Origin of the sequence: Kribbella sindirgiensis (assembly GCF_004331435.1) — a bacterium.
Classification (GTDB): Bacteria; Actinomycetota; Actinomycetes; order Propionibacteriales; family Kribbellaceae; genus Kribbella; species Kribbella sindirgiensis.
The window spans coordinates 55471-110388 of sequence record NZ_SJKA01000019.1 but is presented as its reverse complement, the minus strand read 5'-3'; the positions used below and the strand labels follow the sequence as shown (position 1 = coordinate 110388).

Annotated in this window: 61 protein-coding genes (2 of these 61 cut by a window edge); 17 read left to right on the top strand and 44 right to left on the bottom strand. The window is 68.6% G+C overall.

What is annotated here, in order from left to right:
- The 4 genes from E0H50_RS35855 to E0H50_RS35840 all read right to left on the bottom strand — a co-directional run.
- Positions 1-297, bottom strand: partial view of a hypothetical protein gene (locus tag E0H50_RS35855; protein WP_131295456.1) — the start only. Its footprint begins 354 nt before the window's first position; 297 of the gene's 651 nt are visible here — the first part of the coding sequence; its start codon is at positions 295-297; the stop codon falls past the left edge of the window.
- Positions 298-419: 122 nt separating this feature from the next.
- Positions 420-761, bottom strand: a complete 342-nt coding sequence (locus E0H50_RS35850; RefSeq protein ID WP_131295455.1) for a PH domain-containing protein — start codon at positions 759-761, stop codon at positions 420-422.
- Between the two features lie 43 nt (positions 762-804).
- Positions 805-1278 (bottom strand): hypothetical protein, encoded by a 474-nt coding sequence (locus E0H50_RS35845; protein ID WP_131295454.1) that lies wholly within the window; start codon positions 1276-1278, stop codon positions 805-807.
- Positions 1279-1395: 117 nt separating this feature from the next.
- Positions 1396-1710 carry a hypothetical protein gene (locus tag E0H50_RS35840; protein WP_131295453.1) on the bottom strand — a complete coding sequence of 105 codons (315 nt, stop codon included), beginning with the start codon at positions 1708-1710 and terminating at the stop codon, positions 1396-1398.
- Positions 1711-1862: 152 nt separating this feature from the next.
- Here E0H50_RS35840 and E0H50_RS43255 point away from each other — a divergent pair, with 152 nt between their 5' ends.
- Positions 1863-2012 carry a hypothetical protein gene (locus tag E0H50_RS43255; RefSeq protein ID WP_165547418.1) on the top strand — a complete coding sequence of 50 codons (150 nt, stop codon included), beginning with the start codon at positions 1863-1865 and terminating at the stop codon, positions 2010-2012.
- A gap of 118 nt (positions 2013-2130) precedes the next feature.
- Here the strand turns inward: E0H50_RS43255 and E0H50_RS35835 are convergent, their stop codons facing one another.
- From E0H50_RS35835 to E0H50_RS35800, 7 genes are all read right to left on the bottom strand, one after another.
- Complete coding sequence (locus tag E0H50_RS35835) at positions 2131-2586, bottom strand: hypothetical protein (protein ID WP_131295452.1); 456 nt, start codon at positions 2584-2586, stop codon at positions 2131-2133.
- Positions 2587-2815: 229 nt separating this feature from the next.
- Entirely contained in the window at positions 2816-3082 is a 267-nt protein-coding gene (locus E0H50_RS35830; protein ID WP_131295451.1) for a metal-sensitive transcriptional regulator, read from the bottom strand.
- Complete coding sequence (locus tag E0H50_RS35825) at positions 3079-3483, bottom strand: DUF302 domain-containing protein (protein WP_131295450.1); 405 nt, start codon at positions 3481-3483, stop codon at positions 3079-3081. The genes E0H50_RS35830 and E0H50_RS35825 overlap by 4 nt, the downstream gene beginning before the upstream one ends.
- Positions 3483-3839: a thioredoxin gene (gene trxA / locus E0H50_RS35820; RefSeq protein ID WP_131295449.1), complete on the bottom strand. Its 357-nt coding sequence runs from the start codon at positions 3837-3839 to the stop codon at positions 3483-3485. The genes E0H50_RS35825 and trxA overlap by 1 nt, the downstream gene beginning before the upstream one ends.
- A 173-nt stretch (positions 3840-4012) precedes the next feature.
- Positions 4013-5143: a VIT1/CCC1 transporter family protein gene (locus E0H50_RS35815; protein ID WP_131295448.1), complete on the bottom strand. Its 1131-nt coding sequence runs from the start codon at positions 5141-5143 to the stop codon at positions 4013-4015.
- A 46-nt stretch (positions 5144-5189) separates the two neighbouring features.
- Positions 5190-6323: a PIG-L family deacetylase gene (locus tag E0H50_RS43590; protein ID WP_202868486.1), complete on the bottom strand. Its 1134-nt coding sequence runs from the start codon at positions 6321-6323 to the stop codon at positions 5190-5192.
- A gap of 12 nt (positions 6324-6335) precedes the next feature.
- The gene (locus E0H50_RS35800; RefSeq protein WP_131295447.1) at positions 6336-7538 is read right to left on the bottom strand and encodes an NAD(P)/FAD-dependent oxidoreductase; all 1203 of its coding nucleotides are present in this window, start codon (positions 7536-7538) and stop codon (positions 6336-6338) included.
- Between the two features lie 213 nt (positions 7539-7751).
- On the opposite strand from E0H50_RS35800, the gene E0H50_RS35795 reads away from it, so the two are divergent.
- Together E0H50_RS35795 and E0H50_RS35790 are read left to right on the top strand one after the other, a co-directional pair.
- Entirely contained in the window at positions 7752-8435 is a 684-nt protein-coding gene (locus E0H50_RS35795; RefSeq protein ID WP_131295446.1) for a response regulator transcription factor, read from the top strand.
- Positions 8432-9529, top strand: a complete 1098-nt coding sequence (locus E0H50_RS35790) for a sensor histidine kinase (RefSeq protein WP_131295445.1) — start codon at positions 8432-8434, stop codon at positions 9527-9529. Before E0H50_RS35795 ends, E0H50_RS35790 begins: the two co-directional genes overlap by 4 nt.
- A 4-nt stretch (positions 9530-9533) precedes the next feature.
- Here the strand turns inward: E0H50_RS35790 and E0H50_RS35785 are convergent, their stop codons facing one another.
- The 4 genes from E0H50_RS35785 to E0H50_RS35770 form a co-directional block, all read right to left on the bottom strand.
- Positions 9534-10232 carry a ferritin-like domain-containing protein gene (locus tag E0H50_RS35785; RefSeq protein ID WP_165547417.1) on the bottom strand — a complete coding sequence of 233 codons (699 nt, stop codon included), beginning with the start codon at positions 10230-10232 and terminating at the stop codon, positions 9534-9536.
- 327 nt (positions 10233-10559) lie between these two features.
- Positions 10560-11384 (bottom strand): sulfite exporter TauE/SafE family protein, encoded by an 825-nt coding sequence (locus tag E0H50_RS35780; protein ID WP_131295443.1) that lies wholly within the window; start codon positions 11382-11384, stop codon positions 10560-10562.
- A gap of 7 nt (positions 11385-11391) precedes the next feature.
- Positions 11392-12816: an MBL fold metallo-hydrolase gene (locus tag E0H50_RS35775; RefSeq protein ID WP_202868485.1), complete on the bottom strand. Its 1425-nt coding sequence runs from the start codon at positions 12814-12816 to the stop codon at positions 11392-11394.
- 7 nt (positions 12817-12823) lie between these two features.
- On the bottom strand, positions 12824-13126 hold the full coding sequence (locus E0H50_RS35770) for a rhodanese-like domain-containing protein (RefSeq protein ID WP_131295442.1): 303 nt from the start codon (positions 13124-13126) through the stop codon (positions 12824-12826).
- 126 nt (positions 13127-13252) lie between these two features.
- On the opposite strand from E0H50_RS35770, the gene E0H50_RS35765 reads away from it, so the two are divergent.
- The 3 genes from E0H50_RS35765 (at position 13253) to E0H50_RS35755 (ending at position 16141) form a co-directional block, all read left to right on the top strand.
- The gene (locus tag E0H50_RS35765) at positions 13253-13510 is read left to right on the top strand and encodes a metal-sensitive transcriptional regulator (protein ID WP_131295441.1); all 258 of its coding nucleotides are present in this window, start codon (positions 13253-13255) and stop codon (positions 13508-13510) included.
- Between the two features lie 157 nt (positions 13511-13667).
- Positions 13668-15005, top strand: a complete 1338-nt coding sequence (locus tag E0H50_RS35760; protein WP_131295440.1) for a type I glutamate--ammonia ligase — start codon at positions 13668-13670, stop codon at positions 15003-15005.
- Complete coding sequence (locus tag E0H50_RS35755) at positions 15002-16141, top strand: amidohydrolase family protein (protein WP_131295439.1); 1140 nt, start codon at positions 15002-15004, stop codon at positions 16139-16141. Before E0H50_RS35760 ends, E0H50_RS35755 begins: the two co-directional genes overlap by 4 nt.
- Before the next feature lie 87 nt (positions 16142-16228).
- On the opposite strand, the gene E0H50_RS35750 is transcribed toward E0H50_RS35755, so the two are convergent.
- From E0H50_RS35750 to E0H50_RS35725, 6 genes are all read right to left on the bottom strand, one after another.
- Positions 16229-16630: an arsenate reductase ArsC gene (locus E0H50_RS35750; RefSeq protein ID WP_202868484.1), complete on the bottom strand. Its 402-nt coding sequence runs from the start codon at positions 16628-16630 to the stop codon at positions 16229-16231.
- On the bottom strand, positions 16627-17358 hold the full coding sequence (locus tag E0H50_RS35745) for an aquaporin (protein ID WP_131295438.1): 732 nt from the start codon (positions 17356-17358) through the stop codon (positions 16627-16629). Before E0H50_RS35745 ends, E0H50_RS35750 begins: the two co-directional genes overlap by 4 nt.
- On the bottom strand, positions 17355-18032 hold the full coding sequence (locus tag E0H50_RS35740) for an arsenate reductase ArsC (protein WP_131295437.1): 678 nt from the start codon (positions 18030-18032) through the stop codon (positions 17355-17357). The genes E0H50_RS35745 and E0H50_RS35740 overlap by 4 nt, the downstream gene beginning before the upstream one ends.
- Complete coding sequence (locus E0H50_RS35735) at positions 18029-18757, bottom strand: arsenate reductase/protein-tyrosine-phosphatase family protein (RefSeq protein ID WP_131295436.1); 729 nt, start codon at positions 18755-18757, stop codon at positions 18029-18031. Before E0H50_RS35735 ends, E0H50_RS35740 begins: the two co-directional genes overlap by 4 nt.
- Positions 18758-18822: 65 nt before the next feature.
- Positions 18823-19320 (bottom strand): DUF2505 domain-containing protein, encoded by a 498-nt coding sequence (locus E0H50_RS35730; protein ID WP_131295435.1) that lies wholly within the window; start codon positions 19318-19320, stop codon positions 18823-18825.
- 20 nt (positions 19321-19340) lie between these two features.
- The gene (locus tag E0H50_RS35725; protein WP_131295434.1) at positions 19341-20018 is read right to left on the bottom strand and encodes a CBS domain-containing protein; all 678 of its coding nucleotides are present in this window, start codon (positions 20016-20018) and stop codon (positions 19341-19343) included.
- Positions 20019-20086: 68 nt separating this feature from the next.
- Here E0H50_RS35725 and E0H50_RS35720 point away from each other — a divergent pair, with 68 nt between their 5' ends.
- Positions 20087-20449: an ArsR/SmtB family transcription factor gene (locus E0H50_RS35720; protein ID WP_131295433.1), complete on the top strand. Its 363-nt coding sequence runs from the start codon at positions 20087-20089 to the stop codon at positions 20447-20449.
- On the opposite strand, the gene E0H50_RS43250 is transcribed toward E0H50_RS35720, so the two are convergent.
- From E0H50_RS43250 to E0H50_RS35680, 8 genes are read right to left on the bottom strand one after another with little or no spacing between them, the layout of a single operon-like run.
- On the bottom strand, positions 20427-20717 hold the full coding sequence (locus tag E0H50_RS43250) for a hypothetical protein (RefSeq protein ID WP_165547416.1): 291 nt from the start codon (positions 20715-20717) through the stop codon (positions 20427-20429). The two genes, E0H50_RS35720 and E0H50_RS43250, sit on opposite strands and share 23 nt — an antisense overlap.
- The gene (locus E0H50_RS35710) at positions 20714-22213 is read right to left on the bottom strand and encodes a hydrogenase large subunit (RefSeq protein WP_131295432.1); all 1500 of its coding nucleotides are present in this window, start codon (positions 22211-22213) and stop codon (positions 20714-20716) included. The genes E0H50_RS43250 and E0H50_RS35710 overlap by 4 nt, the downstream gene beginning before the upstream one ends.
- A complete protein-coding gene (locus E0H50_RS35705; RefSeq protein ID WP_131295431.1) occupies positions 22210-23739 on the bottom strand; it encodes a proton-conducting transporter transmembrane domain-containing protein in 1530 nt (509 codons plus the stop codon). Before E0H50_RS35705 ends, E0H50_RS35710 begins: the two co-directional genes overlap by 4 nt.
- Positions 23739-24383, bottom strand: a complete 645-nt coding sequence (locus E0H50_RS35700; protein ID WP_131295430.1) for a hypothetical protein — start codon at positions 24381-24383, stop codon at positions 23739-23741. The genes E0H50_RS35705 and E0H50_RS35700 overlap by 1 nt, the downstream gene beginning before the upstream one ends.
- Positions 24384-24388: 5 nt before the next feature.
- The gene (locus E0H50_RS35695; protein ID WP_131295429.1) at positions 24389-25327 is read right to left on the bottom strand and encodes a respiratory chain complex I subunit 1 family protein; all 939 of its coding nucleotides are present in this window, start codon (positions 25325-25327) and stop codon (positions 24389-24391) included.
- Positions 25324-27324, bottom strand: a complete 2001-nt coding sequence (locus E0H50_RS35690) for a proton-conducting transporter transmembrane domain-containing protein (protein WP_131295428.1) — start codon at positions 27322-27324, stop codon at positions 25324-25326. The genes E0H50_RS35695 and E0H50_RS35690 overlap by 4 nt, the downstream gene beginning before the upstream one ends.
- Entirely contained in the window at positions 27321-27794 is a 474-nt protein-coding gene (locus E0H50_RS35685) for an NADH-quinone oxidoreductase subunit B family protein (protein ID WP_131295427.1), read from the bottom strand. The genes E0H50_RS35690 and E0H50_RS35685 overlap by 4 nt, the downstream gene beginning before the upstream one ends.
- A complete protein-coding gene (locus E0H50_RS35680; RefSeq protein WP_131295426.1) occupies positions 27791-28159 on the bottom strand; it encodes an ArsR/SmtB family transcription factor in 369 nt (122 codons plus the stop codon). Before E0H50_RS35680 ends, E0H50_RS35685 begins: the two co-directional genes overlap by 4 nt.
- A 116-nt stretch (positions 28160-28275) precedes the next feature.
- Between E0H50_RS35680 and E0H50_RS35675 the strand changes: the two genes are divergently transcribed.
- Together E0H50_RS35675 and E0H50_RS43245 are read left to right on the top strand one after the other, a co-directional pair.
- Positions 28276-28497 carry a hypothetical protein gene (locus tag E0H50_RS35675; RefSeq protein ID WP_131295425.1) on the top strand — a complete coding sequence of 74 codons (222 nt, stop codon included), beginning with the start codon at positions 28276-28278 and terminating at the stop codon, positions 28495-28497.
- Between the two features lie 7 nt (positions 28498-28504).
- Positions 28505-28654, top strand: a complete 150-nt coding sequence (locus E0H50_RS43245; RefSeq protein ID WP_165547415.1) for a hypothetical protein — start codon at positions 28505-28507, stop codon at positions 28652-28654.
- 38 nt (positions 28655-28692) lie between these two features.
- Here E0H50_RS43245 and narI read toward each other — a convergent pair whose 3' ends face one another.
- The 7 genes from narI to E0H50_RS35640 all read right to left on the bottom strand — a co-directional run bounded on the left by narI (position 28693) and on the right by E0H50_RS35640 (position 38999).
- Entirely contained in the window at positions 28693-29418 is a 726-nt protein-coding gene (narI, locus tag E0H50_RS35670) for a respiratory nitrate reductase subunit gamma (protein ID WP_131295424.1), read from the bottom strand.
- 2 nt (positions 29419-29420) lie between these two features.
- Positions 29421-30140: a nitrate reductase molybdenum cofactor assembly chaperone gene (gene narJ / locus E0H50_RS35665; protein WP_131295423.1), complete on the bottom strand. Its 720-nt coding sequence runs from the start codon at positions 30138-30140 to the stop codon at positions 29421-29423.
- The gene (gene narH / locus E0H50_RS35660) at positions 30137-31798 is read right to left on the bottom strand and encodes a nitrate reductase subunit beta (protein WP_131295422.1); all 1662 of its coding nucleotides are present in this window, start codon (positions 31796-31798) and stop codon (positions 30137-30139) included. The genes narJ and narH overlap by 4 nt, the downstream gene beginning before the upstream one ends.
- Positions 31798-35478: a nitrate reductase subunit alpha gene (locus tag E0H50_RS35655; RefSeq protein ID WP_131295421.1), complete on the bottom strand. Its 3681-nt coding sequence runs from the start codon at positions 35476-35478 to the stop codon at positions 31798-31800. The genes narH and E0H50_RS35655 overlap by 1 nt, the downstream gene beginning before the upstream one ends.
- Positions 35475-36728 carry an MFS transporter gene (locus E0H50_RS35650; RefSeq protein ID WP_202868483.1) on the bottom strand — a complete coding sequence of 418 codons (1254 nt, stop codon included), beginning with the start codon at positions 36726-36728 and terminating at the stop codon, positions 35475-35477. The genes E0H50_RS35655 and E0H50_RS35650 overlap by 4 nt, the downstream gene beginning before the upstream one ends.
- Before the next feature lie 127 nt (positions 36729-36855).
- The gene (locus E0H50_RS35645; protein ID WP_131295420.1) at positions 36856-38070 is read right to left on the bottom strand and encodes a hypothetical protein; all 1215 of its coding nucleotides are present in this window, start codon (positions 38068-38070) and stop codon (positions 36856-36858) included.
- Positions 38071-38099: 29 nt separating this feature from the next.
- Entirely contained in the window at positions 38100-38999 is a 900-nt protein-coding gene (locus E0H50_RS35640) for a universal stress protein (protein WP_165547414.1), read from the bottom strand.
- A 164-nt stretch (positions 39000-39163) separates the two neighbouring features.
- On the opposite strand from E0H50_RS35640, the gene E0H50_RS35635 reads away from it, so the two are divergent.
- Positions 39164-39793 (top strand): CBS domain-containing protein, encoded by a 630-nt coding sequence (locus tag E0H50_RS35635; RefSeq protein WP_131295418.1) that lies wholly within the window; start codon positions 39164-39166, stop codon positions 39791-39793.
- A gap of 57 nt (positions 39794-39850) precedes the next feature.
- On the top strand, positions 39851-40573 hold the full coding sequence (locus tag E0H50_RS35630; protein ID WP_131295417.1) for a ribosome hibernation promotion factor: 723 nt from the start codon (positions 39851-39853) through the stop codon (positions 40571-40573).
- Between the two features lie 125 nt (positions 40574-40698).
- Here E0H50_RS35630 and E0H50_RS35625 read toward each other — a convergent pair whose 3' ends face one another.
- Positions 40699-41805 (bottom strand): site-2 protease family protein, encoded by a 1107-nt coding sequence (locus E0H50_RS35625; protein ID WP_131295416.1) that lies wholly within the window; start codon positions 41803-41805, stop codon positions 40699-40701.
- Between the two features lie 19 nt (positions 41806-41824).
- Positions 41825-42250: a DUF2267 domain-containing protein gene (locus tag E0H50_RS35620; protein ID WP_131295415.1), complete on the bottom strand. Its 426-nt coding sequence runs from the start codon at positions 42248-42250 to the stop codon at positions 41825-41827.
- A 143-nt stretch (positions 42251-42393) separates the two neighbouring features.
- Here E0H50_RS35620 and E0H50_RS35615 point away from each other — a divergent pair, with 143 nt between their 5' ends.
- Genes E0H50_RS35615 through E0H50_RS35590 form a run of 6 tightly spaced genes read left to right on the top strand, consistent with a single transcriptional unit; the run spans position 42394 to position 50007 of the window.
- Positions 42394-44832, top strand: coding sequence for a glycoside hydrolase family 65 protein (locus tag E0H50_RS35615; RefSeq protein WP_131295414.1), 2439 nt, complete (start codon positions 42394-42396; stop codon positions 44830-44832).
- A gap of 11 nt (positions 44833-44843) precedes the next feature.
- Complete coding sequence (acsA, locus tag E0H50_RS35610) at positions 44844-46562, top strand: acetate--CoA ligase (RefSeq protein ID WP_131295413.1); 1719 nt, start codon at positions 44844-44846, stop codon at positions 46560-46562.
- Positions 46559-47530, top strand: a complete 972-nt coding sequence (pdhA, locus tag E0H50_RS35605; RefSeq protein ID WP_202868482.1) for a pyruvate dehydrogenase (acetyl-transferring) E1 component subunit alpha — start codon at positions 46559-46561, stop codon at positions 47528-47530. The genes acsA and pdhA overlap by 4 nt, the downstream gene beginning before the upstream one ends.
- Complete coding sequence (locus tag E0H50_RS35600; RefSeq protein WP_131295412.1) at positions 47527-48507, top strand: alpha-ketoacid dehydrogenase subunit beta; 981 nt, start codon at positions 47527-47529, stop codon at positions 48505-48507. The genes pdhA and E0H50_RS35600 overlap by 4 nt, the downstream gene beginning before the upstream one ends.
- A complete protein-coding gene (locus E0H50_RS35595) occupies positions 48494-49768 on the top strand; it encodes a dihydrolipoamide acetyltransferase family protein (protein ID WP_202868481.1) in 1275 nt (424 codons plus the stop codon). The genes E0H50_RS35600 and E0H50_RS35595 overlap by 14 nt, the downstream gene beginning before the upstream one ends.
- The gene (locus E0H50_RS35590; RefSeq protein WP_131295410.1) at positions 49765-50007 is read left to right on the top strand and encodes a phosphopantetheine-binding protein; all 243 of its coding nucleotides are present in this window, start codon (positions 49765-49767) and stop codon (positions 50005-50007) included. The genes E0H50_RS35595 and E0H50_RS35590 overlap by 4 nt, the downstream gene beginning before the upstream one ends.
- Positions 50008-50034: 27 nt before the next feature.
- On the opposite strand, the gene E0H50_RS35585 is transcribed toward E0H50_RS35590, so the two are convergent.
- The 6 genes from E0H50_RS35585 to E0H50_RS35560 all read right to left on the bottom strand — a co-directional run.
- Positions 50035-50247, bottom strand: a complete 213-nt coding sequence (locus tag E0H50_RS35585; protein ID WP_131295409.1) for a hypothetical protein — start codon at positions 50245-50247, stop codon at positions 50035-50037.
- Between the two features lie 209 nt (positions 50248-50456).
- A complete protein-coding gene (locus E0H50_RS35580) occupies positions 50457-50870 on the bottom strand; it encodes a universal stress protein (protein WP_131295408.1) in 414 nt (137 codons plus the stop codon).
- Positions 50867-51472: a V-type ATP synthase subunit D gene (locus E0H50_RS35575; protein WP_131295407.1), complete on the bottom strand. Its 606-nt coding sequence runs from the start codon at positions 51470-51472 to the stop codon at positions 50867-50869. The genes E0H50_RS35580 and E0H50_RS35575 overlap by 4 nt, the downstream gene beginning before the upstream one ends.
- Complete coding sequence (locus E0H50_RS35570; protein WP_131295406.1) at positions 51469-52848, bottom strand: V-type ATP synthase subunit B; 1380 nt, start codon at positions 52846-52848, stop codon at positions 51469-51471. Before E0H50_RS35570 ends, E0H50_RS35575 begins: the two co-directional genes overlap by 4 nt.
- On the bottom strand, positions 52845-54563 hold the full coding sequence (locus E0H50_RS35565) for a V-type ATP synthase subunit A (protein WP_131295405.1): 1719 nt from the start codon (positions 54561-54563) through the stop codon (positions 52845-52847). The genes E0H50_RS35570 and E0H50_RS35565 overlap by 4 nt, the downstream gene beginning before the upstream one ends.
- Positions 54551-54918: the 3' portion of a V-type ATP synthase subunit E family protein gene (locus E0H50_RS35560; protein WP_131295404.1), read on the bottom strand. The gene runs 160 nt beyond the window's last position; the window shows 368 of its 528 coding nt (coding positions 161-528); its start codon lies beyond the right edge, outside the window; its stop codon occupies positions 54551-54553. Before E0H50_RS35560 ends, E0H50_RS35565 begins: the two co-directional genes overlap by 13 nt.

Below are 54918 nucleotides of genomic sequence, written 5' to 3'. Positions count from 1 at the left end.
ATACCAGCGCCACACGATGTACGCGTTGATGTCGGCGTTCTTCTCGGTCACCGGGCTCAGGTTGTAGTACTTGAGCTCCCGGCAGGCCACGGCGCGGCTCTCCAACGTGTCAGCCGGCGTGGTCTCTCCCGGCTCGGGCGCATAGCTGGTCGTAGGCGCCGAGGTCGGCGGACCCACCACCACGGTCTGCGTGACCGTCGGCGGACCCGCCTGGCCCTCTCCTCCACACGACGCCACAAATACCGCGGCCAACACCGCGGCGCTCAGCATCACTCCGACATGGCTGTATCTCACCATGGCAAGCCCCATCGCCGTTCTCTTCCCCCGAACTGAGCATGACGCACAACCCAGCCAGCGGGGAAGCTCTCGACTAACGCCGACTCGGACCAGCCTCTACTCGGGTTCGTCCTCAGGCCAGCTCAGCCTTGGGCGGCCATGGCTTGCCGGATCGCGATGGCTGCCGACTCCCCCTGCTTGTTCGGCACCTTGTCATACGTCAACGTCTGGCTACCGGTGTAGATCGTCAACACCCCGGGCGACCACAGCGAGCCCTTCCTCCAGGCTACGTTGTGAATCGCCGACAGCTGCGGGTTCACCTCGTCGTCGACGCCGCGCACATATGGCGCGAGCATCAGTCTGCGGTTGGTGAGCACCAACCCGACCGGCCCCACCGTCGCGGAGTGCAGCACCTGCTCGTCGGGCCCCAGCTGGGCCTCCAGCCGCTTGCGGGCCTTCCTGCTAAATCTGTCCGTGTTCGCCATGTCTCCCCCTCCATGCTCAATTGACCAAGACCGCTACTGACGCCTATCCGAGCGTCAGCGCCAGCTCCTCGTTCAGCTGCTCGCGGCTGAACCGGACATCGCCGCGGTGCGACACCTCCACGGAATAGATCTCCTGGCCGCCAGGAACATCAGTCACTGTGAACGAGAACGTGCATTTCGACGCGAACCCCAGCAGCGCCGGCAGGGCATCCTCCCCGTACAACTCAGCCACCGTCCCCGCCTGTAGCTTGCCCAACGCGACCACCTTCGCGGTCGCGTCCTTGACCGTGACCTGCGTACCGGCATGGATATCGTCGTAACCGTCTTCCGGCACGCATGCCCCGCCGACCTCCTGGGCCGAGGTCAGGATGTCCGCTTCCACAACAATCGCGCCAGTCACCGCGAACGACTCAGGTTGCGGCAGCGGAACGGGCGCCGGCTCGTTGGGTCGCACCAGAAGCACCGTCACGACAACGGCGGCCGCCACTAAGGCGAGCACGCTCAGGCCGAAAAGCACCCAACGCCACCGCCGCGGCTTCCTCGCCGGCGGCTCCCCGTAGCTCCCGCCCGCCCCCACCGGCTCCGCCGGTGCGGCCCGCTGATATCGCTCGTCTCCCATCGTGATTCCCCCTCATCACCAGTTCCCCCCCAGCCTGCTTCGAGAGTAGGGCCTCGCAGCCTCGATGAAACCTTCGGTCCAGTGGTCCTGGCCGAGATCCTCGCGGCGGCTCTGCGGCAGCACGCCCCAGGCCTGCGAGGCCATCTCGTTCAGTTGGGCCTGCGTGAGCCGCGGCCGGGCGACCAGGAGCCGCTGAGCGTGAGCTCTCCTGGTCAGACAGTCGGGGTGACACAGGTCGTCGTGCCAGTCGAGGCCGTCGAGCTCGAGGCACGCCCTACGTCGGCCGTCGGTGTCCCCGGTGCCGGCGAGGTGATCCCTTCCCCGACGCACCGCATCACCAGCTCCAAGTACGGACAGGCGTCTGGTTCCTGGCTCATGCCGCTAGTCTCGCGAGCAGAGGGTTCGCGGAACACTCCGATCGGCCCGCGCGGCGAGGTCTTCAGCGTGTACGCCACGGCCGCGCGCCGCCCTACCGTTTACACGTGAGCGAGGATCAATGGAAGCGGGTCGAGTGGGTGCTGGTGCACCAGCACCAAGATCAGGCCGGGTCAACACCGCCCGAGCATCCCGGCGATCGACTGAGCCGCGCTCGGCCCACAGGTGCAGTCGAGCTGGTCGACGCCCGCCGGTAGGCCCCGCCGGTAGGCCATCAATTGTGGGCGACCCGACCCTCGTCTCGCCGACGTTTGAGTTTCGCTGCATGTGTCTCGATGGAACCGGCGGCCAGGGCCGATCGAGGGTCTTGGTCGGCTAGCTTGCGCTGGAGCTCGTTCCAGAGCTTCTGGTCAGATTCGAAGACAGGCCTTGGACGTGCGAGTACATGTCCACCAAACGTGACATCTCATCCTCGAGCTCAACAACCTGTCTGGCCCATGAGACCCGATCCGGGGTCGGTTCGTCGCCACAGCGGATGGTCACCTCCTTCACCTGTTGGTGATTCTCCGCGCCATGAAGTGATCCCACTCCTTGATTGCCTGCTGCCTGCTGGTCGGCGTGCCCGAGATCGACCTGGTCGTCGGGGGGGCGTCGTAGCTGGTAGCGGACGCTCGGCCGGGCACCTGTCCATTCGATGACCGGCTCCAAGGCTTCCGGGTTAAGGTTGGGGTCGACCTCTACGTTGATCTTCTGGTCGACGTGGTCGTATGTCAGGGCCGGTCTCAGCGACGAGTGGGGCTCGCTCAGCTCCTCCGGTTCAGCGATGTTCAAGGCTCCCCACATCGCCCAACTGGTCTATGTACGCCTCCGGATCTGCTCGGCTCGGCGGAATCGCCAGCCTCCAACCGCGCCGCGATCGTCACCTCTCTGCAGCCAGGATCGAACAGCGAACCGATCCGGCGAGCTGTCCGCGGAACGATGACGCTGATCCGGCGTCGAGCGTACGGGCGTTGCACCTGTAGTAGACCGTGTCGCCACGACGCGCGGCACCTCGCGGCTGTCAGGCCAAGGACAGGAAGAGTTTCTCCATCTTCTTGGTGTCGAGGCTGTCGGGGCCGTCACCGTTCACGATGCACTGACGCAGGCCGGCGGCCACGATCGCGAAGCCCGCGCGGTCGAGTGCGCGGGAGACCGCGGCCAGTTGGGTGACGACTTCCTCGCAGTCCCGGCCCTCCTCCAGCATCCGCAGGACGCCGGCCAGCTGCCCTTGGGCGCGCTTGATCCGGTTGACGACCGGACCCATCTCGCTCGGGTCGAGCGCAGTCATCTCTTCTCCTCGGTCACTGCGGCAAGGACGGCGAGAAGCCGGTCCTTGGCGTCCTGCGCGACGAGCCGCAGCTCCGGTGTATCGCTGAGTGCCGACATCAGGTCGGGGTTGAAGGCCTCCACGACGGAGGTCGTCTCGTCGAGCGCCCGGACAACAACGTTGCAGGGCAGCATGACGGCGATCGACGGGTCCGCTTGCAGTGCCTGATACGCCAGCGGCGGACGGCAGGCGCCCAGGATGACCTGTGCCGGCACGTCGACACCGAGCTTGGCTGCCAGCGTCGCCTGCAGGTCGATCTCGGTCAGGACGCCGAATCCCTGCTCGGCCAGCGCGGACCGGACCGCCTCGACGGTTTCGCCGTACGGCCTGGTCACCTTCGTGCTGAGGCTGTAGTCCGGCATCATGCGCTCTTCGCCTCGCGGCGCGCCTTTTCGATGTCCAGTTCGCGCACAGCGGTGACGACCTGATCCAGTGCCTGCGCGGGCAGCGCGCCCGGCTGCGAGAAGACCAGTGCGCCGCGCTTGAAGGCCATCAGGGTCGGGATCGACGTGATCCCGGCGGCCGCGGCCAGTCCCTGCTCGGCCTCGGTGTCGACCTTGGCGAAGACGATGTCGGTGTGCTGGTCCGAGGCGGCCGCGAAGATCGGCGCGAACATCCGGCACGGCCCACACCACGACGCCCAGAAGTCGACCAGGACGATCTCGTTCTCGGTGATCGTCTTCTCGAAGTCGGCGGCCGTCATCTCGATGGTGCTCATGTTCTCTCCTCCCGAACCCGGGGACGCGCCCTTCGCGATACCCCCCGGGGTGTTTCTATCATCAACAGTACATACCCCGGGAGGTATTCCAAAGCGCACAACTCAAGGCGGCTGCTCGAAGGTGTAGCGCCTGTTTCACAGGGATCCCGACGGTCGTGGGCGAGGTGGCCGTGTCAGGCGACGGTGGTGCCGATCAGGCTGCCGACGCCGTACGTCACCGCAACGGCGAGCGCGCCGACCACGACCTGACGCAGGCCTGAACGCGGAGCCGAACGACCGTTGAGTACGCCGATGCCGGCACCGACGGCGAACATCGCGGCGAGGGCGGCGACCAGCGCTGCAACGAATGCGGACGTCCCGCCGCCGATCAGGTAGGGCAGCACCACAACGAAGGCACCCGCCGCGAATGCGATCATGCTCGATGCCGCGGCGGTCCAGGGGCTGCCGAGCGCATCCGGATCCAGTCCGAGCTCCTCGCGGACGAGCGAGTCCAGGGCTGCCGGCTGGTCGGCCATCAACTGGTCGGCCAAGCGGGCCGCCTCGTCCTTGGGAATGCCTTTCGCCTCGTACAGCAGCGCCAGCTCGAGCCGTTCCTCCTCGGGGTTCTCCTCGAGCTCGGCCGCTTCCAGGCTGATCTCGCGCTCGAACATCTCCCGTTGGCTGGACATCGAGACGTACTCCCCCGCAGCCATCGAGAACGCTCCCGCGAGCAGACCTGCAACGCCTGCCAGGAGCACCGTCGACCGCCCGGCGCCGGACCCGGCGAAGCCCATCACCAGCGCGGCGTTGGACACCAAACCGTCGCTGACGCCGAACACCGCAGCACGCAGTCCGCCGGACCGATCCCCTCGGTGCCATCGCTCACGCTGCGCGATCTGCTCCGTCGCCGTGCCGGCACCCGCCGAGCGCATCCGTGCGATACGCCGCCCATGCCGGCGTTCCTCGGCAGCCATCCCGTCCGCGGCCTGCGGATCGGCGTCGTACTTGTTCGCGTCGGCGCGCTCCATCCGCTCGACGTACGGCAGCAGCGGTCGTGCGCCGACCCGGCGCGACAGCCACCGCAGCAGGCGGGTGCGCAGTCCCGGTCGCCCGGCCGGCGGCACGTCGGAACCCGCCTCGCGCAGCTTCGCCTCCCAGTGCGCGGCGTGCCGCTCCTCGATCGCGGCGAGCTCGGTGAACGCCTCCCGTCGCGTCCCGTCCTCGGCCGCCGCCAACGCCTTGTAGAGCGCTGCCGCATCACGCTCGGCCGCGAGCATCGCACGGTATCGACGTACGTCGGCCTTCGTAACGCCGGACTCCAACATGGCCACACAGTCCTCTCACGATGCCCTGGCGGATGTGAACGACTCGTCAGCCCGCGGGTGCTGACGAGACGAGGTCGATCGAGATGTCCGGTTCGGTGGTGATCGAGTTGTGCACTGTGCAGTGTCGTGCGACAGCCAGCAGCGCGTCACGCCGTACGGGCGGAAGGGCATCGGACAGCCGGATGCTGATGTCGATTCGGTCGACCCTCGCGGGCTTGTTCGCGAGCTGGAACGAGGCGTCGACGACCAGGCCTGTGGCGTCGAGGTGATGCCGGTGCAGGTAGCGGCGAACGTAGAACGCCACGCAGGAGGTGAGCGATGCGACGAACAGCTCTGTCGGTGTCGGCGCAGTGTCCGCACCACCGACGTCGATCGGTTGATCGACGGACAGAACGTGGCCGCGGATTCTGATGCCGAACCTGTCCCCCGCCTGGTGGTCGACCCGGATCATCGCCGCGGGGTCGTCGACCGGCGCCGACGTTACTGTGACGGTCTGATGCCGGAGCCAGCGGAGATGCTCTTCGTCGCCGAGCAGATCGAGACGGTGCCACAGGACAGTGGTGGGGACGGCCTGGGAGGCGTGCGCGAGGCTCGCGATCCGCTGGTGCTGTCTGTCAACGCGAAGGACCAGGTCGATCTCGGTGGGGTCGTGGCCGATGAAGCCGGTTCCGAGTTCGCCGTTCAGACGGTCCGCGACCGTGCGCGGGACTGTCCATCCGAGCACGGGCAGGTCGACGCAACGCGCAGCTGCCAGCGCGGCCGCCGTGGCCGCGGCGTGGTCGGGGTGTCCGCTGACGCCGGAAGGGTCGAAGACGAGCAGGCCATCTGCGCCTGACGTCCTGATCTGGGCGAGAACGTCGCCCGTCAGCGTCGTCAGGGCGACCTCGGCGAGCGCACCATCCGGATGATCGAGCAGGACGGCCGAGTCGACGCCGAGTTCCTTGGCCGCGTTCTGTAGTTCGGCTGCACGCAGTCTGCCGAGGTCTCCGGCTGCACCGAGCGTGGAAGCCTCGCCGTGAGTCAGGCACAGCACGGACACCCGGCTGCCGGCTCGTCCGAAGCTGTCGAGGATGGCCCCCAGCCCGAACGACTCGTCGTCGGGATGGGCGACCACGGCCAGAACCGACGACCAGTCAGGCAACGTCGCGGTCGTGTGGTCGGCAGGTTCGACACCAGTCATCATGTACCTCCGTCAGGGCAGCTGTACGTAGCCGTGGCGCATCTTCCACAGGAAGTACTTCTCGAAGCCGAGCTTCATCAGGTGGGCCTGCGGGCCGGGGATGAGTACGCCGTGCTTGCGCGGCGGAAGCATCTTGTCGGCGAGGATGATCACGCCGTTGTTGCCGGCGTCCATCACGCAGACAGCTTTGATGTCGCCGAACGCCTTCTTGTGTGTCGGCTCCTCGCCCCGGATCTGGGCGGCGATGTTGGCTGCGGCGGTGTGTGCCATCTCTTCGGTCGGGAAGCCGGTCTTCGGGACTCCCACAGGCGTTGGCGTCTGCCAGGGCGCGTCGACCGCGGCGGCCACGCCGACCGCGTAGACGTCGTCGTACTTCTCGCTCTGGTAGGTGTCCCGTACGGCGATGTAGCCCTTCTCGTCGGCCATCCCGTTCGCCCCGGCGAGGAAGCGCTGCCCGAGGAACGGTGGTACGACCATGCTGAACCGGAAGGGCAGCTTCTCGCCGTCGGCGAGCACCATCGCGCCCTGGTCGATGTGGTCGATGCCGGTCGAGATGCGTGCGTCGATGCCCTCTTTCCTGAGGAACATGCCCAGGAGTTGCTCGCCGTGCGGCAGGCCGCCGATCCCGAAGTGTCCGAGGAACGGCTCGGCCGTGACGTAGGTCAGCTTGACCTGCTTGTGCAGCCCGGCCTTCCGGAGCTGGTACGCCGTGTTGAACAAGAACTCGTACGCGGCGCCGAAGCAGCCTGCACCTTGGCTCGCGGCGATCACGATGTCACCCGGGCGATCGAGGTACCGGCGCCAGGCGACGGCGGCCCGCTCGGCCGCCGGGAGCGTGGTGATCGTGTTGGCGTTCTCCTTGAACCCGGGAACGACGTCGTCTTTGTTGCGGTAGCCGGTCGCGATGACCAGGTAGTCGTAGCCGAGCTCTCGGCCGCCGTCGATCGTCACCTTCTTCGCGACCGGGTCCAGGCCCGTGGCGGCGGCGTGGATGAACTCGATGCCGTGCGACTCCAGGGTCGGCGCCACCGGGAACGTGATGTCCGCGCTGTCCCGTTTGCCGAACGGCAGCCAGATCAGGCTGGGATTGAACAGGAATTGGTCGCTGGCCGACACCACCGTCACGTCCACATCGCCGTCCAGCTCGTGCCGGACGGCCAACGCCGCGGTCAGTCCGCCGAAGTTGGCGCCCAGTACCAGAACCTTCTTGCGCATTTCCAGCCTCCTCGATCGACATCACCTGACTCCGGTCTACCCGCCAGGGTCCTTCCCGCAGGAGAGCCGAGTGGCCCTGGTCAGGAGGGCCTGAGGTCACCGGCTCTCCGCGATGACCACGCGAGGGAAGGAGTCCTCGGAGCTACGGGACTTATGCCTCTGGGCCGATTCCGAGCGCCGCCGTCCACTGGAGAGACCGGAAGGGAGAGCCGGATGCACGAGGTGCTCGTCGTCGACGACGAGCCGGAGATCCGCCGGGTCCTGCGCGGCTATCTGGAGGCCGAGGGTTTCCGAGTCGTCGAGGCGGCCACAGGTGCCGACGCAGTTGACCGGGTACGGCGGCAGGAGCCGGCCGCGGTTCTGCTGGACGTCATGCTGCCCGACCTCGACGGTCTCGAGGCGCTTCGGCGCATCCGGACCTTCAGTCAGGTCTTCGTGCTCCTCGTCACCGCCCGGACCGAGGAGACCGACAAACTCGTCGGACTGGGCGTGGGAGCGGACGACTACATCACGAAGCCGTTCAGTCCCCGTGAAGTCACGGCTCGCGTGAAGGCTGTACTCCGCCGCAGCCGATCGGCGCCGGAGTCCCATCGCCGCACCTTCCCGGGCCTGACCCTGGACCTGCTCCGCCGCGAGGTGACCGTTCACGACGAGCCTGTCACGTTGACCGCTCTCGAGTTCGATCTGCTGACCGCACTCGCGGAGTCGCCCGGCCGGGTGTTCTCCCGCCGCCAGCTCCTGGAACGCGTCTGGGGCTACGACTTCTACGGCGACGAACGGGTGGTCGATGTGCACATCCGCAACCTTCGCCAGCAGTTGCACGACGACGCGACGCAACCGCACATCATCGGCACGGTCCGCGGCGTCGGCTACAAGTTCCTCCTGGAGCCGGCATGAATCGCCTGTCGGTTCGCCTCTTCCTGTCGCACCTCGCGGTCGCGGTGATCGGTGCGGTGACCACGTACGCCGTCGTCCGCCTCCTCGCGCCGACGCTCTTCGACTCGGGGATGAGGATGATGGGCCCCCGCGCCGGAGGGCAGGGCGGAGAGCTCAGGTCGACGTTCGTGTCCGCGGTGAACACCTCGCTGGTGATCGGTCTCATCCTCAGTGCAGCGGTCGCAGCGGCCGCGGCCGCTGTGGCGGCACACCGCTTGCTCAGTCCGTTGCGGGCCGTCCGGGCCGCAACCCGGCGGCTGGCGGAGGGACACTACGACGAACAGGTCGCGGCGCCGCGGGAGCTCGAGCTCGCCGAGCTCGTCCACGACGTGAACGATCTGGCCGGCCGCCTCGGGGACACCGAGGAGCGCCGGGTGCATTTGATCTCTGATGTCGCACACGAACTGCGCACCCCGCTGACAGTTGTCGAGGGGTACGTCGAGGGCATGCTCGACGGAGTGTTTCCGCCGGATGCAGAGACGCTGCAACGAGTCACCACCGAACTGCACCGCTTGAGGCGGCTCGCCGACGACCTGAGCGCTCTGTCTCGGACCGAGGAGAACCTGCTGGATCTTCGGATCCAGGTGATCGACCTCATGCCGCTGGTCGAGCAGTCGGCCGAGCGCATGCGGCCCCAGTTCGACGAAGCCGGCGTCCGACTCACCGTGACCGGCACCCCGGCGCCGATCTGGGTCTCGGGCGATCCGGACCGCCTGGCGCAGGTGGTGACGAACCTGCTGGGCAACGCCCTCCGGGCCACGGGGCCTGGCGGCTCTGTGGAGGTGCGAACCAGGCATCAGCGCGATCTGGCCGAGGTTCAGGTGATCGACGACGGAGAAGGGCTGGCGCGCGAGGATCTGCAGCGTGTCTTCGAGCGCTTCTACCGGGTGCGGAACCGTCGAGGTGATCACGCGGGCGGTTCGGGGATCGGCCTGACGATCGCGCGCGGGATCGTCAGGGCCCATGGCGGTGACATCACGGCGGCCTCGGCCGGGCCCGCCACAGGCGCGACCTTCACGGTGACGCTACTTGCGCTGCCCGGCCGAGGCGGCTGATCGGCTACCTGTTCATCCCTCCGCGCGAACCCATCGGCCCAGTCCCGTTTCCGCGGCCGTCGGTCCATCCACCAGGGCCTCCGCCCGAGCCCCGCTCGTCCGGGTCGTGCATGCTCCCCATGCCGGGGCATCCGGCACCGAGCAGGTCGCCGTCAGCGACCGCGGCAAAGGCAGACTGGTGATGCCTCGACGCGGCGAGCAGTTGGCTGTACAGCGACTCGACATCGCTCGGGTTGTCCTTGGCGACCAGCTTCTCCAGATCCGCGATATCGCGCGTCTCCAACGCGATCGCGGCGTTCAGGGCCTCGTCGGACGACTTCAGGCCCTGTGCCTTCCAGCCGTCGTACAGCTTCTGGACAGCGGCATCGCTGTAGACGCCGGCGGCCTTGCCGGCCGACGGGTCCTCGATGCCGTACCGCACCAGCATGTTGCCGACCGCATCGAAGTGCCGCTGCTCACTCCAGCTGATGCGGCCGAAGACCGGCAGATCGTCGTACTTCTCGGCGAACAGCTTGTAGAGATCGCGGGCCATCCGCTCCTCTTCACGGGTGAACTGCAAGTCCTGCTGCTGCACCGGCGTCACCGCCTGCACGCTGACGTCGGCTGCCGGGGACTGCCCCGCCGCCATCGCGACGACACCTCCGCCGAGCAGGATCGCGAGCGCGCTCACGGTGACAAGCATCGTCTTGCGCCAGGTACTCATCTTTCTGACCTCCTCAGGTTTCCCACACTTCAAGTCCAGCTCCGGGTCGTGAAGGAACCCCGTGGCCATCCGTGAAGTTGTCGTGAAGCCCGGGCGGGTGCGTCAGCGTCCGAGCAACTTGTCGAGCCAGCTGCCGTTTTGCCGTTCGGCCTTGGGGTGCCCTGGGCACCACTGGCCCGCGGGGACCATCGCCTTGACCTGGGCGACATGCTGGCCACAGCCCGCCCAGGTGGTCTTGCTGCAGGTCTTGCACGTAGTGGGTCGGCACATTGTTCTTCTCCTTTGGTGACGCCTTCAAACGGCGGATTCTTCGAGTGGTGGACGGTGTCAGACGAGGGCAGGGAGCGCCCGGATCGCGGTGTAGACCGCGACGCCGAGCACGAGCACGGTGAAGGCAGCCGACAGGCGAACGCTGTCGACCCGGTTGGCCAACCGGGCGCCAACGACGGCCGCGCTCGCTGAGACTGCGGTGAGCAGGAGCACCACACCCCAGTCGGGACCGGCGCCGGATCCGGCACGGACGGCCAGCGCTGCGGCACTGGTGATGGTGATCACGACCAGGGAGGTCCCGGCCGCGTACCGGATCGGCAGCCCGAGAGCGAGCAACAGGGCAGGTACGACGAGGAATCCGCCGCCGACGCCGAGGAACCCGGTCAGCAGGCCCACCGCTGTCGCGGTGACGAGCACTTTGGCTGCGCGGGGGCACGCGCAGGCGAAGGTTGGGGTGAAGGTGATGATCGGATCGTCCAGCGTCGGGTGCTCAGCCAGCCGGTGACCGGTACGGCGGGAACGGTGCAACTGACGCCAGGCCATGATGCCGCCCACCATGATCATGAGCACCGCGAACGCTGCCATCAGCACCCTCTGCGGGACGTGCACGGAGGCCTGGCCGCCGAGTACGGCGCCACCGATCGCCACGGCACCGAAGGCGACACCGCGTCCGAGCAGGACGTTGCCCGTTCGGTACGCCGTGATCGCGCCGAGCACCGACGTCACGCCGACCACGACGAGCGAGCCCGTGGTCGCCTGCACCGCAGACTGGTCGAGCAGATACACCAGCACCGGCACCGCGAGGATCGAGCCACCGCCGCCGAGCGCGCCCAGGCTGAGCCCGATGAGCGCTCCGGCGACAACGGCGAGGACGATCGTCACGGGCCGGTCACGACTCCGGTCCGACCACGTCGAGCCCTGCCTTCGCCGCGTTCTCGAACTGGTCGTCGACGGCGACGAGCGAACGCCCGGCGGCATCCAGGAACGACGCCGCAATCGATGCCCGGTATCCCGCGGCGCAATGCACCCACACCTCGCCGGGAGGGACGTCCGCTATCCGCCGCGGCAACTCGTGGATCGGCACGTTGACCGCGTCCCGGATCCGGGCGGACGCGTACTCCTCGGTCCGGCGGACATCGAGAATCACGACCTCACGATGATGACGGACCTGCTCGAGATCGGCGAACGTGGCGGTTGGGAACGACACGGGCACACCGCTGCTCCACTGCTCCGGCCCGCCCGTCGCGTGCGCCGCCGGCCGATCGATTCCGATCCGCACCAGCTCACGCTGCGCCTCGGCCACCTGCGCCGCGGTCTCTCCGAGCAAGGTCAACGGTGTTCCCCAGTCGATCAGCCAGCCGAGGTACGTTGAGAAAGCTCCATCCAACCCGAAGTTCAGCGTGCCCGGTGCATGACCGGCCGCGAAGGCCGTACGGGTGCGCAGATCGACCACCCACTCGCCCGCCTCGATGCGCCGACGCAGTTCCACGGCATCCGCCTTCTCAGGCAGACGCAGATCGGGAGCGCTCGGCCCCGCCGAGTTGGCCGGCGCCATGTGCACGTAGTACGCAGGCCACGCGCCGAGTCCGGCGAGCAGGTCGCGAACGTACTCCTCCTCGCTCTGGGTCAGCGCCGGATTCGCGCGCTTCTCGTGCCCGATGGTCGATTCCGGCGCCTCGGACTGGGTCGCGGAACAGAACGACCCGAACCCGTGCGTGGGGTAGACCTCGGTCTCATCAGGCAACGTCTCGGCGAGCTTGTGCGCCGAGGCGTGCTGGTGACGTACCAGGGTGTCGGTGTGGTCCGGACCGAGCAGGTCAGGCCGTCCCGTCGCGCCGTACAGCAGTGACCCGCCGGTGAAGACCGCGACCGGCTCGTCGACGTCGGTGAGGGCGTACGACATGTGGGTGAAGGTGTGGCCCGGTGTGTGGATCGCGCGCACCCGCATCCGGCCGCCGATCCCGACGATGTCGCCTTCATGGATCGGTGTGCGCTCGAAGGAGACCTTGTCGTCGGCGTTGATCAGGTACGCCGCTCCCGTGGCCCGCGCCAGCGCGAGACCGCCGGTGACGTAGTCGTTGTGGATATGGGTCTCGAAGACATGGGTCAACCGAACACCGTCGGTCTCGAGGATCCCCAGGATGCGGTCGACGTCGCGCTGCGGGTCGACGACGAACGCCACCTCGCCGTCATGGACGAGATAGCTGCGATCACCCAGCGAAGGTGTCTCGATCGTGCGGACGGTCAGACCCGCGCCCGGCTGCGCCCGGTGCGGCATGTCAGTTGGTGCGGTCAGTGTGCGGTGGTCGCTCATCAGGCTCTCATCTGTGGGTCGGGCGCCCGGACCGGCTCCAGGCAGTGGTGCCGCCGGCGACGTTGTAGGCGTCGAAGCCGGCCGCGATCAGGTAGTCGGTCATCGCCGACGAGCGGTTGCCGGTGGCGCAGACGACATACACCGGCGCCGTCCGGTCGATCTCGTCGAGGCGGCCGCTCAGGCGGCCCATGGGGATGTTGACCGCGCCGGGCACGTGGCCGCCGGCGTACTCGCGGGGCTCACGGACGTCCACCACCGTGGCGCGCGAACCGAGCGCGGAGGCGAGCTGGTCGGTGTCGATCTCCCGCATCAAGAGTCCTTCCTCTCGGTGACCCGGGCTCGATTCGTATCCCCCCGGGGGGATCGGTATCTACAGTAACACATCCCCCCGGGGGGATGTAGGCTGAGGTGACCGCACACGAAGGAGAAGTACCTGATGGACCTCGAGCCCGCCGAGATCAAGCCGATCGTCACCCGGATGAAACGCGCCCACGGACACCTCGGCAGCGTCATCAAGATGATGGAAGAAGGATCTGACTGCGAGTCCGTCCTCACACAGCTCGCCGCCGTCAACAAGGCGCTCTCACGCGCCGGCTACGCCATCGTCAGCACCGGCCTGCAGCACTGCCTCACCGAGGAGGACAGCGACGTGGACGTCGCGAAGATGGAGAAGCTCTTCCTCGCCCTGGCCTGACGCCGAGCCGATTCACGTCAGGCCGCAAGGCACGGGCCCCGTCAAGGCCTTCAACTCCGCAGAGCGGTATGAGTTCGGTTGGTGCCATGAGACACGCGGGGCCGTCTCGTTGGGGTCGTGTGGGTCAACCGGTGGGTGGGGTGAGACGGTCTCTTGTATGGCCTCGTATGTGCTTCCTGTTCTCGGTGATGGTGCGCTTGTTGAGCTCGATGCCGACCTCGGTCGGGCCGCGGTCACCGCGCTCGCGGTGACCGCGGTCGATCCCGGTGGTGTGCCTCGGGCGAAGTTCGTGACGCGCGAGAAGATTGCGGAGACGCACCGGTCAGGGCTGGGCGCGGCGCCGAGTTGGCATGTGTTCTGTATCGACAACGGCATCGCGTTCACGCCTGAGCTGGGCGTGGTCGGTGACCAGCGGCTGCGGCCCGACCTGCGCGCGCTGCGCGTGCTCGGCGGCGGCCTGGCCTGGGCGCCGGCGGAGTTCTCCGAACAGTCCGGCTCGCCCTCGCCGCTGTGCACACGCGGGCGACTACGGGAGACGGTGGACGAGTTGGCGTCCCTCGGCGTGACCGCAACCGTCGGCTGCGAGGTCGAGTTCGTACTCACCGCCGCCGACGGCGCCGCGCTGACCGAACGCCCGTGGAGCTGCTACGGCCTGACCGCGGGGCTGGACAGAGAGGACTTCCTCCTGCGGCTGCTCGACGACTGCCGAACCGCCGGGCTCGACGTCGTCCAGTGTCATGCGGAGTACGGCGACGGCCAGTTCGAAATCTCCTTCTCCCCCAGCGATCCGGTCGCCGCGGCCGACATGGCTGTTCTGGCGCGCATCGTGATCGGCCGCGCGGCGCGGCGCGCAGGGCTTGCCGCGTCGTTCTCGCCCGTGCCGTTCGCGGGTGGTAGCGGCAACGGGGCCCACATCCATGTCTCACTCGATCACGACGGTACGCCGATGCTGTCCGGCGGGCCCGGACCGCACGGTCTGACCGTGGAGGGCGAGTCCGCGATCGGCGGCATCGTAGACGGGCTGCCCGGCGTGGTCGGCGTACTCGCCGGGTCCGTGCTGTCGGGTCAGCGGCTGCTTCCCGGGCACTGGTCGGGCGCGTTCGCCTGCTGGGGACTGGAGAATCGCGAGGCCGCAGTGCGTTTGTGCGCGGTCGAGGCGGGGAGCGCCAACATCGAGGTCAAATGTGTCGATCCGTCCGCCAACCCCTACCTCGCGACCGCGGTCGTGCTCGGCCTGATCGTGGACGGACTGCGGCGCAGGACCCCGCTGCCGGCCGAGGTCACCACTCATCCGGCCGACGCGCAGCACCGGACGCTGCCTACCGATCAGACCGCGGCGCTGGACGCGCTTCGGGATTCGGCCCAGGCCAAGCACATCCTCGGAGCAGACCTGCTGTCCGCGCTGCTGGCCGTACGGCGGCACGAGGTGTCCGCCTTCGAAGGTCAGGACCCGTCCGCGGTGGCCGACCGGTTGCGGTTCGCGTGGTCGGCATGAACGATCGAGGAGCGATCCTGGAGCTGGTCGCCGAGTTGCCGCTGATCGACCACCACTGCCACGGCGTCCTGACCGGCACCGTGACCGATGCGGAGGTGGAGTTGCTGGCCACCGAATCGGACTGGCCTGCTCCACCCGGTACGTCGGTGTTCGACAACCCGTTCGGGATCACGGTGCGCTCGGTGTGCGCGCCGTTGCTCGACCTGCCGCGGCACTGCACCGCGGACGAGTATCTGCGGCGACGTGGCGAGCTGGGCGGCGCGGAGGTCAGCGCGCGGCTGCTGGCTTCCAGCGGAACCGAGCGATACCTGCTCGACACCGGCTTCCAGGCCGGGACGATCATGACGCCGGACGAGATGGCGACCCTGACCGGCGCTGCTACCGAGGAGATCGTGCGCCTGGAAGCGCTCGCCGAGTCGATCGCCCCCGGGTGTACTGCCGCGGGCTTCGCCGGCGCGTTCGACGACGCGCTGGAGGCGGCCGTCGTGAACGCCGTCGGCGTCAAGTCGATCATCGCCTACCGGTACGGTCTCGACTTCGACCCGGCCCCACCGGAACCTGCTCAGGTCACCGCGGCCGCGGACCGCTGGCTGACGGCGATCGAGGCAGGCGCACCGACTCGTCTCGCGGACCCGGTGCTGCTGCGGCATCTGCTGTGGCGGGCGGTGGAACTCCGTAAACCGATCCAGTTGCACGTCGGGTACGGCGACCCGGACATCGTGCTGCACCGCTGCGATCCGTCCCACCTCACCGCGTTCGCGCACGCGACGCGGACGTCAGGGGCTCAGCTGATGCTGCTGCACTGCTACCCGTACATCCGTCAGGCCGGCGTTCTCGCGCAGCTCTTCCCGCACGTTTGGCTGGACACCAGCTGCGCAGTCAGCCATACCGGCCCGTCCAGCCAGACGCTGGTGCGGGAGTCGCTGGAGATGGCTCCGATGCACAAGGTGCTCTACGCCTCGGACGCATTCGGCCTGCCCGAGCTGTACGCGTGCGGATCATGGCTCTGGCGCCGAGCCGTCGGCCGGGTGCTCGACGAGTGGCTGGCCGACGATCTGATCGGCGCGGCCGACGCACGTCGCTACGCCGAAATGCTGGGGCACGGCAACGCCGTTCGAGCTTACGGTCTGGAGTAGAAAGTGACCGAGGAAGACTCGCCGCACGGATACCGGCGCCCATCCCATGCATCCAGACGTTCATCTCTCCAGCCGGATGGATCAGGCTCAGGAGACCTGCAACTCGCCGATCAGCTTCTCGACGCGGCCGCGGATCTCGTCGCGGACCTGGCGGACCACCTCGATCGACTGCCCGGCCGGGTCGGTCAGTTCCCAGTCCTCGTACCGCTTGCCGGGGAAGATCGGGCACGCGTCGCCGCAGCCCATGGTGATGACGGCGTCGCTGGCGCGGACGTCCTCGGTGTCGAGCAGGTGCGGGACGTTGCCGGTGATGTCGATCCCGACCTCGCGCATAGCCTCGACCGCGACCGGGTTGATCTGGTCCTTCGGAGCGGACCCGGCCGAACGGACCTCAACGGCGTCCCCGGCCAGGTGCCGAAGCCACCCCGCGGCCATCTGGGACCGGCCGGCATTGTGCACGCAGACGAACAGAACAACAGGCTTGCTCACGAAACGACTCCAGCATCCTTGTGGGGTACGACGACCTCGGCCGAGCGACCGAAGTCCGGATACAGCACGACCACCAGGCCGGCGCCGACAATCGCACCGAACACCTGGAAGAACACGAATCCCGGGACCGACCCCGGGGCGATCCCGGCGAAGGTATCGCTGAACGCCCGGCCGATCGTGACCGCAGGATTGGCGAAGGATGTCGACGAGGTGAACCAGTACGCCGACCCGATATACGCACCGACCGCGGCCGGCGCCATCGCCGCTCTGCCGGTCCAGGTGAGCGAGAAGATCACCATGATCAGCCCGGCGGTCGCGACCGTCTCACCGATCCACAGGTGCCCCGCCGACCGATCCGTGGTCGACCACGACACTGCCGGCTCGCCGAACATGAGATTGGCCAGCACCGCACCAGCAATCGCGCCGAGAACCTGGGCCGGCACGTAAGCGGCCAGATCCCGCCCCGTGATCCCAGTTCCGTTGCGGCGGCCGAGCCGCCAGTCGGCCGCGGACACGACCGGGTTGAAGTGCGCGCCGGACACCGGTCCCAGCATCAGGATCAGCACTGCGAGGCCGAGGGCGGTCGCGAACGCGTTCTCGAGAAGTTGCAGGCCGACGTCGTTCGGGGACAGCTTCGCGGCCGCGATGCCCGAACCGATGACGACAGCGACGAGGAGTCCGGTCCCAAGGCCTTCGGCAACTGCCCGCCGCAACAGTGATGTACTCACCGGCCGCTCGCAGTAGACCCAATGGACACGGCGAGCTCGGCCAGCAACTGGCGGACCCGGCGCTCGATCTCGTCGCGGATCGGGCGGATCGCGTCCACGTCCAGACCGTTCGGGTCGTCCAGGATCCAGTTCTCGTAGCGCTTGCCCGGGAAGATCGGGCACGCGTCACCGCAGCCCATCGTCACCACCGCATCCGCGGCCCGCACGATCTCGTCGGTCCACGGCTTCGGGTACTCCGCCGAGATGTCGATACCCCGCTCGGCCATCGCCGCGACCGCCGCCTCGTTCACCTCGATCCCCGGCTCCGAACCACCCGACCACCCGACCGCCCGATCTCCCGCGAGGTGCTCGAAGAACCCCAGCGCCATCTGACTGCGCCCGGCGTTGTGCACGCACAAGAACAGCACCACCGGCCGGCCGTCATCGTGATGACCCTCGACCTTCGCGAGTGCCGTCAGCCGCTGCCGCGCGAAACGCTCCGCCAGCAACGGCAAGAAGTTCGGCACCGTGCTGCCGGTCGCGAACTGGTCGTAGCTCGAATGCAGAAACCGCTCAATCGTTTCCCGGCCGTAGATGCCGCCGAACTGCTCGGTCAACCGCGTCGCCGCCGTACGCAACGCGAGCTGCTGATCGATGGACAAGTCTTCCCGATGGTGCCCAGTAACTTCGGTCATGCTCCACTCCTCGAACGGTCCGCCCCATCGGGCGACACTCCGGGCGACACTGTGGGCGACACCAACGGCGCCAGCCGATCGATCCGGCCCGCGATCTCGTCGTACGCCGCCTCGAACGCCGCATCCGTGTCCACCGGCGCCGGATCCGGCACCGACCAATGCACCCGCGGCCGCACATCAGCCGGCAACTGCTCATACGCGATATCGCACACCGCGATCACCAAATCGTCCGGCCGCGCGACCTCCGCGATCTGCGCCGTACGCCAGGCACTCGGATCCAACCCGTGCCGCCGCGCGACCCGCACTGCCCGCGGATGCACCCGATCCGCCGGACGAGTACCACCCGACACCGCCGGCACATCACTCCGCCGAGACCAGACAGCCGCCGCCAACTGCGACCGAGCCGAGTTCTGCGTACAAACGAACACCACCCGCGGCACATCGGCCAGCGAGGGACCCGCAACCATCGCCAGCCGTTCCGGCATCAGCCGCACATACGTACGGCGATGATCGCCCTCCGAACGCCCACGAACGACCAGTCCCGCTTCCTCCAGCACCTTCAGGTGATGCGCCACCAGGTTCGTCGGCATCTCCAGCAACGCCCCCAACTCCCCCGGCGCCGCATCCCCCATGACCAAGGCATCCACAATCGCCAGCCGCGCCGCATCCCCGAGCGCCGCATGCACCCGCGCACGTTCCGCCAAGAAATTCCGCTCAGTGTCCATTGCCTCAATGATCACTGAGCTATTCAGTCATGTCAAGGCGCAGCAGCCCTGCCGGTGGCTGAGACTCAGAGCGAGCCGGCGATCCAGGACCAGGCGAGTTCGAACTTGGTTTCGAGGCGGATTCGGATGGCCTCGGTGACGACCGCTTCGAGGTGGGGGCCGGCGGTTGGGGTGGACGCGACGATGTGGAGGTCGAACGTTTGGGTCGTGGCGTCGCCGGTCGGGATGATCGAGGTGTGGCCTGTCAGTTTGATCCGGCCGCCGACGGCCTCGCCGTCGATGTCTGCTTCGCGGGCACCGTGATCGTGCGCCGGGTGCCAGATCTTCGTTTGCGCCAGCACGAGCTTCTCGCCGGCGAACCGGCGCACGTCGGTCGAGACGTCGTCGGATCGGGTCTCCCACCTCAGCCGCAGTACGACGTCCTCACCGGAGTCGAGCGTCGAGACTTCGTACGTGCTCACCCGGAGCCGCTCGTACACCTGCTCCTGGAAGGTCCGGTCCGTGATGATCGCGAACACTTCCTCCGGAGAAGCGGCGTACGACGTGCTCAGACGCAGGTCCATGGCGCGATGTTCACACCCCGTCAGAATCCGGTGACGAGCATGTCGTCGATGTCGTAGGTCAGATCGCCGCGAACGGCAACGGCTCCCGCGACCCTGGACGCGGCCGAGATCGCATGCTCGACCTGGCTGCGGTAGACCAGGTTCCCTTGCAGCGTGACGACACCGTCCTTGACCGCGATCGCCATCTCCGCGTCGCGCCGCAACGGCCGTCGGCGGTCGGTCTCGATGGCAGCGTGCACGTCGGCCGCGATCTCGGCGTCCGTACGCCGGTAGACCGCGAGCAAGTCGCGCCGGGTCAGCAGTCCGACCAAGTGCTGAGTCTCATCGACCACACACAAGGCAGCTGGCGACGGGCCGGCCAGCCAACGTACCGCGGTACTGATCGGCGTCATCAAGCCGACAGTTGCCGCGGGCGACGTCATCAGCTCGCGGGCCGTGCCGGACCGTGCCTTGCGTCGACGCCGGCGCGCTGCGGTACCACCCAGGAGCGGCGGCGGATCCAGACCGCCGTGGTACTCGAGATTCGCCAGCAGGTCGACCTCGGTGACCAAGCCGATCGGACAGTGGTCTTCCGTCACGACAGGGACCGCCGGCGCATCGGAGACCAGGAGCGCGCAGGCGACCTGTTTGAACGACGTATTCGGACCCACGGTGATGGGCGAGCGGGTCATGTAGGTGGCGACGACAGGCTCGAGCATCACACCCACCTCAGTTTCGGACTTGCTAAGATTAGCAAGTCCGCAACTTCGGGGTGAAGAGGATCTTCGTGAACCGGCCGCTGTACCAGGTGAAGGCAGAGTTCTTCAAAACACTGGGACACCCTGCCCGGATCCGGGTCCTCGAGCTGCTCAGCGAGCGCGACCACACCGTGGCGGAGATGGTTCCGGAAGTCGGTATCGAGCCCGCGAACCTCTCCCAGCACCTCGCCGTACTGCGGCGTTCGGGCCTGGTGACGTCCCGCAAGGACGGTGCCACAGTGATCTACTCGCCGACCTCCCCGTACGTCGCGGAGCTACTGAGCGTTGCGCGCCGGATACTGGCCGGGGTACTCAGCGACCAGGTCGGCCTCCTCGACGACCTCCGCGGACCCGTCGGCCGACGCGGAGTCAGAACAGGTAGAAGCCGGTGACGATCGTGGGGAGGGCGCCGAGGACGAGCCAGGGGGTGAAGGGTGAGCGCTGGTGGATCAGGCGCATGCCGGCGACGGTGACCAGGCCGATGACGCCGGACATCAGCCAGAGGCCGATGCCGCGGCCCTGGTCGGTCTTGGCGATGCCGAGGCTGTAGACGGCGAGAGAGACGGCAGGGACGCTGCCGACGTGGAACAGGATGACCGAGGCGACCCATTTCTGGACGGTCTCGATGTTCATCGGCTTCGGTTGACGGCGGCGGATCATAGGTCGTTCCCAGCGTAGGAGAGGTTGAAGCTCTTGTTGGTCAGGGGGAAGTCGGGGACGATCGTGTCCGCCAGCGCGACCGGCAGAGCGGGCCAGTTGAAGAACGACGGATCGACGATCTTCAGCCGGGACACGGTCCCGTCCGGTGCGAACTCGACCCGGTGCGCGATCGTGCCGCGCCACCCTTCGACCAGACCGACACCGGACGTGCGACCGCGGGCGAGCCAGGTCGGCTTGGTGGTCTCGGCCCCGAGTGCGGCGCGCCCGGACAGGAGTTCGGTGATGAGGGCAACGGAGTTGTGAATCTCGGCGGCTCGGGTGAGGAGACGCGACAAGACGTCTCCCCCGGTGTGCGCCGGGGCGGCGACGCCCGCGGTCAGCGGCGTGAACGGGTGGTCGCGCCGCGCGTCGTGATCGATACCGCTCGCGCGGGCGACGTACCCGAGGGTGCCGATGTCACGCGCCTGCTCCGCCGACAAGACGGCGGTACCCGCCATCCGGTCCATGACGACACTGTTGTCGAGTGCGATGTCGACGAGCTGCTGGATGTCGGTTGCGATGCCGGCGAGTACGCCGGGTTCGGGGAGCGCTCGTACGTACGTCGAGCCGGGTGCGATCGCGCCGCGGAGCAGGCGGTGCCCGGTGACGTGTTTGTTGATCCTGAGCAGCTGTTCGCGGATCCGCTGGGCGTGGGCGTTCGCGATGCCGTATCCGACGTCGTTGCAGAGCGCGCCGATGTCGGTGACGTGGTTGTAGAGCCGTTCGAGTTCGAGCAGCACGGCGCGTAGGACCTGTGCCTGCTCAGGCACCTGCCAGTCCCGTGCTTCCTCGACAGCGAGGCAGAAAGCGAGCGCGTGCCCGGCCGTCGTGTCCCCGGAGACACGTTCGGCCAGCGGGAGCACGTCGGCAAGGACCTTGCCCTCGGCAAGTTTCTCGATGCCCCTGTGGACGAACCACAGGCGGGCCTTCAGTTTGAGGATCGTCTCGCCGACGACCGAGAACCGGAAGTGCCCCGGCTCGATCAGGCCGGCGTGGATCGGCCCGACCGGGATCTCGTAGACGCCGGTCCCGTCGACGGTGAGGAACGGGTACGGTTCGTCGATGTCCCCGAAGGGCGGTGGCGGTCCGGCGTCGTGCCGCATCGGGTGCCAGCCTTCGGGCCAATGCTGGTGCAGGACGAGCCTGCGCGGCAGCGGGTGGTTGGTGGCTTCGATACCGAAGAGGTCGCCGATCTCGCGCTCGAACCGTCCCGCGGGGAACGAGAGGGTCGCCAGGCTGGGGATCGCCCGGTCGGTGCGCAGGATGAGCTCGACGCGCCGATCCGGACTCCCCGCCACGAACAGGTACACGACCCGGAAGCCTTCACCGTCGTCGTGGGCGGCTACCAGCGCGAGCCGGTAGCCCTCGGCGAACAAGGCCAAGGCTCGCTCGCTCAGGCCGTGAGCAGTCACACCGATCTGCCGACGGCTCGCGTAGGTCCTCGGATCAGGGCTCATCGGGTCCCCACGATCTGACCGGCAGCGTGCAGCAGTTGACCGAGCGGCCAGTCCACGATCCCCAACACAGCAACCGCCACCAACGCCCCCACCAACGGCACCACAGTCGAAGCCCGCAGTCCCGCCACCGTCGCGACAGTGCCCACAACACCCGACGAGCCCGCTGCCGGTGCGCTGACTCCCGGATCACGAGACGGTGGGTCACCCAGCAGGATGCCGGCTGCCTTTCCGGAGATCGCGACGAAGACGACAAGCAGCAGGAGGAGCACCACGGCTGCGACCCACCAGGCCCCGGCACCGACCATTGCCCGGATCAGGCCGATCTCGCTCACGAACAGGCTGAACGGCGGGAGTCCGAGCAGTGCGACCAGACCGGCTCCGAAAAGTCCCGCGAGGACCGGCGTACGGGCGAACAACCCGCGGACGGCGTCGATCCGCGTGGTGCCCTCGCGGGCGAGGATCTCGCCGGCGCTGCAGAACAGCACGGCCTTGCCCAGACCGTGACCGACGATGTGGAGCAAGGTGGCCGCGATCGCGAGCGGTGTGCCGATGGCGAGGCCGACGACGGCGAGCGCCATGTGCTCGATGCTCGAGTACGCGAGCAGCCGCTTGTAGTCCCGCTGCGCCAGCAGCAACCCGGCCGCCAGCAGCAGCGAGGCGAGTCCGACCGCGAGGAGCAGACCGCGGACGAAACCGGGGTCGATGCCGGCGACGGCGATCACCCGATAGCGGGCGAGGGCGTAGACAGCGACGGGCAGGAGTACGCCGGACATCAGCGCGGACACCGGTGCGGGTGCCTGGCTGTGGGCGTCGGGCAGCCAGCTGTGTAGTGGTACGAGGCCGGCCTTGGTGCCGAACCCGACGACGAGCAGCGCGAACGCGAGCCGCATCACGCCCGGATCCAGCTCGCTTGCGTGCGCGACGAGCTGGGTCCAGTCGAGCGATCCCTCGACGCCGGCGTGCTCGGCCGCGTAATTGACCAGTACGGTGCCCAGATACGCCAGCGCGATCCCGACAGAGCAGATGATGACGTACTTCCAGCTCGCCTCGACCGACCGTCTGCTCCGGCGATGGCCGACGAGGAACGCAGTGACGATCGTGGTGCCTTCAACGGCTGCCCAGAGCAGGCCGAGGTTGTTCGCGAGTACTGCGACCACCATCGCGGCGAGGAACAGCGGCACAAGTACGCCGTACCGCCGGGCGCCTTCCACGTCCGTGTGACCGGTCGCGAGTTCGTCGTCCAGATAGCCGATGCCGGCCCAGGTCGCGACGACACCGACGGCGCCGATCACGATCAGCATCACACCGGACAGCGCATCGATCCGCAACCAGTTGCCAGCAGCAACCTCGCCGCCGTCTGCGGTCCAGGTGGCGCTCCACGCGCCGGCGATGAGCACAATCGCGGCAGCCGCGACAGTGGCGATGGCCACCGGACGCCGCCAGCCCATGAGGTACGCCGCAGCGGCGGCGGCGATCGGTGCGACGATCGGCGCCAAGGTCAGCAGCAGGGCAGGAGTACCGGTCATCAGTCGTGCAACTCCCGCAACTCGTCGATGTCGGTGCCGCCGAACGTCGTACGCAGCCGAGCCGTCAGCACCTGCAGCACCAGCACGACCAGCAACACGTCCAGCGACACCGCCAACTCGACAATCCCCGGGACACCACCCGTGATCAGGAACGCAGTAGCCGCGATCCCGTTGTCCAGCAGGAGGAACCCGACGATCTGCGACAGCGCCCGCCGCCGCGTCACCAGCACGAAGAACCCCAGCAGCACCATCGCCAACCCGACCGGCACGGCCTGCGTCTCGGCCGACGGCGACAGCCGTACCAGCGGGCGACTCGCCGCGTACGCGAGCAGGATCAGAAACGCCGCCGCGACGATCGACGCAGTCACGTTGACCAGCGGCTCGGTCTCACGAGCCTCGTTGCCGTCCCGCAGCACGCGCCGAAGAATGCGCGGTACGAGAACCGCCTTCAACGCTACGACACCGATCGCGACGACCACCAACTCGACGCTGTCCAGACGCCCGGCGAGCACCAACGCGAGCGCCCCTAGCAGGACCCCTTGGACGACGAGCAGACGCACGATCGCCGACAGCTCACGCCGCCACAGCACCATCACCGACGACAGCAGCAGCCCGCCGCAGATCAGATACAGCAACTGGGTCATCACGATCACGCCAGGAAGAAGGACGACGACACGGCCAGTACGCCGAACAGGAACGACCCGGCCAGCAGCTCCGGCACCCGGAACAAACGCAACTTCGCCATGAACACCTCACCCGCGGCCAGCACCGCTCCCAATACGGCGACCTTCGCGACGAAGGCCACGACGCCGAGCAGCAACGCCGGTGCCGACGCCGTCGTGGCGACACCCCACGGCAGGAACAGATTCGCCCACAACCCCAGCAGGACGGTGAGCCGCAGCGCGGAGGCGAACTCGACCAGCGCGAGGTCGCGCCCGGCGTACTCGAGCACCATCGCCTCATGAATCATCGTCAGCTCGAGATGCGTCGACGGATTGTCCACCGGCAACCGACCAGCCTCCGCGACCACGACGACCGCGAGCGCCACAGCAGCGAGCAGCGTCGCCGGCGAAAGCACGGCGCCCGGCGACTGCTGCCCGCGCTCGACAATCGCGGACAGGTTCGTCGACCCGACGCGGGCTGACAACGCGAACCCGGCCAGCAGGATCGTCGGCTCGGCGAGCGCGGCCACCGTCATCTCGCGGCTCGCGCCCATCCCACCGAACGCCGTACCTGTGTCCAACCCAGCCAACGCCAGCGCCACGGTCCCCAGCAGCAACAACGCCACCACCGCGAACAGATCCGCCACACCGTCCAACGGCGACACCGTGGCGACGAACGGCGAGACGGCCGCGATCACCAGCGTCGAAGCGACCAGTACCGCGGGCGCCGCGACGAACACCCAACTCGAACCGGCCGGGCTCATCGGCTCCTTGCGGAACAGCTTCCGCAGATCCCGCCACGGCTGCCCAGCACCCGCTCCGGCACGACCCTCCAGCCGCGCCCGAACCTGCCGCATCACACCGACCAGGTACGGCGCGACCACGATCAGCAGCACGACCTGGACGACAACCCCGAGAGTACTCATGCGGTCAGCCCCACAACGACAAGCACAACGATCAATCCGCCCAGCCCGAGCGCGAGGTACCGGTGCACACTGCCGTTCTGCAACCGGCTCAGGACCGCACCCAGCTTGTTGCCCGCCGCAAGAACCGGCGGATAGAGAGCAGCCTCTACCCGATCGTCGACTCGCTGCCGGTACCGCACGCTCTCGATCAGGTACTGCGATTCCGCGTGATGCGTCACGTCGACGTCGTGCTCCGGTCGCAGTACGTCGTCGAACACCCGCGTCAACGGCTCCGCGAACGACGTGGCCGTGTACTCCATCCGCGGATCCAGCCTCGTACCGCCGCAACCCCACACCAACGACTCACGCCGCGGCAACCCTCGTCGCACCAACACCACCACCAGCAGCCCGGCCACGAACAGACCGGCGAGAATGAGGACCGGCGAGATCGACCCCGCGATCCCGGTCAACCGCAACGTCACACCGCCCTCGAGCGGCGAACCATCGCGCACAGTCGGCAGCGCCTCGAGCACCCTGGTCAGCGCAGGCCCCAGCGACGCCGGAGAGATCGCCAAACCGGCGCACACCGCGGCCGCAACCAGCATGGCGAACCGCATCGTCCTCGGCGATTCCTTCGCCCCGGCAGCCTCTTCACTGCGGGGCCGCGCCAGGAAGCCCGTCCCGAAAGCCTTCACGAACGTCGCCACTCCAAGCCCGGCCGTCAGCGCAACGACTCCGACCGCCAACGGCATCGCGACCGCCACCACAGCATCCGCCCCCGGCAGACCGTGAATCAGCCCTTGTAGCAGGAGCCACTCGGACACAAACCCGTTACCCGGCGGCAGCGCCGCGGCGGCGAGCGCACCCACTCCGAACAGCGCGGTAGTCGCCGGCATCCGCGACACCAACCCGCCCAGGCGGTCCAGATCTCGCAGACCGGTCGCACGAAGGACAGACCCTGCGCCGAGGAACAGCAAGGTCTTGAATCCGGCGTGGTTGAGGGCGTGCAGCAGGCCGGCCGCGATCAGCAGGCTGCCGAGGGTCCTGTTGCCGTCAGCGGCGAACATGCCTCCCGCGCCGACACCGAGCAGGATCAGGCCCATGTTCTCGGTCGTCGAATACCCGAGCAAGCGCTTCAGATCGACCGCGACACTGGCCTGCAGTACGCCGAACAGCGCCGACACACCACCCGCGACCAGGACGAGCAGCCACCACCAGCGAGGACCGCCGCCCAGAAGGTCGAGCCCGACACGCAGCACTCCGTACAGACCGAGCTTCACCATCGCCGCCGACATCAACGCCGACACCGGACTCGGCGCCTCCGGATGCGCCCGCGGCAGCCATACGTGCAGCGGGACCATGCCCGCCTTGGAGCCGAATCCGACGAACACCAGGACGAAGATGACGGATCGTGTCGTGGTCGACAGGTCTGCGTCGCGCAGCGCCGTGAACGACTCGCCACCGGCCTTCGACGCGAACAGCACCAGCCCGAGCAGGATCGCGACCAGGCCCGCGTGCGTCATCGCGGCGTACCAGACACCTGCGTCACGAACCGACGGCCGGAGCCTGTGCTCAGCCAGCACCAGCATCAGCGACACCAGGGCCATCACTTCCCACAACACCAGGAAGGTCGTCACGTTCCCGGCGGCCGGCACCAGGATCATCGCCGCCACGAACAACGGCAGCAGACTCTGCCCTGTGCGCGAACCGTGGCCGTCGGAGTAGCCGATGTTGTACAGCCCGGCGATGACCGCGACACCGCCGATCAGCGCACAGAACAAGCCGGACAACGCATCTACCGTGACGGTTACCTCGCTCAACGGCAGCAGTTGCGGGATGGTCTTCGAGAACGCCTCGCCGCCCAGCGCCGACACACCGGCCAGCACACCGAAGACTCCGACCCCGGCCGTCGACACTCCGGCGACCAGCGCACGCCCTCGCGACCCCGTGGCGACCGCACCCAACGCACCAAGCCCGGCGATCACCAGGACGCCGACCAGCGCCCAACCAATACTCATCGGCCGGTCAGACCCCGCAACGCCTCGATGATCTCCGGCGGCTCCGGCGGACAACCCCGCACGACGACGTCGACGGGGATCACATCACCGACCGCGCCCTCGACGCCATATCCACCCTTGAACACACCACAGTCCCGCGCACAGTCCCCCACCGCGACTACCCGCTTCGGCGCCGGCGTCGCGTCGTACGCCTTCCGCAGCGGCTCGGCCATGTTCCGCGTCACCGGACCGGTCACCAGCAACACGTCCGCGTGCCGCGGCGAGGCGACCAGGCGGGCGCCGTACCGCTCACCGTCGTACACCGGTCCGAACGCCGACCCGATCTCGATCTCACACCCGTTGCATGACCCGGCATCCACATGCCGCACCTGCACCGAGCCCCGCAGTACGACGTCCCCGTCGCCCGCCCGCTCCGGCGCCGGCTCCGCGACCCTCCCGGTCGAGCGGATCTTCTTGAGGAGCTGCCTCATCGCACGGCCCGACGGACGCGCGCCCGGCCCGACGTCTTCGCATCGGCCTTCAACCCGTCCAGGAGCTCGGTCTGTTCGGTCAGCACCGTCGTCAAGATCGTGCGCGCGACCGCGAGGAGCTCCGCGACGTGCTCGCTCGTCAGCGAGTAGTAGACCTGGGAGCCTTCCTTGCGCGTCGCTACCAAGCCCGACCGGCGCAGCACTGCCAGCTGCTGCGAGAGATTCGAGGCCTCGAGCCTCATCTCGCTCAGCAACTCTCCCACGGACATCTCGCGCTGGCTCAGCAACTCCAACGCCCTGATCCGGGCCGGGTGCCCCAGCGTCTTGAAGAACTCTGCCTTCAGCTGGTGCAGCGGTGTCGTCATCCGCCTGCCTTCCGTCACTTCACGCCTTGCTGAAAGCATGCGATCATGAATTGAAGAATTCTGCAACTCGTGTACGGTGTGCTGAGTCCGCCCGCCGGAGTTGAGGACAGGAGACCATGAACACCTTCGCCGACGAACTGCTCCGCCGGATCACCGGCGCCCGCGAAGCCCTCCGCACCGCCCAGGACGACGGCGACCTCGACGCCGAACGCGTGTACGCCGGCGAACTCGAGAGCCTCCTCCGCCTCGCCCACGAACACGACCTGATCCTGAACGCCGACCGCCACAACGACAACGGCCCGCAAGACGAGGTCGACCGCCCACATCACCGTGCCTGAGCCACCCGTGCTGTACGAAGTCATCACGCCCGGCGAGGACGGCCCCACCACAACTGTGACCGACGCCGCCGGCGTCACAGCCCTGGTCCGCCGAGCAGCCGAGACCGGCGCCCGAGTACACATCCGCCCGCTCGGAGCGACGAGTGAAGCTAACTGACCTCCTCCGGCTCGGCCGAGTTCAGGGCCTGCGCGGCGTCACTGGACGCGGTCCCAGCCGCGGCGGGGGCGGTGGGTGCCTAGTTGGGGGTCGCGGGTGCGGTAGACGATGTAGGGGCGGGTGAGGTACCCGAGGGGTGCGCTGAAGACGTGGACCAGGCGGGTGAAGGGCCAGAGGGCGAACAGGGCGAAGGCCACGAGTGCGTGCAGTTGGAAGCCGATCGGCGCGTCGGCCATCAACTCCGGCCGGGGCTGGACGGCGAGGAACGAGCGGTACCAGACCGACACGCCTTCGCGGTAGTCGTAGTGGCCGCCCACGGACAGGATGGAGCCGGCGATGGTGTTCCACATGCCGAGGACGATCGCTGCGGCGAGGAAGGCGTACATCACCTTGTCCATCCGGGTGGTCGCCGAGAACACCGGTCCGACGGTCCGGCGGCGGTAGATGAGGATCGCCAGGCCGGCCAGTACCAGGAGGCCGGCGATCATTCCACCGACCACCGCGACGAGGTGGTAGATCTCCTTGGTGACGCCGATGGCCGCGGTCCACGATTCCGGGACCAGCAGGCCGATGACGTGGCCGCCGACCACGCCGAGCAGGCCGAAGTGGAACAGCGGGCTGCCGATCCGCAGCAGCCGGTCCTCGTACAGCTGTGACGACCGCGTGGTCCAGCCGAACTTGTCGTACCGGTACCGCCAGAAGTGGCCGACGACGAAGACGGTCAGGCAGATGTACGGCACCACAACCCACAAGAAGATGTCCATGGTCAGCGGGCTCCCGGGAACGTCGGCATCGGCAGTGCGATGGGTGAAGAACTGGCCGGCTGCGCGGGGCCTGTGTCGAACGCGGCGCCGTACGGCGTGAGTCCGACCTCCTCGTCCGGTGGACCTTCGGCGATCAACCGCTGAACTGCTTCCATCTCGTCACCGCGCAGGGGCGGGAGGGTGGCGGTGACCGCCTCGACGGCTCCGGCCCACCGTGAACCGCTGTCGGTCAGCCCGCGCCGGAGCAGCTCCAGTCCGGCTCGATGCTCGAGAAGCAGCCGTCTGCCCGCATCACGGTCGATGGTGGCCGCGTATTCGAGGACGACGCACAGGTGATCGGGCAGTTCGGTCTCGTCGAGCTCGAAGCCCGAAGCGAGGTACGTCTGCTTGAACCGCAGCAATGCGCCGCCGCGCTTGCGGGTGTCACCGTACGCGAAGTAGGTGAGGAACAGGTTGTGCCGGCGGCGACTGTCGAATGTCTCGACGTACTCGGCCTCGAGTTCGGCCAGCGGAGTGCCGGCGAGATTTCCGGCGGTTGCCCGCAGCAACTCCCCCAGTCGGCGCGGGAGTTCATGAGAGGCACGGACGATCAGGTCGAGCCGGTCGATCAACTGCTGGTCGGGGTAGCCGAGCAGAAGTGACGCCGACTGCCAGGCCACCGTGAGCTGCGTGGCGTCGAGACCGTGACGGGATCGATCGGACTTGCGCAGGAGTGGGCTCATCGCTGATCCGGCCCCTCCGGCTTCGGCGGGAACAGCCCGCTGGGAGCGCCCTTGCCGTCCCAGTTCAGCAGGTTCACGCGCGCGCTCTTGTCGTCGGGAGCGGCGAGTGTGTCCGAGGTCTGACGGTCCTGCAGCATCTGGAAGTTCTCGACCGCGATCGGCGTCGGTACGCCGGAACCCTCGCCGAACGGACCCGAACCGCCCATCCCCGGACCGCCTTCGTAGTCGAGCGAACAGGCGAGCTCCTCCAACGCATGAGCCTGCTCGGCGTGCGCAGGTGGGATGACGTACCGCTCGTCGTACTTGGCGAGAGCCAGCAACCGGTACATGTCGTACAGGTCCTCCTCGCCCATGCCGACAGCGGCGGGGATGGCGCCGTCCGGATCCCGGCCCATGTTGATGTCCCGCATGTACGAACGCATCGCGGCGAGCTTGCGCAGTACCCGGTCGACGGGAGCGACGTCGCCCGCGGTGAAGAGTTCGGCGAGGTACTCGATCGGGATCCGCAGCGCGTCGATCGCCGCGAACAGGTTCTCCTGGCGCTCTGCGTCCTCGCCGGTCTCGCGCACCACGTCGACGACCGGTGACAGCGGCGGGATGTACCAGACCATCGGCATCGTGCGGTACTCCGGATGCAGCGGCAGCGCGACCTGGTACTTGTTGATCAGCGCATGCACGGGCGATCGTTGCGCGGCGTCGATCCAGTCCCGGGGGATGCCGTCCCGTTCGGCCGCGCGGATGACGTCAGGGTCGTTCGGATCGAGCAGGATCGACCGCTGCGCCTCGTACAGATCGTGGTCATCGGGTACCGACGCCGCTTCGAGAACGCGGTCGGCGTCGTACAGCACCAGACCGAGGTAGCGGAGCCGGCCGACGCAGGTCTCGGAACAGACAGTGGGCAGACCCACCTCGATCCGCGGGAAACAGAAGGTGCATTTCTCCGCCTTGCCGGTGCGGTGGTTGAAGTACACCTTCTTGTACGGGCATCCCGAGATGCACATCCGCCAGCCCCGGCACCGGTCCTGGTCGACCAGCACGATGCCGTCCTCGGAGCGCTTGTAGATCGCGCCGCTCGGGCAGGACGCCGCGCACGACGGGTTGAGGCAGTGTTCACAGATCCGCGGCAGGTAGAACATGAAGGTCTGCTCGAACTCGAACTTGACCTTGTCACCGACCTTCTTCAGGACCGGGTCCCGCTCAGCCGTAGCAGCCGACCCGCCCAGGTTGTCGTCCCAGTTCGACGACCAGGAGATCTTCATGTCCTTGCCCGAGATCAGCGACTTCGGCCGCGCGACCGGCGTGTGCTCCTGCGCCGGCGCATCGGTCAGGTTGGCGTAGTCGTAGGTCCAGGGCTCGTAGTAGTCGTTGATCGACGGCATCTTCGGGTTCGAGAAGATCGTGAGCAGCTTCCTCAGCCGGCCACCGGCCTTCAGCGTGAGCCGACCGCGCTTGTTGAGGGTCCAGCCGCCCTTCCAGGTCTCCTGGTCCTCGTAGGTTCGTGGATAGCCCTGGCCCGGCCGGGTCTCGACGTTGTTGAACCACACGTACTCGGTGCCGGTCCGATTGGTCCACGCCTGTTTGCAGGTGACCGAGCAGGTGTGGCACCCGATGCACTTGTCGAGGTTCATCACCATCGCCATCTGCGCCATGACCTTCATCAGTAGGTCACCTCCTGGGACCGCTTACGGATCACGGTGACCTCGTCTCTCTGGTTCCCGGTCGGCCCGAGGTAGTTGAAGGCGAAGGACAGTTGTGCGTACCCGCCGATGACGTGGCTGGGTTTGATCAGGATCCGGGTCAGCGAGTTGTGGATGCCTCCGCGCTTGCCGGAAGCCTCTGCCAGCGGTACGTCGATCAACCGGTCCTGCGCGTGATGCATGTAGACCGTGCCCTCGGGCATCCGGTGCGAGACGATCGCCCGCGCGACGACCACACCGTTGCGGTTCACGGCCTCGATCCAGTCGTTGTCCGCGACACCGATCTTCGCGGCATCCCGGTCGCTCATCCAGATCGTCTGCCCGCCGCGGCTGAGCGACAGCATGAACAGGTTGTCCTGGTACTCCGAGTGGATCGACCACTTGTTGTGCGGCGTCAGGTACCGGACCGTCACTCCCCCGACCGCCTCCTGCAGATCACCCACCGACGGCTCCGCGAACAACGCGGCCATGTTCAGCGGCGGCCGGTACACCGGAAGGCCTTCGCCGAGCTCGGCCATCCAGTCATGGTCGAGGAAGAAGTGCTGCCGGCCGGTGAGCGTGTGCCACGGCTTGAGCCGCTCGACATTGATCGTGAACGGCGAGTACCGGCGACCACCGGTCTCCGAGCCGGACCACTCCGGCGACGTGATGACCGGTACCGGTGCCGCTTGCGTGTCGGCGAACGTGATCTGCTTGCCCTCGTGCTCGGCCGCCAGATCATGCAGCAGCGTACCGGTGCGCTTCTCCAGCGTCTTGAATCCCTGCGTTGCGAGGTGTCCGTTGGTAGTGCCGGACAGCGCCAGGATCGCCTCACAGGCGTGAACGTCCCGCTTGAGCGATGGCCGCCCGTCCGCCGGACCGCCGCGGATCGCACCGTTCTTGTGGCGGAGGTAGTCGATCGAGGCGCTGACGTCGTACGTGACGCCCTTGGTCGTCGCACCGAGCTTGTCGAGCACCGGGCCGAGTGCCTGCATCCGTGCGCCCACCGCGGCGTAGTCGCGCTCCACCTCGACGAGTTTCGGCATCGTTGCCCCTGGCACCGGTTCGCACTCGCCGGCCTTCCAGTCCCGGACAACGCCGTGCGGGTTGGCCATCGCGTCCGGCGTGTCGTGCAGCAGCGGTACGGCGACCACGTCGCGGCGCGTCCCGAGACGGGTCGCGGCGAGCTCGCTGAACTTCTCGGCGATCGTCTGCCACGCATCCCAGTCGGTGCGCGTCTGCCAGGGTGGTGCGATCGCCGGGTTGAAGGAGTGCACGAACGGGTGCATGTCAGTGGTGTTGAGGTCGTGCTTCTCGTACCACGTTGCCGCCGGCAACACCACGTCGGAGAACAACGTCGTACTGGTCTGCCGGAAATCCAGCGTCAGCAGTAGATCGAGCTTTCCCTCCGGCGCCTGCTCGTGCCACTCCACATCGCGCGGACGCTGGCTCTCACCGGCCTCCGTGGCTCGTAGCGAATTGTCGGTGCCCAGCAGGTGCTTCATGAAGTATTCGTTGCCCTTGCCCGACGATCCGAGCAGGTTCGCCCGCCAGACAGCGAGCACCCGCGGGAAGTTCTCCGGCGAGTCCGGGTCCTCGGCCGCGAACCGCAGCTCGCCCGACCGCAACTGGTCGACCACGTGCTCCCCGACCGGCCGGCCCGTGGCGGCAGCCTCGTCGGCGAGGTCGAGCGGGTTGCGGTTGAAGGTCGGGTACGACGGCATCCAGCCCATCCGCGCGCTCTTGGCAATCACGTCGGCGGTGCTGAGCCCGGCGAGCAGCCCGCTACCGGTCGCGGCCGAAACCGTGTCGGCGGAGAACGTGTCGTACCGGAACTGGTCGGTGTGCAGGTACCAATAGGCGGTGTGGATCATCTGGCGCGGCGGCCGGGCCCAGTCGAGCCCGAACGCCAACTGCGCCCAGCCCGTGATCGGCCGGCACTTCTCCTGGCCGACGTAGTGCGCCCAGCCGCCACCGTTGACGCCCTGGCAGCCGGTCAGCGTGGTCAACGCGAGGAAACCGCGGTAGATCGTGTCGGAGTGGAACCAGTGATTGGTTCCCGCGCCCATCAGGATCATCGAACGGCCCCGCGACTCCTCGGCGTTGGCCGCGAACTCACGGGCGATTCTCGCAGCGGCCGCCGCCGGTACGCCGGTGATCGGCTCCTGCCAGGCCGGCGTGTACGGCGCGGTCGCGTCGTCGTACGACGTGGCGTAGTCACCCTCGAGCCCATCGCGCGCGACGCCGTACTGCGCCAGCATCAGGTCGAAGACCGTGGCGACGAGGTGCTCGCCGATCCGGCGGACCGGCACTCCTCGCGACACCGTCCCCGGCGCGCCGTCGACGGTGTCGAACCGCGGCAGCTCCACCGCCACGGACGCACCGCCTGGTTCATGCAGCGTCAGCCGCGGATCCACCTCGCCCAGGTCGAGGTTCCAGCGGCCGGCGCCCGCGTCACCGAACCGGTGGCCGAGCGAACCGTTCGGGACCACCGGCTGATCGGTGACCGAGTCCAGGAGCACGGTCTTGAAGTGCGCGTTCTCCTCGTCCTGGCCCAGGTCCGCCGCGGTCAAGAACTTCCCCGCCCGATACGCTCCTCCGTCCGTCGGCTCGAGCGCCACCAGGTACGGCAGGTCCGTGTACTTCTTCGTGTAGTCCCGGAAGTACGGCGTTTCGCGATCGACGAAGAACTCCTTCAGGATCACGTGCCCCATCGCCATCGCCAGCGCGCCGTCCGTCCCCGGCCTGATGGCCAGCCACTCGTCGGCGAACTTCACGTTGTCCGCGTAGTCGGGCGACACCACCACGACCTTCTGCCCGCGGTACCGCGCCTCGGTCATCCAGTGCGCATCCGGCGTCCGGGTCACCGGGACGTTCGAGCCCCACATCACCAGATAGCCCGCGTCCCACCAGTCCCCCGACTCCGGTACGTCGGTCTGATCGCCGAACATCTGCGGCGACGCCACCGGCAAGTCGGCGTACCAGTCGTAGAAGGACAGCATCGAGCCACCGATCAGCGACGTGAACCGGGCACCCGACGCATGCGACACCATCGACATCGCGGGGATCGGCGAGAACCCCGCGACCCGGTCCGGTCCCCACTTCTGGATCGTGTGCACGTACGCCGCCGCGACCAGCTCGGTGGCCTCCTCCCAGGTCGCGCGGACCAGCCCGCCCTTGCCGCGTGCGGACTTGTAGGCCTTCGCCCGCTGCGGGTTGTCGACGACATGCGCCCACGCCTTCACCGGGTCCCCGCCGTGCTGGCTCTTGGCCTCGCGGTACATCTGCAGCAACACACCACGCACGTAGGGATAGCGGACCCGCGTCGGCGAGTACGTGTACCAGGAGAAGGCGGCGCCCCGCGGGCATCCGCGGGGCTCGTACTCCGGCTTGTCGGGTCCGACCGACGGGTAGTCGGTCTGCTGGGTCTCCCAGGTGATGATGCCGTCCTTGACGTACACCTTCCACGAACACGATCCGGTGCAGTTGACACCGTGGGTCGAGCGGACCACCTTGTCGTGGCTCCAACGATCGCGGTAGAAGTCGTCGGCCTGGCGTCCGCCCTTCTTGGTCAGGGTTCTGAGGTCGTCCGACACGGTGCCTCTGGTGAAGAAGCGCCGGGTGCGGACCAGAGCTTCGGTGAGTTCGTTGTCCAGGCTCATGCAGGCTCCTCGCTCGTCTGGCGTTGGTCCTGGAGGGTTGGCCGAGCGGTCTTCCTCACGATGGTCAGGGTCAGCAGCAGGGTCAACGCCGCGGTCGCCGAGAGCAGCCAGAGGCCGATCGCGTAGGAATCGGTGCGGCCGTACACGTACCCCATGACCAGCGGAGGTACGAACCCGCCGAGGCCTCCGGCGGCGCCGACCAGGCCGGTGACTCCACCGACCCGGGCCGGGTCCGTGACCTTGGCGATCAGGGCGAACGTGGCGCCGCTGCCCGAGCCGAGCGCGGCGGCCATGCCCAGGAACGCGATCGTGCCGATGTGCTCGAGCAGCGGATGAGTCGCGGCCACACCGGCGCCGGCCACCACCACGGCGTACCCCGCGGCCAGGACCGGAATCGGCCCGAACTTGTCCGACAGCCACCCGCCGATCGGGCGCATGATCACGGCGACGACGACGAAGCCGGCCATCCGGTTCGCCGCATCCGCCGGGGTCAGGCCGTAGTCGGTCTTGAGGTACGCCGGCAGGTACACCGAGAACGCGACGTACCCGCCGAAGGCCACCGCGTACAAGACGCAGGCCTGCCAGGTGATCGGGAGCCTCGCGTTGGCCGCCAGCCTCTTCACCAGGGAGGTGGTCGGCGCGGTGCGTCCCGGAGCATCGCGCAGGACCGACCAAGCGACGACCGCGTAGACCGCCAGCGCCGCCGCCGTGATCAGGAAGGGAGTCCGCGCTCCCAGTCCGTCGTACAACTTCACGGTGGTCAGCGCGCTGATCGCCGTACCACCCATGCCGGCGCCGAAGACACCCACGGCCAGGCCGCGGCGCTCGGGCGGGAACCACGCGTTCACGAACGGTACGCCGACCGCGAAGGTGGTCCCCGCGATACCGAGGAAGAAGCCACCCACCAGCAGCAAGGCGTACGAGTCGAGCGCGACGAACGCGATGAACAGGATCGGCACGATCGTCACCGCCGACACGATCGGGAACATCACCCGGCCGCCGACCTTGTCGGTCAGCGCCCCGACCACGATGCGCCCCAGCGAACCGACGATCACCGGGACCGCGACCAGCAACGCGACGTCCGACTCGCTCAGCGTCCCGAGGGTCCCGTTCTGCCGGAACAGCGGCCCGAGCGGGCTGATCAGCGCCCAGGCCCAGAAGTTGACGGCGAAGCCAATTGTCGCGACGGCGAGCATCAGCCCCGGTGAGGCTGCCCTGGTCCTTTCTGCTGCCGGCTTTGACGACGTCATCCGCGCCCGCTCTCCGAAATCATCATGGTCATCACCATTACTGACGTTCGGTACTCTGCCTATGGGACCAAAGTCCCGCATCAGTCCGCAACAGCCCCAGTCTTCACCCCTAGGCAGACCGAGCCGATCACAGCATCCTGCGGATCTCCGCCAAGGTGAGGTCTTCGATCTCCGGCGCGAACAGACCAGGGAGCAGATAGCACCGCGCCGACTCGACGGGCTCGTAACCACCGGCCCTGATCTGCGCCGCCGTCGGCAAGTAGCCGATGATGCCGTTCGCGTACGCGACGGGCAGATATCTGCTGGCCGCCGCGGCACGTACGGCGAGTCCGTACTCGACGCAGACCTCCGCGTTGATCGCGAGCAGCGACAGGCCGTCGAGCAGGTCGAGCCGCTGCAGCGCAAGGCTCGCCGTGGGTGCGAGCCGCTCGGGGTGGGCCAGGTACCAGCGGCCCCACTCGCCCTCGGCGCCCGGCTGCTTGCCGGCTACCCGCAACTCGTCCTCGGTCGGTACGGATCGGAACGGCAACTCGACCGTCGACCACGAGGCACTGATCGCCGTGGGCGAGAGTTCCCCTCCCTCGTCGGCCATGGTCTTCCGAATCGTGTCAGCGAGCCGTGCGCCCTCCCGCCGGGCCGCGGCCACCCCCTCGTAGGCGAACGACCCCGGATTCTGGTCACCGCAGCATCCCTGCAGGTACGAGATCACGCCGCCGGTCTCGGCTTCCAGCGACAGACAGGCAAGTCCGGCGAAATCGGGCGTCACCGTGTTCGCGGCGTTGATCACCGGATGGCAGGTGTAGTGCACCCACGCGGCGAGAAGCGAACCGTCGGCCCGGCGAAACGTCACGGTCGTCAACTCGTCGTCGCGAGGCCCGTCCTCGACGTCGGCGCGGCGATAGCTGCCGAGGTCATGCGCACGACTGGCCCGTCGAACCGTGACCGGCTCGAGCGCGGTCACAGCCGCGGCGGACGCCGCGAGGACCCGATCGGTCAAGAACTCGAGATAGCGCGGGTCCGCGCGGCCCAGGATCGGCGCGTGCCACAGTGCGGTCTGCGGCGCGGAGTGCGTGTGCGTCGCGGTGAACGTGATGCAGTCGGCCGGCACCGAGAGGGTTTCGGCGACCAGCGGCCGGAGCCGGTCGACGAGCTCCGGGCCCCAGCTGAGCAGATCGGCGGCGACCACCGCCGCGCCCGTGCCGCCGGACGCGAGGACCGTGACGCGCAGGAACAGCGGATCCGCGACCTCGGTGGCCAGGGTCCCCTGCCGAGACCCGAATCCGGCGAGCGGGATCGGCCATGCCGGAGTGATGTCGATCGCCGCCGCGCCCACCTGCATCATGCGGTACTCCTTCTGAGGCCTGCCGGTGACTACGGAGTGAGAACCGACCGTGTACTGGCTCGACAGGTTACTGGGCCGCTGACTGCCTCCCTCGGGTGGTGAGGAACGATGGCCACCGGGCACGGCATGGCCGCAATGGACGCCCGGACCACGGGGTCGGACGTCGGACCTGCCCCGAGGTGCGCACCGACCACAACGAGGCCAACCTCGTTGCTCTCCCGCACGAGCGCCTCCGGCACCGGCCGGCTGCTGACGAACCTCGTGACGCGGACCGCGGGAAACTCGCTCCTCCACTGCGCCAATGCCTCCGAGATCAGCTGATCGGCACGTGTCATCCAGCGGTGTTCCTCTTCTGCGCGCCTGGTCACGTCTCGGGACGGAGCCGCGTGGACGACGATCAGATCGCCGTCGCGCGAGGCCGCCGTACTGAGCGCGAACTCGACGGCTTCGTTCGACAGCGCGGTCCCGTCGATGCCCACGGCCACCCGGCGATCCGTGAAACCCGGACGCCAGGACAGCGGTACGACGACCAGCGGGCACCCGACCCGTCCGGCCAGGGACAAGTTCGCCTCGGCCACAGCGAGGCGGCGCGGTCCCTGGACGCGCTTCCTGCCGACCACCAGCATCCGGGCGTGCCACGCACCCTCCCCGAGTGCGCGCCGACGCGAGCCTTCCCGAGACGCCGTATCGATCCGCAGCCCGTCGCCGTACTTCTGCCGCGCGTGGCGGGCGGCAGCCCGGAGCCTGTCGTCCGCCGATGACTCCGTTCGGGCTTCCGCACTACTCGCACCCGGACTGTACGGTGCGACCAGCAACAACTCGGCGTGCGCACGCAGAGCCTCGAGGTACGCATAGTCGACAACGCGCAGGCTCTCGGCCGTGCCGTCGACCTCCGCGACGACCGGTCCGCTCCGCTCCCAGGTAGTCACGCCTCTGCCCTCCACGCCGCTCGGTCACCTCAAGCGTCCCGCGGTTCGGATCGCGGAGAAGAGTCGTCGTACCTCTGGCGGCGGGACCTCTCTCCCTACCTGCTCGGCCCGAACAGGGAGACGGTGGCACCAAAGAGCGAGGCGGCACGAACGAGGTGAGAACGATGCTGATCCGGGACCTGATGACCACACCGGTGACCACGGTGACCCCCGTGACCCTGATCTCAGCGGCGCTTCAACTGATGGACGACGCGAAGATCACCGCACTGCCGGTCGTCGATCGGCGCGACGCGCTGGTCGGGATCGTCAGCGAGGCAGACCTCGTGGAGGACGAGAACCTGATCGGCGACCGCGTCCCGGCGACCGTGCTCAAGATCCCCGGTCCGACCCCACCGCGCCGCGTGGCCGACGTCATGACGCACCTGGTCGTGAGCGTCGGGCCGCACGAGGATCTCGAGGCGGCGATCGACCTGATGCGACAGACGATGGTGAAGAGCCTGCCGGTCGTCGAGCACAACCGGGTCGTTGGAATCATCAGCCGCAGCGACGTGATCCACCTCCTCGCCGGCCGCGACCGCCGCGTCCAGACCGAGGTGGCCGACCTTCTCCACGCCGAGTCGCCGGACTGGGAGGTTCAGGTGCAGGACGGCATCGTCACCATCACCGGCCCTGCCGATCCCCACGAACGCCACCTCGCGGAAGTCCTCACCGGCACGGTCCGCGGCGTGATCGGCGTACAGATCAACCGCTTGAGCAGTCGCGTGATGGACGGTCAGCCGTCCACGGGGACCTGAGTTGGCTCCCCCGAGACGGCTCGCGACGACACCAGAGCCGAGTCCCAGGAGGGTTCGATGACTACGCAACCGACGACGATCCCGATCCAGTACACGGCGCGGGGTACTGTGCCGCGCGCTGACGCCGACTACGCGCTCCGGCGGATCGAGCACGTGCTCGCGAAGGCGTCCGGCCGGGTCCTGCACGTCCGTGTCACGCTCACGCACGAACCGAATCCGGCGCTCGAGCACCCCGCCCGAGCCCAGGTGTCCATCGACGTGAACGGTACGCCGATCCGCGCCCGAGTCGATGCCACCGAGCTCCGGGAGGCGGCTGACCTTGTCGTGGACCGCCTGCAGCGCCAGCTCGTCCAGCTCCGTGAACGAACCCGCACGCGGCACCGCTGGCTCGCCGTCGCCACCGAGCACGAATGGCGGCACGGCGATGCACCCGAACCATCGCGACCGGTCTCCGGCGACCGCCCGGTGATCCGGCGCAAGACCTTCACACTCGAACCGATGACGCCCGACGAGGCGGCGTACGAGATGGATCTCCTCGACCACAACTTCTATCTCTTCACCGGGCCCGACGGCGCGGACGCGCTGACCTACCGCACGGACACCGGCGGATATGGCGTACTCGGCCCGGCTGGTGTCGCGGTCCTGACTCTCGCTGAGGCCAGACAACGTCTCCGCAACGGCCGCGAACCTTTCGTGTTCTACCGCGACCCAGCCCGGCTGCGCGGCCATGTCCTCTACGTCCGCCACGACGGCCGCCTCGGCCTGATCACCTCGTCCTGAACCCGCGATGAGCAAGGTCGACGAGTACGAGCGAGCGCTCGGCGGCCTGGACGACGCCGAGCCGTATTTGCTGGCGCACTCCGGGCTACCGGGCCCACGCGGCAACATCGAACTCGGCGCGCAGGTCAGTGCTTGTTCGGCAGTTCGTGGTCGGTCGCCCGGACGAGGTCGTAGCCGGTGATCAGGCCCGCGAGCCTTGGGCCGTCGAACACGACGGCGATGTCCTCGGCGTTGGGGAGAAGTTGCCGGAGCTCCGCGAGCGGCGTCCGCGGACCGACGACCGGGATGCGCTGCAGCGGGACCAGGACGGCACCGAGTGTGGTCGTGGATCGGTTGTCGGGCGGTACGGCCGCAAGTTGGCCGACGCTGACCAAGCCGGCGACGCCGCCGTCGGGACCGACGACCGGGAAGACAAGCTCCTGAGAACCCAGCACCTGGCCGATGAACTGGTCGACCGGCGTCGACGTGCTCCCGGTGGCCTCTGCCGTGCGCATCAGGTGACCGGCGGTCATCCGGCGAGCACGGGCCTGGGCGCCCTCGCCGATCGCGGCGAGGACGATCACGTAGCCGACCGCGATCAGCCAGAAGCCTCCGGGATCGCCGGTGACCAACTGCAGGACACCGGCAGCACCGGCGACTCCGCCGACCACGCGCCCGGCGACGGACGCCACGGCGGTCGCGCGGTCGGCATCGCCGTACCAGTGCCACAGCAGCGCGCGCAGCACCCGGCCGCCGTCCAGAGGCAGACCCGGAAGCAGGTTGAACAGCCCGAGTACGACGTTCATCACTGCCAGCCACAGAACCGAGGACAGAAGCAGGTCGGGAGCATCGGCGGAGCGCAGGCCGATACCGGCGGCACCGCCCAGCACTCCGAGAACAAAGCTCATGGCCGGGCCGGCACCTGCGATCAGGAAGGCCGCTCGCGGTGTCTTCGGTTCACTGCCGAACACGCTGACGCCGCCGAGCATCCACAGCGTGATGCGCTGGACAGGCAGCCGAAACCTGCGTGCCGTCAGCGCGTGCGCGAGCTCATGCGCGAGCAGCGAGGCGACGAACGCGATCGCGGTCAGCACGCCCGTCAGCCAGTACGCCGCGGCGCCGTGACCGGGCACGAGCTCGGGCAGCGCAGACGTCGCGAGCACGTCGCTGATGATCAGCACCATCAACAGCACCGACCAGTGCGCGCCAACCGGAATGCCGGCTATCCGGCCGAACCGGACCGTCTCGTTCACAGCGGTGCTGCCGTCATCGTCATCCTCCGGTGAGGATGGAGCGCAGGGTCTGGGGCAGTTGCTCCAGGGCGTGGGCCACGTGGCCGGGCGAACTCAGCTTGTCGATCGCATGCGTCACGGTCGTCGCGACGTGCGGCACCTCCGCGAGTGAGACCACCGCTTCGTGGGCGAACCGCTGTTGGTACTCCTCGGCGCCGAGCTTCTGCGGGACCCGGCTGGGGTCCCAGCCTTCGTAGTACACGCCCCGCAGCAACTCCGGCAGCTGAGCGGCGAACTGGGCCGACGCCTCCACGCCGAGCCGGTCGCGGAGCGTGTGCAGCCACGCCCGCAGCACCCGGTAGGCGAACTGCTTGTCGGCGGTGCCGAACTCCATCGCGACGCCGGCGACCCACAACCGGGCCGTCCGCTCCGCGTGATCGATTGCTTCCACTCTGATGGCATTCATCACAGCCTCCCCATACCAGCCAGCGTGCATTCACAGGCGCGGCCGGGCCAGGCGCAGGTGTCCTTTGTAGGCGTGCCGATCTGTTCGGTCCGACGGGACCTTCGGCCCTGTGCGAGGCTCGGCAGGCAGCGCACAGTCGTGCCATGAGCGCCGGGTCCGCAGCGACGGCTGCCGAGCACCGGCCGGCCCGTGGGACCGTGGCCGGCTGGCTGCTCGCGTTCAGCGGCTACGACCCGGCGGACGAGCGCCGGCGCGAGGCCCTGTGCACGACCGGCAACGGCTACTGCGCCACTCGCGGAGCGTGGGCAGGCTCGGTGGCCGGCGATCACCACTACCCCGGGACCTATCTGGCCGGCTACTACAACCGTTTGACCGACACCGTCGCTGAGACGAGCGTCGAGAACGAGAGCCTGGTCAACATCCCCGACTGGCTGCCGCTGACTTTCGCCGTCGACACCGGCGACTGGTGGACACCGGACAACACCGAGGTCCTCGATTACGAGCTCGAGCTCGACGCGCGACGCGGTGTCGTGACCCGCCGGTTCCATCTCCGGGACGCGGCCGGCCGGGAGATACGCGGGGCCGAACGCCGCTTCGTGAGCATGGCAGACCCCCATCTCGCCGGTCAGACCCTCGCCGTGACGGCCGTGAACTGGTCGGGCCGGCTCCGCATCGGATCCGCGATCCACGGCAACGTCGTCAACGCCGGCGTCGAACGGTACCGCAAGCTGGCCAGTCGTCATCTGACCGGCATCACCCCACTGGTTGCTGACAGCAACCTCATCGTGACGGCGACCACGAGTCAGTCGCACCACCGCATCTCCGTCGGCACGCGAACCGTTGCCACTCACCACGAGATGGACTGGAACGCCCGCACCGACGACACCTCGGCGTACGGCGAACTCACCGGCGACGTGACCGCAGGCGACGTGATCACCGTCGAGAAGGTCGCCGCGATCCACGGCGGCCGTGACGACGCGATCTCCGAACCCCAACTCGCGACCCAAACCGCTCTCGACAGCGCGCCGTGCTTCGCGGAACTCCTGGAAGCCCATGTGCTGGCCTGGTCCCAGTTGTGGCGCCGCTTCGCCATCGATCTGGAGGAGTCGTACGACGGGACACTGCCCGCGCTCCGGCTGAACCTCTTCCATCTGTTGCAGTCCGTCTCGCCCCACAGCGCTGACCCGGATGCCGGCGTACCTGCGCGCGGGCTGCACGGCGAGGCATACCGCGGCCACGTCTTCTGGGACGAACTCTTCGTCTTCCCGGTGCTGACGCTCCGGCTGCCGGAACTCTCCCGCGCGTTGCTGCGCTACCGGTGCCGCAGACTCCCCGCCGCCCGGCTGGCAGCTCGGCAGCTCGGTCTCCAGGGCGCGATGTTCCCGTGGCAGTCGGGCAGCGACGGACGCGAGGAGAGCCAGCGGCTCCACCTCAACCCGCTCTCCGGGCACTGGACCAAGGACGGGACGGATCGGCAACGGCACGTCGGCCTCGCCGTCGCCTACACCATGTGGCAGTACGTGGACACCACCGGCGACACCGACTTCCTGTCAGATCACGCCGCCGAGGTCATCGTGGAGGTCGCCCGCTTCTTCGCGTCCCTCGCCGAGTACGACGCCGGTCGCGACCGCTACGTGATCCGGGGTGTGGTCGGTCCCGACGAGTTCCATACGTCGTACCCGGGGCGCTCGGAACCCGGCATCGACAACAACGCCTACACGAACATCATGGCCGTCTGGCTCTTCGATGTCGCCGCCCGCGCCCTGGACCAGCTTCCGGCCTGGCGACGGACCGAGCTGATCGAGTCGCTCGGTCTCCGTCAGGAGGAACGCAACCACTGGGACGAGCTCACCCGCCGCATGTACGTACCCTTCCACGACGGCGTGATCAGCCAGTTCGAGGGCTACGAGCAGCTGAGCGAGCTCGACTGGCCGCGGTATCGGGACACGTACGGCGACATCCGGCGGCTGGATCGCATCCTCGAAGCCGAGGGCCGCGACGTGACGTCGTACCAGGTCTCCAAACAGGCCGACGTACTGATGCTCCTGTACCTGCTCCCCCGCCGCGACCTCTCCGTCCTGATGCACCGGCTCGGCTACCCGTTGACCGCCGACGTCGTCCGGAAGACCGTCGAGTACTACCTCGCACGCACCTGCCACGGCTCGTCGCTGAGCGCGATCGTCCATGCCTGGGGGCTGGCGGCGCTCGATCCCGACCGCGCGCTCGCGTTTCTCGAGCAAGCGTTGCACAGCGATGCCGGCGACGCGCTCCGCACCGGCACCACCGCGGAAGGCATCCACCTCGGCGCGATGGCCGGCAGCGCCGACCTGATCCAGCGATGCTTCACCGGGCTCACCACCACCAACGACCTCCTGCGGTTCGGCCCGCGCTGGCCCGCCAAGCTGGGCGCACTCGAGATGGCGCTGCGGTACCGCGGCCACCGCCTGATCGCCGAGATCTCGAGCACGGCGGTCACCGTCACGGTCGATCCCGGGCCGGGCACCGCCATCGCCGTCCGCTGCTACCGAAACACCCGGCTGCTGAAGCCGGGCGACAGCCACACCTGGACAGCCCCGAGCTGAGGAGACCCCAGATGCCCATCTACGAAGAGGCGCGACAGGACTTCTCCTGGGCCGCCGCCGCGCAACTGCTCAGCGGGCTGCCGGAAGGGCGTGGTCTCAACATCGCCCACGAGGCCGTCGACCGGCACCTGGCGACCGGCCGCGGCGGGCACGTCGCGATCCGGGCGATCGGGCGGAGCGGGACCCGCGACCTGACCTACCGGGACCTCAGCCTGCTGAGCAACCGCTTCGCCAACCTGCTGCGTTCTCTCGACGTAGGCCCGCGGGCGCGAGTCTTCACCCTGCTCGGCCGGCAGCCCGAGATGTACGTCACGGCGCTCGGCTGCTGGAAGAACCTCAGCGTGCTGTCACCCCTGTTCGCAGCCTTCGGCCCGGAGCCGATCCGCAACCGCCTCCTGCTCGGCGACGCCCAGGTCCTGGTCACCACGACGTCCCTGTACCGGCGCAAGATCGCACCGCAGCGCGACCAGCTCCACGGACTGCGGCACATCCTCCTGATCGACGCGCCCGACGAGCCGCCGGACGGAACCATCGACCTGCACCGGGCGCTCGGCGCGCAGCCCGACCACTGGACGATCCCCGCGACCAGTCCGGAGGCGATGGCGCTGCTGCACTTCACCAGCGGAACGACCGGAACGCCGAAGGGCGCCGTCCACGTCCACAACGCCGTCGTCGCTCACCACATCACGGCAGCCTTCGCGCTCGATCTGCGACCCCACGACGTCTTCTGGTGTACGGCGGATCCCGGCTGGGTGACCGGAACGTCGTACGGCATCATCGCGCCCCTCACCCACGGCGTCACGTTGCTGGCCGACGACGGCGACTTCGACGCCGCCCGGTGGTACCAAGTGCTCGCGGACAACCGCGTCACGGTCTGGTACACCGCGCCGACCGCGCTGAGGATGCTGATGCGGGCCGGCGAGGAGATGGCGTCCCGCTACGACCTGTCCGCACTGCGGCACATCGCCAGTGTCGGCGAGCCACTCAACCCCGAGGTGGTCGTGTGGGCGCAGAAAGCGTACGGAATGCCGGTCCACGACAACTGGTGGCAGACCGAGACCGGCGCGATCATGATCAGCAACTACCCGTCGATGCCGATTCGCCCCGGCTCGATGGGACGGCCGATGCCCGGTGTCGAGGCCGCCGTCCTGCGATGTGGTGACAGCGGACGTGCCGCGGTCGCCGACGGACCGGTGGACGTCCTGGGCGCCGGCCAGGTCGGCGAACTGGCGCTGCGACCGGGCTGGCCGTCGATGTTCCGTGGCTATCTGCACGACGACTTCCGCTACCAGCAGGCGTTCGCGGGCGGCTGGTACCTGACCGGGGACCTGGCCCGGATCGATGCCGACGGCTACTTCTGGTTCGTTGGCCGGGCCGACGATGTGATCAAGTCGTCCGGTCATCTGGTCGGACCGTTCGAGGTCGAGAGCACACTGCTCGAACATCCGGCCGTCACCGAAGCGGGCGTGATCGGCGTGCCCGATCCGGTCGCGGGCGAGGTCGTGAAGGCCTTCGTGACGCTGCGGCCGGGTTATCAGCCGGACGAGGCGTTGCGGGCCGAGCTGATCGCCTTCGGGCGCCGCCGGCTCGGTGCGGTCGCCCCTCGCCAGATCGCGTTCGATCAGAACCTGCCGCACACCAGCAGCGGCAAAGTCATGCGCCGCCTGCTCAAGGCCCGCGAGCTGGGCCTGCCGGAAGGTGACCTGTCGACCCTGGAGCGCCCACGATGAACACAGCGATTGCCAAGCACCACACCGCCTTGCTGCGCCAGATGCTGCGAATCCGCAAGTTCGAGGAGATCTGCGTCGAGCTCTACAGCGCGACCAGGATCCGCGGCTTCCTGCACCTCTACATCGGCGAGGAAGCCGTCGCCGTCGGTGTGATGAACACCCTCGACGCGAGTGACGCGCTCGTCACGACGTATCGCGAGCACGGCCACGCGCTGGCCCGCGGCGTCCCGATGGAGGCGGTGATGGCAGAGATGTTCGGTCGCACCACGGGATGCAGCCGGGGCCGCGGGGGCTCGATGCATCTGTTCGACGTCAAGCGGCGGCTCTACGGCGGCAACGCGATCGTCGGCGGCGGCCTGCCGCTGGCGACCGGGATCGCTCTGGCAGACCGGCTCCGCAACGAGAGCCACGTGACGGCGTGCTTCTTCGGCGACGGCGCCGTCGCCGAAGGCGAGTTCCACGAGTGTATGAATCTCGCCGCGCTGTGGAAGCTCCCGGTGCTGTTCTGCTGCGAGAACAACCTCTATGCGATGGGTACGTCGCTCGTCCGGGCCCAGGCGCAGACCGATCTGGCATTGCGCGCATCGTCGTACGGCATGCCGGCCTGGGCCGTCGACGGGATGGACGTACTGGCCGTCGAGCAGGCAGCACAACGCGCGGTCGAGACGATCCGCGCCGGTGGCGGGCCGTGCTTCCTCGAACTGCGCACGTACCGCTTCCGCGCGCATTCGATGTACGACTCCGACCGCTACCGCGACAAGGCCGAGATCGCGCGCTGGAAGGAACGCGACCCGATCGAGGCCCTGACCGTGCGGATGCGGGACGCAGGTGAGCTGACCGACGACGCGCTCAAGGCCCTGCATCGTGAGGTCGACGACGAGCTCCAGCGAGCAGTGGCCGGCGCCGAGGCCGGACCGCTCGAGGCTGTCGAGGACCTGACCCGCTTCGTCTACGCGGAGGAATCATGACTACGACGTACCGGGAGGCTCTCCGGGAAGCGATCCGGGACGCTCTGCGCCGCGACGAGCGGGTCTTCCTGATGGGTGAGGACGTCGGCGCGTACGGCGGTTGCTTCGGAGTCAGCCTCGGACTGCTGGAGGAGTTCGGGCCGGACCGGATCCGGGACACGCCGCTGTCCGAGTCGGCGTTCGTCGGCGCGGGGATCGGGGCGGCGACCGCCGGGCTGCGGCCGATCGTCGAGATCATGACGGTCAACTTCAGCCTGCTCGCGCTCGACCAGATCCTCAACAACGCCGCCACGCTGCGACACATGTCCGGTGGCCAGGTCGGCGTACCGCTGGTGATCCGGATGACCACGGGCGCCGGCCGGCAGCTCGCCGCGCAGCACTCGCACAGCCTCGAAGGCTGGTTCGCGCACATCCCCGGTCTGCGGATCCTCGCTCCTGCGACGCTCGAGGACGCGCGCGGCATGCTGTGGCCTGCGCTGCTCGATCCGGACCCGGTGCTGATCTTCGAGCACGGCTCGCTCTACAACCTCGCCGGTGAACTCGCGGACGACGCCGGACCGGTCGACATCGACCACGCGGCGATCCGCCGGCCCGGCGCGGACGTGACGGTGGTGACGTACGGAGGATGCCTCGGCAAGTGCCTGGACGCGGCCGAGCAGCTCGCCGCCGAGGACATCTCGGCCGAGGTGATCGACCTGCGCACGCTGCGGCCGCTCGACGACGCGACGTTCGTCGAATCGGTACGACGTACCCATCGCGCCGTGGTCGTCGACGAGGGCTGGCGCAGCGGGAGCCTGTCCGCCGAAGTCAGTGCGCGGATCACCGAGCAGGCCTTCGAGGAGCTGGACGCCCCGGTCGAGCGGGTCTGCAGCGCGGAGGTGCCGATGCCGTACGCGAAGCACCTCGAGGACGCTGCGCTACCGCAACCGGACGGCATCGTCGCGGCGGTTCGGAAGGTGGTGAGTGGCGGTGGCTGAGTTCCGGATGCCCTCGCTCGGTGCGGACATGGACGAAGGCACCGTGATCGAGTGGCTGGTCAAGCCCGGCGACACGGTCCACAAGGGCGACCCGGTCGCCGTGGTCGACACCGACAAAGCCGCCATCGAGGTCGAGACCTTCGCCGGCGGCACGATCGACCAGATCCTCGTCCCGGTCGGTGAGCGCGTCCAGGTCGGCACCCCGCTCGCCACCATCAACGGCACCGGCCCCACACCACAGCCCGCGCCCGCCCCACAGCGCCCGGCCACGCCGGCACCCGTGCCTGCCCGGCCGGCTCAGGGGTTGCCCTCTGAGATACAGGGTGGCCCACCAGAATTCCCAGTGGGCAACCCTCCAGCCCAGCGGGCAGCCCCTCCCGCGACAGTCACGTCGGTCGATCGCTTGAAGGCGTCGCCGTACGCGCGGAAGCTGGCCCACTCGCTCGACGTCGACCTCACCGCCGTACCCGCGACCGGGCAACGGGGCATGGTCACCGCCGAGGACGTACGCCGCTTCGCCGCGAACCCACCGCGACCGAGCACGCAACCCAGCACCAAGGAACCGACCACCACGCCCGCACCGCGGCACGTCGTACAGCAGGGGTCGCCGCGGGCCGCGATCGCGCGGCTGATGACGCGCTCCACGCAGGAGATCCCGCACTACTACCTGTCAACCACCGTGGACCTCGGCACAGCCATCGCCTGGCTCTCCCGGACCAACCGCGAACTCCCCGTCGCCGAACGGCTGGTCCCGGCCGCTCTGTTGCTCAAGGCAACCGCACTCGCGGCACAGCGGCACCCGGAGCTCAACGGATACTGGACCGAGGACGCGTTCCGGCCCGCGGATCAGGTCCACCTCGGCGTCGCCATCTCCCTGCGCGGCGGCGGCCTGGTCGCACCGGCACTGCACGACGTGGCCTCGCTCCCGGTCCACGACGTCATGGCCCGGCTCCGCGATCTCGTCGAACGGGCGCGGGCCGGCCGCCTGCGCCGTGCCGAGATGACCGAGGCCACCATCACGATCACCAATCTCGGTGATCAAGGCGTGGAGAGCGTGCACGGCATCATCTACCCGCCACAGGTCGCGCTGGTCGGCGCCGGCCGCATCGTCGAGCGCCCCTGGGCGGTCGACGGACTACTCGGCGTACGTCCGTGCCTGACCCTCACCCTGGCCGCCGACCACCGCGCCACCGACGGCTTCACCGGCGGCCGCTTCCTCGCCACCGTCGATCGCCTGCTGCAAACACCGGAGGAGCTATGACACTGACCCTGCAGGACGCCCGCGAACTGGTCGGCAACACGCTGTTGCGGATCGTCCCCGACGCCGACCTGGACGCGCTGCCGGACGACGCACCGTTCCGGGACGAGCTCGAACTGGACTCGCTCGACTTCCTGAGCTTCGTGGAGCTGCTGAGCACCGGATCGGGCCGCCGCATCGACGAGGACGACTACCCCCGGCTCCGGACGATGTCCGACTGCATCGGCTTCCTCAGTACCTGAACGCGGAGGTAACAACGATGGTGACCATCAAACAGGCGCACCTCGTTCGCGCAGTTCGCGCTGTACGCGTTGCCGGTAGATCTGGAGCCGGATGCTGAGCACCCTCGGTCCACCGTCGGCCGGCTGCCGGCGCTCGCCGATGGCATCATCCAGGGTCGCCAGGGCACCGGTCAGCTCCTCGGTCCGCCAGGTGTCCAGACGCTCCGAGCCGGCGAGCCGCTCGAGATAGCCGATCTCCATCGCCGCCACCTCACTCCGGCCCACGGCCGCAGCGCAGGTACGTCCCTCCGGCCGACGGCATCCCGCCGGTCCGACGGGCAGAACGATCAACTGTCATGAGCACCAAGCCCCCCAGGCGCAAATCTTCTCGGGCGCCGGGGTCTTGGGTCACATCGATGAACGGTCCGATGATACAGCGCAAACGGCCGTCCTGGCAGGTGACTTCGTTGTCAGACGGCCTCGGCGGGTACGACGAGCACCGGGACGTCGGCGAACTCCAGCAGGTTGGCGAGGTTGACCGGTGCGCCGGGATCCCGGCCCGCCACGATCAAGTCGGCTCCGCATCGCGCAGCCATCGCGAGCACCTGCTCCGCGCCGTGCCCGGACAGGATCTCCTGGTGCGTCCGGAGCCCACGCAGCGACGCTCGCGCGGTCATCCGGGTCAGGACCGACACCGCGCCCTGCGCCCGCCGGGCGGCCGCATCCGGGACGGAGGCCGCGTTCAGCCGCGCATCGAGCACATGGTCCTCGACCACTGTGACCAGCGTCAGTCCGGCACCCGTCGCCGCCGCGAGGTCGATCGCCAGCTGCGCGGCCCGCAGCGCAGCCGCCGAGTCGTCCACCACCACCAGGAACTGTTTCATGATCCCTCCGAATGTCGCGCGGCCCACCGCAGCCTGAGGTTCTCCTCCCGCTCGGACTCGTCGAGGCGCTGCAGCAGCACGGTCAGCCGCCGCTCCAGCTCGGGGATCCAGCGCAGCTCGAGCGCCCGCTGCTGCTGCCGGGTGAGCGCCAGCTCCTCCGAAACCAGGGCCACCGAGCGGCGAGCAGCCGCGAGCCGAACGGCCGCCGCCAGCGCCGTACGGTGTGCCCGCATCGCCTCGACCAGAGCGGAGCTACCGGCTAGGTCAGGCTCGGGCCCGAACGTGACATCCGCGGTGGTCGGATGCCGTACCCCCATCGTCACGTCGTACCCCACGACCACCTCGGCGGCCGCCCGCGGTGCCGAGTCGAGCACCGTCCGCTCCCCGTCCAGGGCGGTGCACCGCCGCAACCATCGTGTCGCCAGGAGCGCGGTGCGTTCGAAGGTCTCCGTGGCGCGTCCCGCGATCAGCTCGAGCCGCTCGCACTCCACCGCGAGAGCGCGCTGCTTACGATCGAGCAGGTCGACCGCGCGCCGTGCCGTGGCGAGCCTCGCGGTCAGCATCAAGCGGCCCGCCCGCCCGGTCGCCGGCCCCCCGGTCATCGGGCACCTGCTGCCGGAAGGTGCGACGCCAGGAGTGCCTTGGACACCATGGTCAGTTCCCGCCGGGGCAGTACGGACACCGCCTGCCACAGCCGATCGAGGGTGTCGTCGAACGTCCGGCAGTCGTCCGGCCGCTGCCGCAGCAAGGAGTCCTCGAGCGCGGTGGCATAGGCGAGGTAGCCACGGTCGGTGTCGCTCAACGCACCGGTCCCGATCAGGTCGGCCAGCTCGGCCGCCTGCCGGGCCCGCGCCAGCGCGGCAACGGCCTGCGCGGCGATCTCCAGATGATCGTCCCGGGTCCGTCCCGGACCGGCGCCGTGCCGCATGAGGCGCGACAGCGAGCCCAGTACGTCGAGCGGCGGGTACAGACCGCGCGCGTTCAGCTCCTCGGCGAGAACGATCTGTCCCTCGGTGATGTAGCCGGTCAGATCAGGTACCGGATGCGTGATGTCGCCGGCCGGCATGGTGAGCACCGGCATGATCGTCACGGACCCCGGCCGCCCGCGGATCCGGCCGCACCGCTCGTACAGCGACGCCAGATCGCTGTACAGGTAGCCCGGGTACGCCCGCCGCGCCGGGATCTCCTGGCGTGCCGCCGCGACTTCGCGGACCGCCTCGCAGTAGCTGGTCATGTCGGACATCACCACCAGCACGTGACTGCCCTCGACAAAGGCCAGCTGCTCGGCAACGGTCAACGCGATCCGCGGTGTGAGCAAACGTTCGATCACCGGGTCGTCCGCGCTGTTCAGCACCATCACCAGCTCGCCCGCCGCGGCCCGCTCGTCCAACGCCGTACGGACGAAGTCGATATCGGCATGCGGCAGTCCCATCGCCGCGAAGACGACCACGAAGGGATCACCGGCGGCCGACGACTGCGCCGCGATCTGGGTGGCCAGCCGCAGGTGTGGCAGTCCCGGCACCGAGAAGATCGGCAACTTCTGCCCGCGCACGACCGTCGTCAGGGCATCGATCCCCGAGACCCCGGTGAGCACCGGTTCCCGCGGTGGCTCGCGCTCGACCGGATTCAGCGGCCATCCGTTCACCGCGGCCGTCGCCGTACCGAGAATCGGTGGGCCGCCGTCGAGTGGCTCGCCACGGCCGTCGCAGGTCCGGCCGAGCCAGGCCCGGCCGAGCGGAACCCGGAACGGGCTACCGCTGAACCGCACCCGCACCCCGCCGGGGCGCATCCCGGCTGTCCCTTCCAGCACCTGCAGTACGGCGAGATCGTCGGCCACTTCCAGCACCACACCGTGCCGTTCGCTGCCGTCATCGACCCTGATCACCGCCGACTCGTCCCAGCCGGCCCCACGAACGCCCCGGACCACCAGCAGCGATCCCTCCAGTGACCGTACGTCGCCGTACTCAAGATCGTTCATGCCAACGCCTCCAGAGCCGTCGTGATCGCCGTCCGGCACACGGCCAGATCAGGAGCTTCCTCGCGGGCCCGCACCAGCGCACCGAAGTCGAACTGCTCGACCTCGGTCGCGGCCACTCCGCGATCGACCAACGTCATGCACCGGTCGACGACATCGAGGACGAGCTGCAGCAGCGCCGCGCCGCGCTCGCCGGAGCACGTCGCGTCGACCGGGCTCAGGGCACTCTGCGCGAGGACGGCGTCCCGCAACAACCTGCCGCCCAAGATCGTCATCCGCTCCCGCCCCGGCAACGTCCTCGTACCGACGATCTCGGCGAGTTCACTCAGCCGCGCGGCCTCCGCCAGCACGGTCATGGCCCGCGCCCGGCGCGCCGCCCAGCCGGGATTGCCGTGACCGGACTGCCACGCCGCCACCGCCTCGGCGTCATGCGAGTACGACGCCGACCAGCTGACCGCCGGATAGTGCCGCGAGTACGCAAGATCGCGATCCAGGGACCACACCCCCCGGACGAAGCGCTCCGTTGCCGTCGTGACCGGCTCGGTCAGATCCCCACCGGGCGGCGAGACCGCACCGACCACGGTGACTGCCGCGACTCGGCCGCCCTCGGTGCGTACTCGGCCGGCGCGCTCGTAGAACGCCGCGAGCGACGAGGACAAGTCGGCCGGATACCCCTCCTCCGCGGGCAGCGCGCCGGTACGGGAGGCGAACTCACGCAGCGCCTCCGCCCACCGGGAGGTCGAGTCGGCCACCACGACCACGTGGTAGCCCATGTCCCGGAAGTACTCCGCAACCGTGATCGCGGTGAAGACGCTCGCCTCCCGCGCCATCATCGGCATGTTCGACGTGTTCGCCAGGATCACCGTGCGATCGATCATCCGGCCGCCGGTGCGCGGATCGGTGAGTTCGGCCAGGTCGCCGAGTACGTCGGCCATCTCGTTGCCTCGCTCCCCACAGCCGACGTACACGATGACGTCGGCGTCGCACCACTTCGCGAGCTGCTGCAGAAGGACGGTCTTCCCGGTACCGAAGCCACCGGGTACGGCGGTACTCGAGCCGGCACCGATCGGGAAGAGCAGGTCCAGCACGCGTTGCCCGGTGTGCAGCGGAGCGAAGGTCTCCTCCCGGAAGGCGAACGGCCGTGGCCGCCGGACCGGCCACTGCTCGAACAACCCGATCTCCGTCGGTCCGATTCGCGCCACCGCCGCGCCCTCCGGCACCTTTCCGGCCTCGGCCAGATACCTCAGCTCGCCGCTCACTCCCGGCGGCACCAGCACCCGATGCTCGATCGCGCCGGTGTCAGCCACCACCCCCAGCAATGCCCCCGGACGGAGCTCCTCCCCCGGCGCTGCGTTCGGCACGAAGTGCCAGCGGGTGGACTGTTGCTCACCCGACGCCAGAGTCTGGGGGGACAACCAGGTAGGTGCCGACGACAACGGTCGCAGCAGTCCGTCGAAGACCCGTCCAAGGAGGCCAGGACCCAGCCTCGCGGACAGCGGCCTCCCGGTACGGCGAACCACGTCGCCGGCCATCAGCCCGCCGGTGTACTCGAACGCCTGCAGGGTGAGCTTCGTGCCGTCGATCGCGACCACCTCGGCCGGAATCCGCTGCTCCCCCAGCTCCACGACCTCGTACATCGACGCCTCCGGCAGGTCGTGGGCCTCGACGAGCGGGCCGTCGACTCGATGAACCCGGCCCTGCCGTGTCACGCCGTCCACAGCGCCGCCACCTCCGGTCCCGATCGGGCCAGCGCACGATCCACCAGCACCGGCAGACTCAGGTCGACGCGCTCGGTACCGGCCGACGCCACGATGCCTCCGTCCGGACTGTCCACCACGTCCGCGTCCGATCCCAGCTGCTCCCGCGCCCGGTCGGCCAACTGCCGCCGAAGTCCTTGGTATTCAGCGGTTCCGGCGAGCACCGCCGCGGCCGCCCGGCACCGGTCGCGGAGCTCGTCGTACAGTGCGCGCTGCGCGGACAGTGCCGACCGGCGCGCCTCCCGCCGGCTCTGCGCCAGCCGGACCGCCAGGATCGCCGTCGCGTCGGCTTCTCCCTCCGCGCGCGCAGCGGCGA

Coding starts and splice junctions, on each gene's coding strand:
- E0H50_RS35850 (WP_131295455.1), bottom strand. CDS start 761: ATGGCGAACACGGACAGATTTAGCAGGAAGGCCCGCAAGCGGCTGGAG.
- E0H50_RS35830 (WP_131295451.1), bottom strand. CDS start 3,082: ATGACTGCGCTCGACCCGAGCGAGATGGGTCCGGTCGTCAACCGGATC.
- E0H50_RS35825 (WP_131295450.1), bottom strand. CDS start 3,483: ATGCCGGACTACAGCCTCAGCACGAAGGTGACCAGGCCGTACGGCGAA.
- trxA (WP_131295449.1), bottom strand. CDS start 3,839: ATGAGCACCATCGAGATGACGGCCGCCGACTTCGAGAAGACGATCACC.
- E0H50_RS35815 (WP_131295448.1), bottom strand. CDS start 5,143: ATGTTGGAGTCCGGCGTTACGAAGGCCGACGTACGTCGATACCGTGCG.
- E0H50_RS43590 (WP_202868486.1), bottom strand. CDS start 6,323: ATGACTGGTGTCGAACCTGCCGACCACACGACCGCGACGTTGCCTGAC.
- E0H50_RS35800 (WP_131295447.1), bottom strand. CDS start 7,538: ATGCGCAAGAAGGTTCTGGTACTGGGCGCCAACTTCGGCGGACTGACC.
- E0H50_RS35795 (WP_131295446.1), top strand. CDS start 7,752: ATGCACGAGGTGCTCGTCGTCGACGACGAGCCGGAGATCCGCCGGGTC.
- E0H50_RS35790 (WP_131295445.1), top strand. CDS start 8,432: ATGAATCGCCTGTCGGTTCGCCTCTTCCTGTCGCACCTCGCGGTCGCG.
- E0H50_RS35785 (WP_165547417.1), bottom strand. CDS start 10,232: ATGAGTACCTGGCGCAAGACGATGCTTGTCACCGTGAGCGCGCTCGCG.
- E0H50_RS35775 (WP_202868485.1), bottom strand. CDS start 12,816: ATGAGCGACCACCGCACACTGACCGCACCAACTGACATGCCGCACCGG.
- E0H50_RS35770 (WP_131295442.1), bottom strand. CDS start 13,126: ATGCGGGAGATCGACACCGACCAGCTCGCCTCCGCGCTCGGTTCGCGC.
- E0H50_RS35765 (WP_131295441.1), top strand. CDS start 13,253: ATGGACCTCGAGCCCGCCGAGATCAAGCCGATCGTCACCCGGATGAAA.
- E0H50_RS35760 (WP_131295440.1), top strand. CDS start 13,668: ATGGCCTCGTATGTGCTTCCTGTTCTCGGTGATGGTGCGCTTGTTGAG.
- E0H50_RS35755 (WP_131295439.1), top strand. CDS start 15,002: ATGAACGATCGAGGAGCGATCCTGGAGCTGGTCGCCGAGTTGCCGCTG.
- E0H50_RS35740 (WP_131295437.1), bottom strand. CDS start 18,032: ATGACCGAAGTTACTGGGCACCATCGGGAAGACTTGTCCATCGATCAG.
- E0H50_RS35735 (WP_131295436.1), bottom strand. CDS start 18,757: ATGGACACTGAGCGGAATTTCTTGGCGGAACGTGCGCGGGTGCATGCG.
- E0H50_RS35730 (WP_131295435.1), bottom strand. CDS start 19,320: ATGGACCTGCGTCTGAGCACGTCGTACGCCGCTTCTCCGGAGGAAGTG.
- E0H50_RS35725 (WP_131295434.1), bottom strand. CDS start 20,018: ATGCTCGAGCCTGTCGTCGCCACCTACATGACCCGCTCGCCCATCACC.
- E0H50_RS43250 (WP_165547416.1), bottom strand. CDS start 20,717: ATGATCCGCCGCCGTCAACCGAAGCCGATGAACATCGAGACCGTCCAG.
- E0H50_RS35710 (WP_131295432.1), bottom strand. CDS start 22,213: ATGAGCCCTGATCCGAGGACCTACGCGAGCCGTCGGCAGATCGGTGTG.
- E0H50_RS35705 (WP_131295431.1), bottom strand. CDS start 23,739: ATGACCGGTACTCCTGCCCTGCTGCTGACCTTGGCGCCGATCGTCGCA.
- E0H50_RS35700 (WP_131295430.1), bottom strand. CDS start 24,383: ATGACCCAGTTGCTGTATCTGATCTGCGGCGGGCTGCTGCTGTCGTCG.
- E0H50_RS35695 (WP_131295429.1), bottom strand. CDS start 25,327: ATGAGTACTCTCGGGGTTGTCGTCCAGGTCGTGCTGCTGATCGTGGTC.
- E0H50_RS35690 (WP_131295428.1), bottom strand. CDS start 27,324: ATGAGTATTGGTTGGGCGCTGGTCGGCGTCCTGGTGATCGCCGGGCTT.
- E0H50_RS35685 (WP_131295427.1), bottom strand. CDS start 27,794: ATGAGGCAGCTCCTCAAGAAGATCCGCTCGACCGGGAGGGTCGCGGAG.
- E0H50_RS35680 (WP_131295426.1), bottom strand. CDS start 28,159: ATGACGACACCGCTGCACCAGCTGAAGGCAGAGTTCTTCAAGACGCTG.
- E0H50_RS35675 (WP_131295425.1), top strand. CDS start 28,276: ATGAACACCTTCGCCGACGAACTGCTCCGCCGGATCACCGGCGCCCGC.
- narI (WP_131295424.1), bottom strand. CDS start 29,418: ATGGACATCTTCTTGTGGGTTGTGGTGCCGTACATCTGCCTGACCGTC.
- narJ (WP_131295423.1), bottom strand. CDS start 30,140: ATGAGCCCACTCCTGCGCAAGTCCGATCGATCCCGTCACGGTCTCGAC.
- narH (WP_131295422.1), bottom strand. CDS start 31,798: ATGAAGGTCATGGCGCAGATGGCGATGGTGATGAACCTCGACAAGTGC.
- E0H50_RS35655 (WP_131295421.1), bottom strand. CDS start 35,478: ATGAGCCTGGACAACGAACTCACCGAAGCTCTGGTCCGCACCCGGCGC.
- E0H50_RS35650 (WP_202868483.1), bottom strand. CDS start 36,728: ATGACGTCGTCAAAGCCGGCAGCAGAAAGGACCAGGGCAGCCTCACCG.
- E0H50_RS35645 (WP_131295420.1), bottom strand. CDS start 38,070: ATGATGCAGGTGGGCGCGGCGGCGATCGACATCACTCCGGCATGGCCG.
- E0H50_RS35635 (WP_131295418.1), top strand. CDS start 39,164: ATGCTGATCCGGGACCTGATGACCACACCGGTGACCACGGTGACCCCC.
- E0H50_RS35630 (WP_131295417.1), top strand. CDS start 39,851: ATGACTACGCAACCGACGACGATCCCGATCCAGTACACGGCGCGGGGT.
- E0H50_RS35620 (WP_131295415.1), bottom strand. CDS start 42,250: ATGAATGCCATCAGAGTGGAAGCAATCGATCACGCGGAGCGGACGGCC.
- E0H50_RS35615 (WP_131295414.1), top strand. CDS start 42,394: ATGAGCGCCGGGTCCGCAGCGACGGCTGCCGAGCACCGGCCGGCCCGT.
- acsA (WP_131295413.1), top strand. CDS start 44,844: ATGCCCATCTACGAAGAGGCGCGACAGGACTTCTCCTGGGCCGCCGCC.
- pdhA (WP_202868482.1), top strand. CDS start 46,559: ATGAACACAGCGATTGCCAAGCACCACACCGCCTTGCTGCGCCAGATG.
- E0H50_RS35600 (WP_131295412.1), top strand. CDS start 47,527: ATGACTACGACGTACCGGGAGGCTCTCCGGGAAGCGATCCGGGACGCT.
- E0H50_RS35590 (WP_131295410.1), top strand. CDS start 49,765: ATGACACTGACCCTGCAGGACGCCCGCGAACTGGTCGGCAACACGCTG.
- E0H50_RS35585 (WP_131295409.1), bottom strand. CDS start 50,247: ATGGAGATCGGCTATCTCGAGCGGCTCGCCGGCTCGGAGCGTCTGGAC.
- E0H50_RS35580 (WP_131295408.1), bottom strand. CDS start 50,870: ATGAAACAGTTCCTGGTGGTGGTGGACGACTCGGCGGCTGCGCTGCGG.
- E0H50_RS35575 (WP_131295407.1), bottom strand. CDS start 51,472: ATGACCGGGGGGCCGGCGACCGGGCGGGCGGGCCGCTTGATGCTGACC.
- E0H50_RS35570 (WP_131295406.1), bottom strand. CDS start 52,848: ATGAACGATCTTGAGTACGGCGACGTACGGTCACTGGAGGGATCGCTG.